The sequence below is a fragment of the Kitasatospora sp. NBC_00315 genome (assembly GCF_041435095.1).
In the GTDB taxonomy this organism is placed as follows: domain Bacteria; phylum Actinomycetota; class Actinomycetes; order Streptomycetales; family Streptomycetaceae; genus Kitasatospora.
In genome coordinates, this window is the sequence record NZ_CP108025.1 from 2524191 (window position 1) to 2581861 (window position 57671).

Annotated in this window: 48 protein-coding genes and 1 tRNA gene (1 of these 49 only partly in view); 28 read left to right on the forward strand and 21 right to left on the reverse strand. The window is 73.2% G+C overall.

Annotated features, from left to right (window positions below; all coding sequences use genetic code 11):
- Positions 1-689, reverse strand: partial view of an excinuclease ABC subunit UvrA gene (uvrA, locus tag OG823_RS10040; protein ID WP_371479118.1) — the 5' end (the start) only. 2215 nt of this gene lie to the left of the window's left edge; 689 of the gene's 2904 nt are visible here — the first part of the coding sequence; its start codon is at positions 687-689; its stop codon lies off the left edge, out of view.
- Positions 690-1056: 367 nt separating this feature from the next.
- Between uvrA and OG823_RS10045 the strand changes: the two genes are divergently transcribed.
- Positions 1057-1857, forward strand: coding sequence for a maleylpyruvate isomerase family mycothiol-dependent enzyme (locus OG823_RS10045; RefSeq protein WP_371479119.1), 801 nt, complete (start codon positions 1057-1059; stop codon positions 1855-1857).
- Positions 1858-2001: 144 nt separating this feature from the next.
- Complete coding sequence (locus tag OG823_RS10050) at positions 2002-2655, forward strand: MBL fold metallo-hydrolase (RefSeq protein WP_371479120.1); 654 nt, start codon at positions 2002-2004, stop codon at positions 2653-2655.
- A gap of 65 nt (positions 2656-2720) precedes the next feature.
- On the opposite strand, the gene OG823_RS10055 is transcribed toward OG823_RS10050, so the two are convergent.
- The 4 genes from OG823_RS10055 to zapE all read right to left on the reverse strand — a co-directional run bounded on the left by OG823_RS10055 (position 2721) and on the right by zapE (position 8290).
- Entirely contained in the window at positions 2721-3707 is a 987-nt protein-coding gene (locus OG823_RS10055; RefSeq protein WP_371479121.1) for a TerC family protein, read from the reverse strand.
- Positions 3708-4125: 418 nt separating this feature from the next.
- A complete protein-coding gene (locus tag OG823_RS10060) occupies positions 4126-4707 on the reverse strand; it encodes a TerD family protein (RefSeq protein WP_371479122.1) in 582 nt (193 codons plus the stop codon).
- A 262-nt stretch (positions 4708-4969) separates the two neighbouring features.
- Positions 4970-7060 (reverse strand): excinuclease ABC subunit UvrB, encoded by a 2091-nt coding sequence (uvrB, locus tag OG823_RS10065; RefSeq protein ID WP_371479123.1) that lies wholly within the window; start codon positions 7058-7060, stop codon positions 4970-4972.
- A gap of 123 nt (positions 7061-7183) precedes the next feature.
- On the reverse strand, positions 7184-8290 hold the full coding sequence (gene zapE, locus OG823_RS10070) for a cell division protein ZapE (RefSeq protein ID WP_371479124.1): 1107 nt from the start codon (positions 8288-8290) through the stop codon (positions 7184-7186).
- A gap of 37 nt (positions 8291-8327) precedes the next feature.
- Here zapE and OG823_RS10075 point away from each other — a divergent pair, with 37 nt between their 5' ends.
- From OG823_RS10075 to msrB, 4 genes are all read left to right on the forward strand, one after another.
- Positions 8328-9110 (forward strand): pyrimidine reductase family protein, encoded by a 783-nt coding sequence (locus OG823_RS10075; RefSeq protein WP_371479125.1) that lies wholly within the window; start codon positions 8328-8330, stop codon positions 9108-9110.
- A gap of 120 nt (positions 9111-9230) precedes the next feature.
- Positions 9231-9692, forward strand: a complete 462-nt coding sequence (locus OG823_RS10080) for an indole-3-glycerol phosphate synthase (protein ID WP_371479126.1) — start codon at positions 9231-9233, stop codon at positions 9690-9692.
- Positions 9693-9800: 108 nt separating this feature from the next.
- On the forward strand, positions 9801-11213 hold the full coding sequence (gene murC, locus OG823_RS10085; RefSeq protein WP_371479127.1) for a UDP-N-acetylmuramate--L-alanine ligase: 1413 nt from the start codon (positions 9801-9803) through the stop codon (positions 11211-11213).
- A gap of 24 nt (positions 11214-11237) precedes the next feature.
- Positions 11238-11645: a peptide-methionine (R)-S-oxide reductase MsrB gene (gene msrB, locus OG823_RS10090; RefSeq protein WP_371479128.1), complete on the forward strand. Its 408-nt coding sequence runs from the start codon at positions 11238-11240 to the stop codon at positions 11643-11645.
- A gap of 739 nt (positions 11646-12384) precedes the next feature.
- Here msrB and OG823_RS10095 read toward each other — a convergent pair.
- Together OG823_RS10095 and OG823_RS10100 are read right to left on the reverse strand one after the other, a co-directional pair.
- Positions 12385-12458 (reverse strand) — tRNA-Trp (locus OG823_RS10095).
- A 166-nt stretch (positions 12459-12624) separates the two neighbouring features.
- The gene (locus OG823_RS10100; protein ID WP_371479129.1) at positions 12625-13545 is read right to left on the reverse strand and encodes a GNAT family N-acetyltransferase; all 921 of its coding nucleotides are present in this window, start codon (positions 13543-13545) and stop codon (positions 12625-12627) included.
- A gap of 329 nt (positions 13546-13874) precedes the next feature.
- Between OG823_RS10100 and OG823_RS10105 the strand changes: the two genes are divergently transcribed.
- The 5 genes from OG823_RS10105 to OG823_RS10125 all read left to right on the forward strand — a co-directional run bounded on the left by OG823_RS10105 (position 13875) and on the right by OG823_RS10125 (position 17503).
- Positions 13875-14750, forward strand: coding sequence for a DUF692 domain-containing protein (locus OG823_RS10105; RefSeq protein WP_371479130.1), 876 nt, complete (start codon positions 13875-13877; stop codon positions 14748-14750).
- On the forward strand, positions 14734-15186 hold the full coding sequence (locus tag OG823_RS10110; protein ID WP_371479131.1) for a hypothetical protein: 453 nt from the start codon (positions 14734-14736) through the stop codon (positions 15184-15186). The genes OG823_RS10105 and OG823_RS10110 overlap by 17 nt, the downstream gene beginning before the upstream one ends.
- A gap of 31 nt (positions 15187-15217) precedes the next feature.
- Positions 15218-16258, forward strand: coding sequence for a TIGR04222 domain-containing membrane protein (locus OG823_RS10115; protein ID WP_371479132.1), 1041 nt, complete (start codon positions 15218-15220; stop codon positions 16256-16258).
- On the forward strand, positions 16165-16554 hold the full coding sequence (locus tag OG823_RS10120) for a hypothetical protein (RefSeq protein WP_371479133.1): 390 nt from the start codon (positions 16165-16167) through the stop codon (positions 16552-16554). Before OG823_RS10115 ends, OG823_RS10120 begins: the two co-directional genes overlap by 94 nt.
- A 184-nt stretch (positions 16555-16738) precedes the next feature.
- Complete coding sequence (locus OG823_RS10125) at positions 16739-17503, forward strand: TIGR04222 domain-containing membrane protein (RefSeq protein WP_371479134.1); 765 nt, start codon at positions 16739-16741, stop codon at positions 17501-17503.
- A gap of 181 nt (positions 17504-17684) precedes the next feature.
- On the opposite strand, the gene hemQ is transcribed toward OG823_RS10125, so the two are convergent.
- The 4 genes from hemQ to OG823_RS10145 are packed head-to-tail and all read right to left on the reverse strand — an operon-like array spanning position 17685 to position 21176.
- Positions 17685-18401: a hydrogen peroxide-dependent heme synthase gene (hemQ, locus tag OG823_RS10130; protein WP_371479135.1), complete on the reverse strand. Its 717-nt coding sequence runs from the start codon at positions 18399-18401 to the stop codon at positions 17685-17687.
- A complete protein-coding gene (gene hemG, locus OG823_RS10135) occupies positions 18398-19822 on the reverse strand; it encodes a protoporphyrinogen oxidase (RefSeq protein WP_371479136.1) in 1425 nt (474 codons plus the stop codon). Before hemG ends, hemQ begins: the two co-directional genes overlap by 4 nt.
- Positions 19823-19856: 34 nt before the next feature.
- Positions 19857-20444 (reverse strand): Uma2 family endonuclease, encoded by a 588-nt coding sequence (locus OG823_RS10140; protein WP_371479137.1) that lies wholly within the window; start codon positions 20442-20444, stop codon positions 19857-19859.
- A gap of 9 nt (positions 20445-20453) precedes the next feature.
- Positions 20454-21176, reverse strand: coding sequence for a YoaK family protein (locus OG823_RS10145; protein ID WP_371479138.1), 723 nt, complete (start codon positions 21174-21176; stop codon positions 20454-20456).
- A gap of 301 nt (positions 21177-21477) precedes the next feature.
- Between OG823_RS10145 and OG823_RS10150 the strand changes: the two genes are divergently transcribed.
- From OG823_RS10150 to OG823_RS10180, 7 genes are all read left to right on the forward strand, one after another.
- The gene (locus OG823_RS10150; protein WP_371479139.1) at positions 21478-22242 is read left to right on the forward strand and encodes a GntR family transcriptional regulator; all 765 of its coding nucleotides are present in this window, start codon (positions 21478-21480) and stop codon (positions 22240-22242) included.
- 50 nt (positions 22243-22292) lie between these two features.
- Positions 22293-22520, forward strand: coding sequence for a ferredoxin family protein (locus OG823_RS10155; protein WP_371479140.1), 228 nt, complete (start codon positions 22293-22295; stop codon positions 22518-22520).
- Positions 22521-22534: 14 nt separating this feature from the next.
- Positions 22535-23938 carry an ABC transporter substrate-binding protein gene (locus tag OG823_RS10160; RefSeq protein WP_371479141.1) on the forward strand — a complete coding sequence of 468 codons (1404 nt, stop codon included), beginning with the start codon at positions 22535-22537 and terminating at the stop codon, positions 23936-23938.
- 80 nt (positions 23939-24018) lie between these two features.
- Entirely contained in the window at positions 24019-24780 is a 762-nt protein-coding gene (locus OG823_RS10165) for an ABC transporter permease (RefSeq protein ID WP_371484394.1), read from the forward strand.
- Complete coding sequence (locus OG823_RS10170; RefSeq protein WP_371479142.1) at positions 24777-25514, forward strand: ABC transporter ATP-binding protein; 738 nt, start codon at positions 24777-24779, stop codon at positions 25512-25514. Before OG823_RS10165 ends, OG823_RS10170 begins: the two co-directional genes overlap by 4 nt.
- A gap of 13 nt (positions 25515-25527) precedes the next feature.
- Positions 25528-28242, forward strand: a complete 2715-nt coding sequence (locus OG823_RS10175) for a fumarate reductase/succinate dehydrogenase flavoprotein subunit (RefSeq protein WP_371479143.1) — start codon at positions 25528-25530, stop codon at positions 28240-28242.
- Positions 28243-28388: 146 nt separating this feature from the next.
- On the forward strand, positions 28389-29465 hold the full coding sequence (locus tag OG823_RS10180) for a DUF4349 domain-containing protein (protein WP_371479144.1): 1077 nt from the start codon (positions 28389-28391) through the stop codon (positions 29463-29465).
- 60 nt (positions 29466-29525) lie between these two features.
- Here the strand turns inward: OG823_RS10180 and hemE are convergent, their stop codons facing one another.
- The gene (gene hemE / locus OG823_RS10185) at positions 29526-30614 is read right to left on the reverse strand and encodes a uroporphyrinogen decarboxylase (RefSeq protein ID WP_371479145.1); all 1089 of its coding nucleotides are present in this window, start codon (positions 30612-30614) and stop codon (positions 29526-29528) included.
- A 146-nt stretch (positions 30615-30760) separates the two neighbouring features.
- Between hemE and OG823_RS10190 the strand changes: the two genes are divergently transcribed.
- The 5 genes from OG823_RS10190 to OG823_RS10210 all read left to right on the forward strand — a co-directional run bounded on the left by OG823_RS10190 (position 30761) and on the right by OG823_RS10210 (position 37879).
- Positions 30761-31411: a DUF3000 domain-containing protein gene (locus OG823_RS10190; protein ID WP_371479146.1), complete on the forward strand. Its 651-nt coding sequence runs from the start codon at positions 30761-30763 to the stop codon at positions 31409-31411.
- A gap of 321 nt (positions 31412-31732) precedes the next feature.
- Entirely contained in the window at positions 31733-32449 is a 717-nt protein-coding gene (locus OG823_RS10195) for a LuxR C-terminal-related transcriptional regulator (RefSeq protein ID WP_371479147.1), read from the forward strand.
- Positions 32450-33022: 573 nt separating this feature from the next.
- A complete protein-coding gene (locus tag OG823_RS10200) occupies positions 33023-34303 on the forward strand; it encodes a ribonuclease D (RefSeq protein WP_371479148.1) in 1281 nt (426 codons plus the stop codon).
- 229 nt (positions 34304-34532) lie between these two features.
- Positions 34533-35750, forward strand: coding sequence for an acetyl-CoA C-acyltransferase (locus tag OG823_RS10205; RefSeq protein WP_371479149.1), 1218 nt, complete (start codon positions 34533-34535; stop codon positions 35748-35750).
- Positions 35750-37879: a 3-hydroxyacyl-CoA dehydrogenase NAD-binding domain-containing protein gene (locus OG823_RS10210; protein WP_371484396.1), complete on the forward strand. Its 2130-nt coding sequence runs from the start codon at positions 35750-35752 to the stop codon at positions 37877-37879. Before OG823_RS10205 ends, OG823_RS10210 begins: the two co-directional genes overlap by 1 nt.
- Positions 37880-37959: 80 nt before the next feature.
- Here OG823_RS10210 and OG823_RS10215 read toward each other — a convergent pair whose 3' ends face one another.
- The 7 genes from OG823_RS10215 to OG823_RS10245 form a co-directional block, all read right to left on the reverse strand.
- Positions 37960-38394 (reverse strand): CBS domain-containing protein, encoded by a 435-nt coding sequence (locus tag OG823_RS10215; protein ID WP_371479150.1) that lies wholly within the window; start codon positions 38392-38394, stop codon positions 37960-37962.
- Positions 38395-38547: 153 nt separating this feature from the next.
- The gene (locus tag OG823_RS10220) at positions 38548-40062 is read right to left on the reverse strand and encodes an ArnT family glycosyltransferase (protein WP_371479151.1); all 1515 of its coding nucleotides are present in this window, start codon (positions 40060-40062) and stop codon (positions 38548-38550) included.
- A gap of 170 nt (positions 40063-40232) precedes the next feature.
- On the reverse strand, positions 40233-42140 hold the full coding sequence (gene dxs, locus OG823_RS10225) for a 1-deoxy-D-xylulose-5-phosphate synthase (RefSeq protein WP_371479152.1): 1908 nt from the start codon (positions 42138-42140) through the stop codon (positions 40233-40235).
- Positions 42141-42419: 279 nt separating this feature from the next.
- Positions 42420-43721, reverse strand: a complete 1302-nt coding sequence (locus OG823_RS10230) for a sugar ABC transporter permease (RefSeq protein WP_371479153.1) — start codon at positions 43719-43721, stop codon at positions 42420-42422.
- Positions 43718-44497 carry an ATP-binding cassette domain-containing protein gene (locus OG823_RS10235; protein WP_371484399.1) on the reverse strand — a complete coding sequence of 260 codons (780 nt, stop codon included), beginning with the start codon at positions 44495-44497 and terminating at the stop codon, positions 43718-43720. Before OG823_RS10235 ends, OG823_RS10230 begins: the two co-directional genes overlap by 4 nt.
- 170 nt (positions 44498-44667) lie before the next feature.
- Positions 44668-45762: a sugar ABC transporter substrate-binding protein gene (locus OG823_RS10240; RefSeq protein WP_371479154.1), complete on the reverse strand. Its 1095-nt coding sequence runs from the start codon at positions 45760-45762 to the stop codon at positions 44668-44670.
- A 165-nt stretch (positions 45763-45927) separates the two neighbouring features.
- The gene (locus OG823_RS10245) at positions 45928-47130 is read right to left on the reverse strand and encodes an ROK family protein (protein ID WP_371479155.1); all 1203 of its coding nucleotides are present in this window, start codon (positions 47128-47130) and stop codon (positions 45928-45930) included.
- Between the two features lie 686 nt (positions 47131-47816).
- Between OG823_RS10245 and OG823_RS10250 the strand changes: the two genes are divergently transcribed.
- From OG823_RS10250 to OG823_RS10270, 5 genes are all read left to right on the forward strand, one after another.
- The gene (locus OG823_RS10250; protein WP_371479156.1) at positions 47817-49397 is read left to right on the forward strand and encodes a PQQ-binding-like beta-propeller repeat protein; all 1581 of its coding nucleotides are present in this window, start codon (positions 47817-47819) and stop codon (positions 49395-49397) included.
- 145 nt (positions 49398-49542) lie between these two features.
- The gene (pepN, locus tag OG823_RS10255; RefSeq protein ID WP_371479157.1) at positions 49543-52134 is read left to right on the forward strand and encodes an aminopeptidase N; all 2592 of its coding nucleotides are present in this window, start codon (positions 49543-49545) and stop codon (positions 52132-52134) included.
- A gap of 128 nt (positions 52135-52262) precedes the next feature.
- Positions 52263-53633: a ferric reductase-like transmembrane domain-containing protein gene (locus OG823_RS10260; RefSeq protein ID WP_371479158.1), complete on the forward strand. Its 1371-nt coding sequence runs from the start codon at positions 52263-52265 to the stop codon at positions 53631-53633.
- A 57-nt stretch (positions 53634-53690) separates the two neighbouring features.
- Positions 53691-54173, forward strand: a complete 483-nt coding sequence (locus OG823_RS10265) for an FMN-binding protein (protein ID WP_371479159.1) — start codon at positions 53691-53693, stop codon at positions 54171-54173.
- A gap of 80 nt (positions 54174-54253) precedes the next feature.
- Entirely contained in the window at positions 54254-55075 is an 822-nt protein-coding gene (locus OG823_RS10270; protein WP_371484402.1) for an FAD:protein FMN transferase, read from the forward strand.
- 14 nt (positions 55076-55089) lie between these two features.
- Here OG823_RS10270 and OG823_RS10275 read toward each other — a convergent pair whose 3' ends face one another.
- Positions 55090-55269: a hypothetical protein gene (locus OG823_RS10275; RefSeq protein ID WP_371484404.1), complete on the reverse strand. Its 180-nt coding sequence runs from the start codon at positions 55267-55269 to the stop codon at positions 55090-55092.
- A gap of 111 nt (positions 55270-55380) precedes the next feature.
- Positions 55381-57480, reverse strand: coding sequence for a 4-alpha-glucanotransferase (gene malQ, locus OG823_RS10280; RefSeq protein WP_371484406.1), 2100 nt, complete (start codon positions 57478-57480; stop codon positions 55381-55383).
- Positions 57481-57671: the final 191 nt, after the last annotated feature.

Genomic DNA, 57671 nt, shown 5'->3' on the forward strand with positions numbered 1-57671 from the left:
CCGGCCAGCTTGAGGGCCGTCTCCACCGAATCCGTCAGACGGCGCTTGGCGCTCTCCTTGACGGTGAGGCGGTCGATGACCACCTCGATGGTGTGCTTCTCCTGCTTCTTGAGCTTGGGCGGCTCGGCCAGCTGGACCGTCTCGCCGTCCACCCGGGCCCGGGCGTACCCCTTCGACTGGAGGTCGGCGAAGAGATCGACGAACTCGCCCTTGCGCTCGCGGACCACCGGGCTGAGCACCTGGAAGCGGGTGCCCTCCTTGAGTTCCAGCACGCGGTCGACGATGGCCTGCGGGGACTGCTTGGCGATCGGACGCGAGCAGTGCGGGCAGTGCGGCTTGCCGATCCGGGCGAACAGCAGGCGGAGGTAGTCGTACACCTCCGTGATGGTGCCGACGGTGGAACGCGGGTTGCGGTTGGTGGACTTCTGGTCGATCGAGACGGCCGGGGAGAGCCCCTCGATGAAGTCGACGTCGGGCTTGTCCATCTGCCCGAGGAACTGCCGGGCGTACGAGGAGAGCGACTCGACGTAGCGTCGCTGGCCCTCCGCGAAGATCGTGTCGAACGCCAGCGAGGACTTGCCCGAGCCGGAGAGGCCGGTGAAGACGATCAGCGAGTCGCGCGGGAGGTCGAGGGAGACGTTCTTGAGGTTGTGCTCGCGAGCACCGCGGACGATGAGGCGGTCGGCCACTGCTTCTGGCGCCTTTCTCCGGTGGGCTTCTCACTCAGGACTGTCGCTGAGGACTCTCACCCAGATGCCAACGAGCGAGAGGGGCCCGTTCTTCCAGTGTTCCAGTCTTGCAGCTTGGGACGGCCAGCCTACTAGCTCAGGCGTTCGATTATCGAGCCTGTCCAGTGGAGATCACCCGAACGGGTGACGGGGCCGCCGCCGGCCCGCTCGCCGGTCGGCCGGAATCCCCCTGGTCCGCGCCGACATGGCCGGTCTGCCCGCCTCACCCACCGCATCGGCGATAGCGTCATCAACGTCAACGAGCGGCGGGCCTCACGGGCACGCCGCGAACCCGTCCCACGGGCACATTTCGTCGAGAGGGCGCACCATGACCGACATCGGGACCGGAACCAGCACGCCCGCCACGACCGCTCCGAGCGCCGCCGCCACCGCGGCGGCCCGCCTGCTGCTGGTCGCCGACAGCACCGCCCAACTGCTGCGCACGGTGGCGGAGCTCAAGCCGACGGCCGTCGGCGAGCCCTCGGCCCTGCCCGGCTGGACCAGGGGCCACGTCCTGGCGCACCTCGCCCGCAACGCCGACTCGCTGGTCAACCTGCTCGACAGCGCCCGCACCGGCCGGGACATCCCGCAGTACCCCACCGCCGAGAGCCGCGACCAGGACATCGAGTCCGGGGCGCCCCGCCCGCTCGACGTCCAGCTCGCCGACCTGCACGAGGCCTCCGAGCGCTTCGCCGCCGCGGCGACGCTCCTCCACGAGGCGGCCTGGGACGCCGAGGTCCGGCACCGCACCGGGAACGCGTTCAGCGCCTGCGACGTCCCCTGGAAGCGGCTGATGGAGGTCGAGTACCACCACGTCGACCTGGACGCCGGCCACACCCCCGCGCACTGGCCCGAGGAGTTCGCGGTGGCCGAGTTCCGGCGTCTGGCGGCGCGGCTCGACGGCGCGGCCGAGCTGCCCGCCGCACTGCTGATCGCCGACGACAGCGCCGACCGCGCCCGGATCGGCGCGCCCGCCGACACCCCGGCACTGACCGTCGAGGGCCCGATCCGCGCGCTCACCGCCTGGCTCTCCGGCCGCTCGGACGGCGACGGCCTGCAGGTGCACCGGGACGGCGTCCAGCTCGCCGACGCCCGCACCGCGCTGCCGCCGCTTCCCGCACTGGGCTGACCGCGCGAGGATGAACACGTGCCGGTCCGCGGCGGCCCCCGCCGGCCGTCCCGGACCGCGCCCGACCGTCGCACCACCCGTACCCGCACACACCGCGGGCCCGCCACGCAGCGGTGCCCCCAGAACACAACGAGGAGCGGCCCGATGACGTACCACGGAGCGGTGAAGGTCGGCGGCCCGCCGGACGTGCGCGAGCTGGCCCACCTGATCATCACCAAGGTGGCCGTCGGCCCGTACGACAACAACGCGTACCTGCTGCGCTGCCGGGCCACCGACGAGCAACTGCTGATCGACGCGGCGGCGGACGCGCCGGTGCTGCTGGAGAGCGTCGGCGAGCGGCTGGCCACCGTGGTCACCACCCACCGTCACCACGACCACTGGGGCGCACTGGCCGAGGTGGTGGCCGCCACCGGCGCCCGCACCGCGGCCGGCCGGATCGACGCCGAGGCGCTGGACGTACCGACCGACCTGCTGCTGGACGACGGCGACACCCTGCGGGTGGGCCGGGTCGAGCTGACCGTCCGCCACCTGGTCGGTCACACGCCCGGCGCCGTCGTGCTGGTCTACGACGACCCGCAGGGCCACCCGCACGTCTTCACCGGGGACTGCCTGTTCCCCGGCGGGGTCGGCAACACCCGGGGCGACAAGGCGGCCTTCGACAGCCTCTTCCGGGACGTCAACGAGAAGATCTTCGACGTGCTGCCGGACGAGGCGTGGGTCTACCCGGGGCACGGGGCGGACACCACCCTGGGCACCGAGCGCCCGCAGCTGGACGAGTGGCGCGAGCGCGGCTGGTAGCCGCCGCGACGCGCGAAGCGGCCCCGGGAACCGGTACCGCCGGTTCCCGGGGCCGCTGCCACGAACTAGGCGTCGATCTTGTCCTGCTCGTCCTGCGGCTGCTCCGCCGCCTGCTTCCCGGAGGCGATCAGGCTGGTCACCGTGGTGACGGCCAGCACCACCACGATGAAGCCCAGCGAGAACGGGATCCCGATCTCCGGCACGTGCACGCCGCTCTCGTGCAGTGCGTGCAGCACCAGCTTCACGCCGATGAAGCCGAGGATCACCGACAGGCCGTAGCTGAGGTGGACCAGCTTCTTCAGCAGCCCGCCGATCAGGAAGTACAGCTGGCGAAGGCCCATCAGGGCGAAGGCGTTCGCGGTGAAGACGATGTACGGGTCCTGGGTGAGGCCGAAGATCGCGGGGATGGAGTCCAGTGCGAACAGGACGTCCGTGGTGCCGATCGCCAGCATGACGATCAGCATCGGCGTCATCAGCCGGCGGCCGTTCTCCCGGATGAAGAGCTTGGTGCCGTGGTAGGTGTCGGTCGAGGGGAAGCGCCGCTCGATGGACTTGAGCAGGCGGTTCTCTTCGAACTCCTCCTCTTCCTCCTCGGCCCGGGCGTCCTTGATCAGCTTCCAGGCCGTCCAGACCAGGAACGCGCCGAAGATGTAGAACACCCACGAGAACTGCGTGACCAGGGCCGCGCCGCCGGCGATGAACACCGCCCGCAGGACGAGCGCGATGATCACACCGAACATCAGGACGCGCTGCTGGTAGATCCGGGGCACCGCGAACTTGCCCATGATCAGGATGAACACGAAGAGGTTGTCGACGCTGAGCGACTTCTCGGTGATGTAGCCGGCGAAGAACTCGCCGGCGGGCCGGGAGCCGGAGTGCCACCAGAGGAAGCCGCCGAAGACCAGGGCCAGCGCGACCCAGACGACCGTCCAGGCGCCGGCCTCCTTGATCGAGACCTCGTGCGGTTTGCGGCCCCCGATGAAGAAATCGGCCACGACCAGGGCGACCAACACCCCGACGGTGCCGATCCACAGGGAAAGGGATACGTCCACTTGCTGCTCCTCCGGCAGGTAGGCGAGACAGTCATCGTCACTGCCGGAGGTCTCTTCCGCCCGTGCGCCCCGCGGTGCCGGGCACTCGGACCAGTGCCCCGGGACGCCGCCGAAGGGCGTCCGTGATGACGGGAACACTGCGGGGGAATACTCCCCTCCGCTGCCGTCAACACTAACAGGAAGCCCAAGAAAAGGTAAAGAAGGTAAAGAACCGCCCCGGGTGAAGCAGCTCCGCCGCCTCGACGCGACCGGTCGACGGCCGGGGCCGCCGGGCCGAACGCGGACGGCCGGGCGCCGGCCTCCGGGCGCCCGGCCTCAGAGGTCGGGAGCGGGCTTCAGGAGTCGGTCCTCACCGGTCCGGGCCCGGGGATCGGGCCCAGGTCGGAGGCCCGGGCCAGGGGCCCAGGTCCGGACCGGGTCAGAGGAACGGGTCGATGGCCGGCAGCATGTCCTGGAACGTCCGGGCCCGGGCCGGTGCGCCGATCGCCTGCATCCCCCAGCCGCCGGACTCCTCCCGGAAGACCTTCGCCATGATCTGGCCGGTGTGCGGGCCGCCGCCCGCCAGCTCGTACCGCGCCAGCTCCTGGCCGGTGCTCTCGTCCACCAGGCGGCAGTGCGCGTGCCGCACCTCGGCGAAGGTCTGCCCGGTGTAGGAGCTGACCGTGAACACCACCTGGGTGATGTGCGGCGGCACGTGCGCGAGGTCGACCAGGATCGACTCGTCGTCGCCCCCGGCGCCGGCGCCGCCCACCAGGTTGTCCCCGGTGTGCCGCACCGAGCCGTCGTTGCTCTCCAGGTGCTGGAAGAAGACCACGTCCGAGGGGGTCTTCTCGGCGTACAGCAGCGCCGACGCGTCCAGGTCGATCTGACGGGTGCGGCTGCCGAACAGGCCGCGCTTCGGGGCGGCCTGCCAGCCCAGCCCCATCCGGACGACGGTCAGGGACTCGCCCGAACTCTTCTGCAGGCTGACCTGCTGTCCCTTGGCCAGGTTCACCGACACGGTGCTGTCCTCTCTCCCAGGCCGCGCGGGTCGGTTCCCCGCGCCGGCTCAACGGCGGAACACCCCGTTGCCGTCCCCCGGCTGAGGCCCCCTGATGCCGCCCGCCCCGACGCCGCCGACCCGTTGGCCGACGACGGCACGCGGCCGACATCCGCAGGCCAGCCTATGGCCTGCGGGCGGCGGCATCACGCAGGACGTACCCGATTGAGCCGGAGCCGGGACGCCGCCGCGCCCGACCCGGGCCGCTTCGTCCCGACCGGCCTCATGCCATGCCCGCCTCGCGCATCTGGCGGAGCTCCTTCTTGAGCTCCTTCACCTCGTCGCGGATCCGGGCGGCGACCTCGAACTGGAGATCCGTGGCGGCGGCGTGCATCCGCTCGGTCAGCTGCTGGATCAGGTCGGCGAGCTCGGTGGCCGGGAGGTTCTTGGCGGGCTTGCGGTCGGCCCCCAGGGCGGGCACCGGCGCCTTGCCCTTGCCGCTGCCGCGGTAGCCGGTGGAGAGCAGTTCCTCGGTGTCGATCTCCTCGCGGCTGAGGGTGTCGAGGATGTCACCGATCTTCTTCCGCAGCGGCTGCGGGTCGATGCCGTGCTTGGCGTTGTAGGCCTGCTGGACCTCGCGGCGGCGGTTGGTCTCGTCGATGGCCTTCTCCATCGCCGCGGTGATCCGGTCCGCGTACATGTGCACCTGGCCGGAGACGTTGCGGGCGGCGCGGCCGATGGTCTGGATCAGCGAGGTGCCGGAGCGCAGGAAGCCCTCCTTGTCCGCGTCCAGGATCGCGACCAGCGACACCTCGGGCAGGTCGAGGCCCTCCCGGAGCAGGTTGATGCCCACCAGCACGTCGTACTCGCCGGCCCGGAGCTCGCGCAGCAGCTCGACCCGGCGCAGCGTGTCGATGTCGCTGTGCAGGTACCTGACGCGGATGTCGAGGCCGAGCATGTAGTCGGTGAGGTCCTCGGACATCTTCTTGGTCAGCGTGGTGACCAGCACCCGCTCGTTGCGCTCGACCCGCTTGCGCACCTCGTGCACCAGGTCGTCGATCTGGCCCTCGGTGGGCTTGACCACGATCTCGGGGTCGATCAGGCCGGTCGGGCGGATGATCTGCTCCACCACGCCGTCGCCGCGCGACAGCTCGTACTTGCCGGGGGTGGCGGAGAGGTAGACCGTCTGTCCGGTGCGCTCCAGGAACTCCTCCCACTTCAGTGGGCGGTTGTCCATCGCCGAGGGCAGCCGGAACCCGTGCTCGACCAGGGTGCGCTTGCGGGAGGCGTCGCCCTCGTACATCGCGCCGATCTGCGGCACGGTGACGTGCGACTCGTCGATGACCAGGAGGAAGTCCTCCGGGAAGTAGTCGAGCAGGGTGTTGGGGGCCGTGCCCGGCGCGCGGCCGTCGAAGTGCATCGAGTAGTTCTCGACGCCGGAGCAGGTGCCGATCTGGCGGAGCATCTCGATGTCGTAGGTGGTGCGCATCCGCAGCCGCTGGGCCTCCAGCAGCTTGCCCTGCTTCTCCATCCGGGCGAGCGTCTCCTCCAGCTCCTTCTCGATGCCGTTGACCGCCCGCTCCATCCGCTCCGGGCCGGCGACGTAGTGCGAGGCGGGGAAGACGTGCACGGCGTCGTCCTGGCTGATGATCTCGCCGGTGAGCGGGTGCAGCGTGTAGAGCGCCTCGATCTCGTCCCCGAACATCTCGATCCGGAGAGCCAGCTCCTCGTACACCGGGAAGATCTCGATGGTGTCGCCGCGGACCCGGAAGGTGCCCCGGGTGAAGGCGAGGTCGTTGCGGGAGTACTGGATGTCGACGAAGCGCCGCAGCAGGACGTCCCGGTCGATCTCCTCGCCGACCTTGAGCTGGACCATCCGGTCCACGTACTCCTGCGGCGTGCCGAGGCCGTAGATGCAGGAGACGGAGGCGACCACGATCACGTCACGGCGGGTGAGCAGGGAGTTGGTCGCGGAGTGGCGCAGCCGCTCGACCTCCTCGTTGATCGAGGAGTCCTTCTCGATGTAGGTGTCCGTCTGCGGGACGTACGCCTCGGGCTGGTAGTAGTCGTAGTACGAGACGAAGTACTCGACGGCGTTGTTCGGCAGCAGCTCGCGGAACTCGTTCGCCAGCTGGGCGGCCAGCGTCTTGTTGGGGGCCATCACCAGGGTGGGCCGCTGGAGCTTCTCGATCATCCACGCGGTGGTCGCCGACTTGCCGGTACCGGTGGCGCCGAGGAGGACGACGTCCTGCTCACCCGCGCGGATGCGGCGCTCCAGATCGGCGATCGCCGCCGGCTGGTCGCCGTTGGGCTGGTAGGGGCTGACGACCTCGAAGGGCGCCGTGGTCCGCTCAATGCTCGTGATGGGTCGCACCAGACCACCGTACGACCCGGCACCGACAATTCGACCCGGAGCGCCGATCCCGCGCCCGGCCCCGCGCCCCCGCCCGCGCCCCTGCCCGCGCCCCTGTCAGCGGGGCGGCCCGGGGCGGTGCCGTCAGACCGTCCCCCGCGTGATCCTCTCGCTGTCGCGGGCCAGGGCCACCAGCCGGGAGACCGCCCGCAGGTACTTCTTGCGGTAGCCGCCGCGCAGCATCTCCGCGGAGAAGACCTGGTCGAAGGGGATGCCGGAGGCCGTGATCGGCAGTTCGCGGTCGTACATCCGGTCGGCGAGGACGACCAGGCGCAGCGCGGTGGACTGGTCCTCGACGGGCTGGACCCCGCGCAGGAAGACGGCGTGGACGTCGTCCAGCAGGGCGCCGTAGCGGCTGGGGTGGACGACCGCGAGGTGGTTCAGCAGGGCGTCGAAGCCGTCCAGCGAGGCGCCCGGGGTCCGCCCGGCGGCGGCCTCCACGGCCTCGTCGGTGTACGGCGGCGGGGCCTCGGGCAGGCCGCGGTGGCGGTAGTCCTGGCCGTCGATCCGCAGGGGCCGGAAGTGCCCGGCCAGGCCCTGGATCTCGCGCAGGAAGTCGGCGGCGGCGAACCGGCCCTCGCCCAGCTTGTCGGGCAGCGTGTTGGAGGTGGCGGCGAGCTTGACCCCGTTGTCGACCAGCCGCCCGAGCAGGGTGGAGACCAGGACGGTGTCGCCGGGGTCGTCCAGCTCGAACTCGTCGATGCAGAGCAGCCGGTGCCCGGAGAGGGTCTGGACCGCCTGCTGGAAGCCGAGGGCGCCGACCAGGTTGGTCAGCTCGACGAAGGTGCCGAAGGCCTTCGGGCCGGGGGTGGCGTGCCAGAGCGAGGCGAGCAGGTGGGTCTTGCCGACGCCGTAGCCGCCGTCGAGGTACACGCCGGCCGGCCCCGCGGGGGTGGCGGCGGTGCGGCGGAACCAGCTGCGCTTCGGTGCCGTGGCGGTGCTGTTGAGGGTGCCCGCGAACTGCTCCAGGACCTGGACGGCCTCGTACTGGCTGCGCTGCGTCGGATCCGGCAGGTAGCTGCCGAACGAGACGTCGGAGAACCTCGGTGGCGGGACCATCTCGGCGACCAGGCGCTCGGCCGGCACCACCGGGCGGCGGTCGGTGAGCGCGACCGGGGTCGTCGCGGTCTCGGAGCCGACCGCGGCCGGGGCCGGGGTCGCTATGGAATCGGGGCTGGAGGGTGCGGACACGTTAGTAGAGAGTACGCCTGGTGGAAGACTGGATCCCATGCAGCTGCTGATCAGTCCCCTGCCCGAACCCGCCCGGGGCGCCGAGCGGCCCGATCCGGCGTCCCTGGAGTCGCTGGCGGCCCTCTACGCCTACCCGGAGCAGGTGGACCGGGGCCGGCCGTGGCTGCGGGCCAACATGGTGGCGGGGCTGGACGGCGGCGCCGGGCTGGACGGCCTCTCCGAGGGGCTGTCCGGAGATGCCGACAAGCGGATCTTCGGGGTGCTGCGGGCCCTGTCGGACGTGGTGCTGGTGGGGGCCCAGACGGTCCGCGCGGAGGGCTACCGGCCGGCCCGGGCGCGGGCGGAGTTCGCGGCGGCGCGGCGGGCGGCCGGGCAGGGCCCGGCTCCCGTGATCGCGATCGTCAGCCGTTCGCTGGAGCTGGACCTGGCGGCGCCGCTCTTCACCGAGCCGCTGGTCAGGACGGTGGTGATCACCACCGAGGACGCCCCGGCGGTGGCGCTCGCGGCCGTGGGCGAGGTGGCGGACGTGGTGGTCGCCGGCGTGGGTTCGGTGGACCTCCCGGCCGCGGTGGCGGCCCTGGCCGACCGCGGCTGGACCCGCCTGCTGAGCGAGGGCGGACCGCGGCTGCTCGGGCAGCTGGCCGCCGCGGGCCTGCTGGACGAGCTGTGCCTGTCGACGGCGCCGCTGATCACCGGCGGCGACGCGCCGCGCATAGTCCAGGGTGCGCAAATGCCGGACGTGCAGCTGATGCGGCTGGTCTCATTGATCGAGCAGAAAGGTTTCCTCTTCGCCCGCTACCTGCGTCCGCGAGCCCTGTGATCCAGATCCCACCGTGACGCGTGTGCTGTCTGCGCCGTGTGTGCAGCGTGAGGAAAGCTTCCTCCGGGCAGTATGGGACTGGACGCCGGACTCCGGGGCCTGCAACCGGAAGGGACTCACGTGTTCAAAACCGTACTGATGATCGAGAAGGCGCTCTCCGATGCCGATGTGGAGCTCGTCACCACGCTGCACAGCGAGGAGAAGGTCTCCTTCATCGTCCTGATGCAGCCACGCGGCAAGCAGGACGAACTGCTCCGCGCGCTCGACGACGTGGCCCTCGGACATCTCGACAAGGTGGTGCACGAACACGACGTGACCGAGACCGGCCCCACGATCGCCGGCGAATCGCTCGAACACAGCCTGCGCCACCTGCGGGAGGCCGGGGCCGAGGCGGTCGGCGAGCTGGTCCAGGAGAAGCCTCTCGACCACCTGCGCTCGGTCGTCGAGACCAATGCCGCGGACGAGGTGGTGGTGCTCACCTCGCCGCACTTCGTCGAGGAGTTCTTCCACCGCGACTGGGCCTCCCAGGCCCGGCACAAGGTGGGTGTACCGGTCCTGCGACTGTTCGCCAGCGACTCCTGACCCACGCCCCCGGTGGTGCAGAATCGTCCTTGTGGGCCGGGGTGACCGGCCCGCGAGGACGGTTCGCCCGCCCTGCCCCCGCCGCCCCCGCCCGTACGGAGCCCCGCCTTGAACGACGCCGCGCACGACCTGCACGCCCCGCACTTCATCGGCATCGGCGGGGCCGGCATGTCCGGACTGGCGAAGATCCTCGCGGTGCGCGGTGCCCGGGTCTCCGGCAGTGACTCCAAGGAGTCCGAGACGGTCCTGGCGCTGCGCGCGCTCGGGGCCCGGGTCCACGTCGGCCACGCGGCCTCGAACGTGCCCGACGGGGCCAGCAGCATCGTCGTCTCCAGCGCCATCCGCGAGGACAACCCGGAGCTCGCCGCCGCCCGTGGGCGCGGCATCCCGGTCGTGCACCGCTCCGACGCGCTCGCCGCGCTGATGGGCGGCCGCCGCGCGCTCGCCGTCGCCGGCACCCACGGCAAGACCACCACCACCAGCATGCTCGCCGTGAGTCTCGCCGAGCTCGGCCTCGACCCGTCGTACGCCATCGGCGGCGACCTCGACGCCCCCGGCAGCAACGCCCACCACGGGACGGGCGAGATCTTCGTCGCCGAGGCCGACGAGAGCGACCGCAGCTTCCACAAGTACGCCCCCGAGGTCGCCATCGTCCTCAACGTGGAGCTCGACCACCATGCGAACTACGCCTCGATCGAGGAGATCCACGAGTCCTTCGAGACCTTCGTCGGACGGATCACCCCCGGCGGCACCCTGGTGATCTCCGCCGACCACGCCGGCGCCCGCGAGCTCACCGCCCGCCTCGCCGGCCGCGACGGCGGCCCGAACATCGTCACCGTCGGCGCCGCCGAGGACGCCACCGTGCGCGTCCTGTCGGTCGTCGCCCGGGGCATGACCAGCGAGGTCACCGTTCTCGTCGACGACGCGGAGCTCACCTTCACGGTCTCCGTCCCCGGCCGCCACTACGCCCACAACGCGGTCGCCGCACTGGCCGCCGGCGCCGCCCTCGGTGTGCCGCCCACCGACCTCGCCAAGGCCCTCGGCGCCTACACCGGGGTCCGCCGCCGCCTGCAGCTCAAGGGTGAGGCCGGGGGCGTCCAGGTGATCGACTCCTACGCCCACCACCCGACCGAGATGACCGCCGACCTGGAGGCCGTCCGCGAGGGCCTGGAAGGCCGGGGCCGCGTCCTCGTCGTCTTCCAGCCGCACCTGTTCAGCCGCACCCAGCAGCTCGCCGAGGAGATGGGCCAGGCCCTGGCGCTCGCCGACGCCTCCGTCGTGCTGGACATCTACCCGGCCCGCGAGGACCCGATCGCCGGTGTGACCAGCGAGCTGATCATCGACGCCGCCCACCGCGCCGGCGCCGACGTCACCGCCGAGCACGCCTTCGACGCCGCGCCCGCCCTGCTGGCCGGCCTCGCCCGGCCCGGCGACCTGCTGCTCACGATGGGTGCCGGCGACGTCACCAACCTCGGCCCGGAAATCCTCGAGCACCTCGCGAACGTTGCAACCAACGCCTGAACCGCGCCAGACAGGGAGCACGCCGTGAGCTACGAGATCGAGAAGACCGACGCCGAGTGGCGCGCCCAGCTCAGCCCCGAGGAGTACCACGTGCTCCGCGAGGCCGGTACGGAGCGCCCCTTCGTCGGCGAGTACACCGACACCAGAACGGTCGGCGTCTACAGCTGCCGCGCCTGCGGGACGGAGCTGTTCAGTTCGGAGACCAAGTTCGACAGCCACTGCGGCTGGCCCTCGTACTACGCGCCGCTGGCCGGCGACCGCGTCCAGTACATCGAGGACAGCACCCTCGGCATGCGGCGCGTCGAGGTCCGCTGCGCCACCTGCGGCGGGCACCTCGGCCACGTCTTCGAGGGCGAGGGCTACGGCACCCCGACGGACCAGCGGTACTGCATCAACAGCGTCTCGCTGACGCTGAAGCCGGCCGAGGACTGACCGTACCCGGCCGCGGGTGACGCCGGGTCACCACGCGCCCCGCGCTCATGGCCGTCCCGGACGGCGCCGGCCACGTCCGTGGTGCCGGCGCCGGTCCGGGACGGCCATACTGGTGTCCGCGCGTACCGGAGCGAACCGGCCCCTTCTCGGTGGCCAGGCCCTTCGGCGGCGCGGTCCCGCTCCGGCCGGCCACCCTCCGGGAGGGCCGCCGGGGTGGGAACACTTGATCGACCACCGCCCCCCGGGGCGCGTGCCGCCGGATCAAGCGGGCGGCGCCGCGTCCGTGTGCCGTCCCGGCTCAGGGATCAGCCCGGTGCTCCCGGCGATGCCCGGGCTCGCCGTCCGCCCGCCCGCCGTCGTTCACCTCGACCTGCGCCGGTTCCGGGTCAGCCGCTCCTCGTTCCCCGGCGCCCGGCCCGGGAGAGGCCGGCGCGTCCGGGGAGGGCCGCCGCGGCACGACGCGAGGCTCCGGGTCCGGATCGGGCGGGCCGTCGGGACGGGGCGGGAAGGCGGGTGGACGGCCGCCCTTGCGGGGGCCGCGGGTGCCGCGTCGTCCGCCGGGCCGGCCGGGGCCCTCGGCTCCGGGCGGGGGTTTCTGGCTCATGGGTGGAGCGGGGCCTCTCTGCCGGGACGGACCGTCCCGGCCATGGTGGCCCATCGCGGGCTCCGGGCGGGGAGCCCGCCGGGAGTGTCCGGGTCGGACGTACCGAGGTCGGACGTACCCGGGTGGGGAGAGGTGCAGGGGCGACAGGATTCGAACCTGCGACATGCGGTTTTGGAGACCGCCGCTCTGGCCGGCTGAGCTACGCCCCTCGGCGTGTGCCCCAGCTTGCCCGCCGGGGCCGGGAGCGCGCAACGGAATTGGGCCGCAGCGCCCGCCCGGAGCCGTCGGTGCGTCAAGGCACCCGTGCATCAGGGCAGCGCGCGCCCGTCGAAGTGCCCGTACGTCAGGGCGCACGTACGTGAAGGCGCCCGTGTGTCAGGACGTCAGCTGCTTGATGAACCTCCGCTCACCGGCGCAGCGCCGGTAACCGAGCCGTTCGTTGATCGCCAGCATCGGGGCGTTGGTGGCGTCGTTGCTGGTGAACGCGTCGGTCAGCCCGGCTGCCCGGGCCAGGTGCAGCGAGTGCGTCTTGGCCAGGGTGGACAGGCCCCGGCCGCGGTACGCGCGGCGGCACCCGGTGAAGGCCGACCAGTAGCGGGCGGCTCCGTCCGTCTGGACGGCGCTGAGGGCGGCCGGCCGGCCGTCGACGAGGGCGACGACGGTCAGTTCGCGGTCGAGATCGGGCCGGGCCCAGACACTGCCGAGCCAGTCGTCGTAGTCGGTCCGGTCGTGCTCGACGTCGTCGGGTTCGTCCCGCAGGGCGTCCGCCACGACGACGAACAGGGAGTACGGGTCGTCCCGGTGATCGGCCGCCGTCCGGAGTTCGACGCCCGCCTGGAGGGCGGGCACGGGCGGCAGCGGGGCAGTGAGGTCGCGGTGGGCGAAGTACGCCGACCTGCCCTGCCGGTAGCCTCGGCGGGCGGCGAAGGCGAGACCCTCGGGCACGTCGTCGACCCAGCTGTGGACCTCGGTGGCGCCGTGGGCGGCGAGGTGCCGTTCGGCGGCGGCCAGCAGGGCGGTGAAGGCGCCGCGGCGGCGGTGGCCGGGCAGCACGCTGCCGTTGGCCGAGGCGACGCCCGCACTGCTGGTACCGGTGACCAGGCCGCAGCGGATACTCCCGACGACCAGGCCGTCGAGTTCGGCCACGAAGGTGCGGTAGTGCCGGCCGGCCGGCTGGTGCGCGGCGAACCAGCCGAACATCTCGGGTGTCAGGACCAGGTGTTCGCGGCCGGCCCGGTGGGCGGCGGCGGTGGCATCGGCGTCGGCGGGGGTGAAGTCACGGATCATCAACGTCATAGGCATGTCAGGCTAACCGGGCACCTCACCCCCCGCACCGGGTTTTCCCTGGTCGGAGCAGTGGCACCGGCCGCCGGGAGAGACGGCACCGGCCCCAGGGAGCGATGGCCCCGGCCCCCGGGAGGAACGGCGGCGGCCGACTTGCTCAAGTAATGCTCTGAGAATCCCGGCCGGGGCTTGGCAACGGCTTTACCCGGGGACATCCTCAGCAACGTGCGGTCGACCCACCCCGCACCCGGTAGTCCCACACCGGCCGGCAGCCGCCCCGCAACGATGCCCGCGGCCCGTCCGGTCCCTCGCACCGCGAGCCCTCCGAAGGGGGCGAACCCATGACCTCCCCTGCGAAGAACCTGCCCCGGCTCGGCGTCGGTATCGGCTGGCGGGCCGAGATCGACACCGTCGTGGAGCGGCTGCCCGGCCTGGACTGGGTCGAGGTGGTCGCCGAGAACATCTGCGCCGGTCACCTCCCCGAGTCCTTGCGGGTGCTGCGGCGGCGCGGCGTCACCGTCGTGCCGCACGGCGTCTCGCTCGGCCTCGGCGGCGCCGGGCTGCCCGACCCGGCCCGGCTCGCCCGCCTCGCCCAGGCCGCCGTCGCCCTGGAGTCGCCGCTGGTCACCGAGCACCTGGCCGTCGTCCGGGCGGGCGGCCTGGAGGCCGGGCACCTGCTGCCGGTGCCGCGCTCGCGGGACTCGCTGCGGGTGGTCGCCGAGAACGTCCGGATCGCCCAGGAGCAGTTGCCGGTACCCCTCGCGCTGGAGAACATCGCGGCGCAGCTGGCGTGGCCGGAGGACGAGCTCACCGAAGGCCAGTTCCTGGCGGAGCTGGTCGAGCGGACCGGCGTGCGGCTGCTGATCGACGTCGCCAACCTGCACACCAACCGGGTCAACCTCGGGGTGGACCCGGCCGCCGAGCTGGACCGGCTGCCGGTGGAGGCGATCGCCTACGTGCACGTGGCGGGCGGCCGGCTGGTCGACGGGATCTGGCACGACACCCACGCCCACCCCGTCACCGGTCCCGTGCTGGAGGTGCTGGCCGAGCTCTGCGCCCGGGTGGCGCCGCCCGGCGTGCTGCTGGAGCGCGACGGCAACTTCCCGCCACCGGCCGAGCTGGCCGGCGAGCTGGACACGATCCGCGCGGTACTGGAGCGGCGGGCGCCCGCCGCGCGGCTGCCGCGGGAGGTGGGGCACCGTGTCGGAGCGTCTTGAGTACCTGGCCCGGACGGACGGCGAGGACGCCGAACTGACCGTGGCACGAGCCGCCCTGGCCGACCGTCAGGCCGCCCTGCTGGCGGCGCTCGTCGGAGGCGGACCGGTGCCGCCGGGCTTCGACCCCGCCCAGGTGCGGGCCCAGGCGGCCGGGCTGGCCGCCAAGCGGCGGGACACCGTCGCCCGGGTCGTCCCCGAGCCGGCGCTGCTGCTCGGTCCCGCCTTCGGGCCGCTGTTCCTGCGGTACGCCCGGCAGTGCCCGCAGCCCGGGAGCTATCGGGAGGACGCCCGGGCCTTCGTCACCTGGGTGCTGGCGGCCGGGGAGGGCGGGCCCGGCCCCGAACCGCGCCGGGAGCTGGAACGCCTGCTCGCCCCGGCCCGGGAGCGCGCCCTGCCGGGCCGGCCGCGCCGGACTCGGCGCCCGCAGCACGACTGACCGAACCACTCACCGTCCGGGGGACAGAACCATGTGGCACGAGATCCACCTCATCGTCACCGCCCTGCTGCTGCTCGCCGCGGCCGTGAACGCCGCCCGGTCGGCGACCCGGGTGCGGCAGGTACCGCATCCGCAGGGGCTGCCCGGTCGCGGGCTCCCGCTGCTGGACGCCGCGTTCCTGGCGGGCGGGCCCGGCCGGGTGGTCGACACCGTGCTGGTCCGGATGCACCAGGAGGGCCGGGCGATCGTCTCGCGCGGCGGCCTGGTCACCATCACCTCCACCAAGACCTACGACGACGTCGAGGCCGCGCTGATCGTGGCGGCCGGCGACCTGCGCCAGCGCGACCTGATCGGCCTGCGCCGGGCGGCCATGACCGCGGACGCCGTCCAGCGGATCGGCGACCGGCTCGCCGACCGCGGGCTGATGCGGGACCCGGCGCGGCTGCGCCGGGCACGGTCGGCCCGCAGGCTGCTTCAGCTGGCGATGCTGTTCGCCGTGGTCGGCACGGTGGCGGGGTTCGCCCTGACGATCGGGCGGCCCTTCGACGAACGGCCGATCCTCGGCGGGGTGCTGGCCCTGCTGCTGGTCGGCGCCGTCACCCTGGTGGCCACCCGGGTACGCCGGGCGCGGATCACGCCGGCGGGCAAGCGCCAGCTGAAGCTGATGACCGAGGGCGGGCCGTGGAAGCCCCGGCAGGGGGTGGGTGTGGCCGGCGCGCTGCTGCTCGGCGGCGTCGCGCTGAACGGGGTGGGCTCCGGGTTGCCGGACGAGGAGCTGCAGGAGGCGATGCTCGCCGCCGCCGTGACCGCCCGGCCGTTGGCGGGGGCCGGGGCCACGGGCTCGTCCGGGTCGAGCTGCGGATCCTCGTCGGCGAGCTGGTGCGGCTCCTCCGACTCGGGTCACTCGGGCCACTCCGGCGGGTCGGGCTGCGGATCCTCCGGCTGCGGGTCGTCGACGAGCTGCGGATCGTCCTCCTCGTGCGGGTCGTCGTCCTCGTCCTGCGGGTCGTCGAGCAGCTGCGGATCGTCGAGCAGTTGCGGTTCGAGTTGCGGTTCGAGCTGCGGCTCCTGATGCCCGGTGAGGTGGATGGGCGCACGCTCATCCGCGTCACAGACGCCGCTCGTCCACGGCTCCTACGCTCCCGGGGCACGGGACACGAGCACGAGGGCCGGCGGGTCGGCCGCCGTACGGCACTGGCGGGAATCAGCAGCATCGGACTGGGCGCGCTGCTCGCGGCCTGCGGCGGGAGCGGCGGCACCAGCCGGGTGACCACCACCACCGGGGCGAGCGCCGAGGTCTCGCCGCAGGCCGTCACCACCGCGGACCCGGCGACTCCATCTACGAGCCGGGCATGCTGCCGACCGTGACCCGGGACGGGGACGGCCATCTGGGCGTCATCTCCCTGGCGGCCGACCCGGATCACAACGGTAAGTGAACCCGCTCCGCCCGGCGGCGGGAGCCGGGGCGGGAGCCGGGGCGGGGTGGTCACAGTTCGGTATCGCGGGCCGGGAACCGTTCCGCGAATGGCCGGAAGCGGTCTACAACAGGCCCATGTGGCTGCTCCTCCTGCTCCCGGCCTGCGCCGCCGCCGTGCTGTCCTGTCTGCGGCTGGTCCGGATCGCCGCCACCGCCGACGCGCTCGCCGGGCTCGACGGCCCCCGACCCGCCGAGGCGCTCGGGATCGGCCTGTACGAGACGGCGTACCTCGCGGGCGGCCCGGCCAGGGTGGTCGACACCGCCCTGGTCCTGATGGCCTCCCGCGGGCGGTTGCACCTGGCGCACACCGGCTGGACGAGCGTCGCCGACCCGCAGGGGCGCAGCCGGCTGGAGCGGGCGCTGGTGGCCGCGGTCGGCCCCGACGGGCAGTGCCGCACCGGCGAGCTGCGGCGCGCGATGGCCGCGCACCCGACGGTGCTGGAGATCGGCGCCCGGCTCTGCACCGCCGGCCTGGCCACCCCAGCGCTGGTCCGGGAGAGCACGGCACTGGCCGTCCGCCGGGTCCGGCAGTCGCTGCTGCTCTCGTTGGTGCTGCTGACCGCCGCGCTCGCCCTCGGGCCGTCGGGCCGTGCGGACGCCGCGGCGGCCCTGGCCTGGTTCGCGCTGCCGGTGATCCTGACCTCGGGCACCCTGCTGATGGCCCGGGTCGACGTCTATCCGTACACCCGGTGGGCCTCGCCGGCGGGCCAGGAGGTGCTGCGGGCGGTCCGCCTGCCGCGGCCCTCCGCGGCGGCCGACGGTGAACTGCTCACAGCCGTGGCGATGACCGGACCGGCCGCGGTGCCGGACGCCCGCCTGCGGGCCGCACTGCGGCACTGAGAGCACGGCGCCGGGCGGGGCGCGGGCACCGATCGCCGGGCGCCGGACCGGGAAGCAGGCTTGGAGCGCCGGACCGGGCGCCGGACCGGGCGCGGCTCGGGAACGCCGACGGCGCGCCGCGGATCCGGGTACGGGTGAGGGCGGTCCCCGGCCGGGGACCGCCCTCACCCACCCGATCGGATCAGGCCAGGCCGTTCAGCAGCTCGGAGACCGGCTTGCGGCGCCCGGTGAAGAACGGCACCTCCTCGCGCACGTGCAGGCGGGCCCGCGACGGGCGCAGGTCGCGCATCAGGTCGACGATCCGGTGCAGCTCGTCCGCCTCGAAGGCGAGCAGCCACTCGTAGTCGCCGAGCGCGAACGAGGCCACGGTGTTGGCCCGCACGTCGGGGTAGCCGCGCGCCATCTTGCCGTGCTCGGCGAGCATCGCGCGACGCTCGTCGTCCGGCAGCAGGTACCACTCGTAGGAGCGGACGAACGGGTAGACGCAGATGTAGTCGCGCGGCGCCTCGTCGGCGAGGAACGCCGGGATGTGCGACTTGTTGAACTCCGCCGGGCGGTGCAGCGCCATGTTGGACCAGACCGGCTCCAGCTCGCGCCCGAGCGCGGTGCGGCGGAAGCGGTTGTACGCCTCCTGCAGGTCGTCGGAGTCCTCCGCGTGCCACCAGATCATCAGGTCCGCGTCGGCGCGCAGCCCGGAGACGTCGTAGGTGCCGCGCACCGTGACGTCCTTGGCGGCCAGCTGGGCGAACAGCTCGTCGACCTCGGCCGCCAGGGCGGCGCGGTCCTCGGGCAGGTTGCCCTTGAGCCTGAACACCGACCACAGGGTGTAGCGGATCACCTGGTTGAGGTCGCGGGCCTTCTTCTTCTCCGGCTGCTGCTGCTCAGCGGTATCGGTCATGCGGACATTGTCCCCTCTGTCGGGGCCGCTGCGGCCCCCGGGGTCGACAGCTCGTCGACGGCGCGGCGCGCGCTCGCGATGCAGGCCGGGATGCCCACCCCGTCGTACGCGGCGCCGCACAGCGCGAGCGCGCCGAGCCGGCCGGTGTGCTCGCGGATCCGTGCCACCCGGTCGAGGTGGCCGACCGGGTACTGCGGCAGCCCGGCGCGCCAGCGGGTGACGGTGGTGTCGTACGGCCGCGCGTCCAGCCCGACCGCCTCGGCGAGGTCGGCCAGCGAGCGGGCGACCAGCTCCTCGTCGGGAAGCTCCAGTGCCTGTTCCTCGCGGTGGCGGCCGAGCGAGGTGCGCAGCACGAAGGTGTCGGGGGCGGCGCGCTCCAGCCAGCCCCACTTGTTGGAGGAGAAGGTGGACGCCTTGATGCTGCGCCCGTCCACCGGCGGCACCAGGAAGCCGCTGCCGGCCGGCGGCTCGGGCAGGTCGGCCCGGCGGAAGGCCATGGTCACCAGCGCCATGCCGGCGTACTCGACGGCGGCGAGGTCGGCGGCGGCGCCGGGCGCGTCGGTGCGCAGCAGCCGGGCGGCCTCCGGCGCGGGGACGGCCAGCACGACGGCGTCCGCGTGCAGGCTCTCGCCGCCGACCACGACACGCCAGCCCTCGGGGGTGCGGCGCAACTCGTCCACCGGGCTGCCGGTGCGCAGGTCTGCACCGGCCTCGCGGCAGGCGGCCGCGACGGCTTCGGGGAGGGTGCCGATGCCGCCGTCCAGGCCCTGGAAGACGGGGCCGGCGGTGTTCTGCGGGCGGGTGGCCAGCTCGTGCACGCCCTCCACCAGCGGGGCGCCGCTGCGGGCGAGGGCGAGCAGTTGGGGGACGGCGGCGCGCAGCGAGATCTCGTCGGCGTGGCCCGCGTAGACGCCGCCGAGCAGCGGCTCGACCAGCCGGTCGACGACCTCCCGGCCGAGCCGGGCTGCGACGTACGCGCCGATCGCGACATCCTCGCCGACGGCCGGCGCCTCGCCCTCGCGGTGCGCGCGGGCCAGACCCTCGGGCGACAGGACGCCGGCGGCGGCGAGCGCGTCGAGGTCGCCGGGGACGCCCATCACCTGGCCGCCGGGCAGCGGGCGCAGCGCGGCCCTGGTCCAGATCGCGGCCTTGACCGGGTTGGGCGGCTGCAGGGCGTCGGCCAGGCCGACGGCCCGCGCCAGGGCGACGGCCTCCGGGCGTCGGGCGAGCACCGACTCGGCGCCGAGGTCGACCCGGACGCCGCCGACCTCGCCGGTCCGCAGCTTCCCGCCCAGGCGTCCGGAGGACTCCAGCAGGGTGACCGAGGCTCTCGCCCCGCCGCCGTCCGCTCCGCTGAGGAAGGCGGCGGCGGCGAGGCCCGCGATACCGCCGCCGATCACGACGACATGAGGTTGCGACATGCTCCGCAGTCTCGCAGAGAGCCCCGGGCGGGCCTCAATCCGTCCGCTTGCGGGCGGGCAGCAGCCCGTCCAGGTCGATCGTGATCGGGAACGGGACGGGACGCTCCAGCTTCGCGCGGAAGATCCCGGCGGGTGCGTAGGAGGAGGTGACGGTGTCGAGTTCGTAGACGTGGACGACCGGCGCGCCGGCCTCCTCCTCGATCAGCCAGTAGTGCGGGATCCCGGCTTCGGCGTACTTGCGGACCTTGACGGTGCGGTCGCGGTGGGCGGACTCGGGGGAGACGACCTCGACGACGAGGGAGACCTCCTCGGGGGCGAACCAGGTGCGGTCCGCCTCGTACCCGGCGGTGGTCACCAGCAGATCGGGCTCCGGGCGGTTGCGTGGATCGAGCCTGATCGTCATCTCCCTGCCGATCCTGGCACCGTCGGGTACCTGGGTCCGCAGGGCGATGACGAGGTCCGTGATCAGTTCGCCGTGCCACCAGCGCTGGGGAGACATCATGAAGACCAGCGCTCCGTCGATCAGTTCGGTGTGTCGGGGTGCCTCGGGCAGGCGGTCGAGGTCGTCGGCGAACCAGCCCTCGTCGCGGGGCGGTCGCATCCAGTCGGGGAGCGCGCTCATGCCCCCAGGTTAGCCAGTCCCAGGCTCTCCCGGGGGCCGGCGCGGGGTGAGGCCGTAGCCGATCGCGCAGAGCAGGACGACGACGGCGGACACCAGCAGCGGGAGCTGGGGGCGGTGGCCGGCGGTGAGCATCCAGGCGCCGAGCAGGCCGCCGAGGAACATCGCCAGTACGCCTGCGGCCCGCAGTGCGGCGGAGCCGGCGTCGCCGCCCCGGACGGGGTCGCGTCCGACGATCGGGGCCAGGCCGCTGATCACCGAGGTCAGCGCGCGGGTGGTGAGCGTGGTGGGCAGTTCGGCGACCCTCGCCCGCAGGGTGGTGACGCTGCGCAGGCCCATCGCGAGGGCCGTCAGGGCGATCACCAGGTAGAGGTGGCCGGTGAGCGGCTCGTCGAGCCCACCGATCCCGCCGGCGGCCAGGCCGGCCGCGCCGAGCAGGACCGCCTCCACGACCAGGCCGGTGACGAACCAGCGGCGCCTGCGGGCCTCGACCTCGGTCTCCAGCAGGGCGCCGGCCAGGTTGCCGACGGCGAAGGCCGCCAGCGAGACCGAGGACGCCGGCACCGACAGGCCGGGGCCGCCGGCCAGGCCGAAGGCGAGGAAGAGCATGTTGCCCGTCATCAGCGCGGTGAAGACGTGGCCGAGGGCGAGCAGGCTGACGGCCTCGATCACCCCGGTGGTCAGGGTGAGCACCAGCAGGACGGCGGCGAGGGCGGGGCTGCGCCTCAGCTCCACGGCGGGGTTCCTTCCCGGGTCGGCGACCCGCCCACTGTGCTGCGCCCCGGGTCGCCGTCCCGGTCATTGGGCCATGAGTGGGGGTGGCCGGGCGGCCGGGAGCACCCGGGCGCCGATCGGGCGCTGGGTGGCGGTTCCGGCCCGGGAGCGGCTCGCGACCCTGCTGGCGCCGGGTGCCGACGTACCATCAGGTGGCGTAATGCCGCGGCAACGAACAACCCGCCGGTACGACCCTATGGTTCTGCCAGAACCAGCCGCCCGGGGAGCACCGCCCCCGACCACCCGTACCGGAGCACCCGCGATGACCACCGAGAACCCGCCCCGGCCGACCGGGGCCTGCCCGCCCGGCAGGCCCCGCGCGGACCGGGCCCGGCAGGTCGCCGACGTGCTGCGCCGGCAGGTGCTGAGCGAGGCGTACGGGCCCCGGCCGCTGCCGCACGAGGACGTGCTGGCCGAGGAGTTCGGGACGTCCCGGAACACCGTCCGGGAGGCGCTGGACCTGCTGCGGACCGAGGGTCTGGTGCGCCGGGTCCCCGGCTCGGGGACGCTGGTGGTGGCGGAGAAGGTGCCGCACGGGCTGAACCGCCTGATGGGGCTGGCCGAGACGCTGCACGAGCACGGCGAGGTGACCAACGAGGTCCGCTCGTTCGGACCGGTCCGGGCCCCCGGCCCGGTCGCGCGCCGGCTCGGGCTGCCGGAGGGCGCCGACGTGGTGTACGTGGAGCGGGTGCGGCGGCTGAACGGGCTGCCGCTGTCGCTGGACCTCACCTACCTGGCACCCGACATCGGCGCCGCGCTGGACGCCGCGGACCTCGTCCACCAGGACGTCTTCCGGCTGATCGAGGAGGCCGCCGGGCAGCCGCTCGGGCAGGCCGACATCACCCTGGAGGCGGTGAACGCCGACCCGCACTCGGCGAGCGTGCTGGAAGTCCCTCGCGGCGGAGCCCTGTTGATGCTGGAGCGGCTGACCACGCTGGCGGACGGCCGGCCGGTGGACCTGGAGTACGTCCGCTTCCGGGGCGACCGGATCACCATGCAGGGCCGGCTGCTGCGCTCGGCGCTCTGACGCCACACCACCGAATCCCCCCTGCTTGAAGCCCACTTACGGAGACACCCATGGCACTCGCCGACCACCGCTCCGACGTGCCCGTGACCATCGACGCCTCGCTCTGCATCGACGGCTGCACGCTGTGCGTGGAGATGTGCCCGCTCGACTCGCTGGCCATCGACCCGGACACCGACAAGGCCTACATGCACGTCGACGAGTGCTGGTACTGCGGCCCGTGCGCCGCCCGCTGCCCCACCGGGGCGGTCACCGTCAACATGCCCTACCTGCTGCGCTGAGGAGCCCGACCGCCATGACACGCCCGCCGACGGCACGCCCGTCCGGACCCCTGCTGCCGGCCCTGCTGGCCGCCGCCGTGCTCGCCGGCCTCACCGGCTGCTCCTCCGCCGACGCCGCCTCCGGTTCCACCGTCGAGGTCGTGGTGGGGTACCAGTCCAAGACCATCAACACCGTCACCGCGGGCACCCTGCTGCGGGCCCGGGGCTACTTCGAGCAACGGCTCGCCGAGCAGGGCGCGAAGGACGGGAAGACCTACAAGGTCAGCTGGCAGGACTACGACTCGGGTGCCCCGATCACCGCGCAGATGCTGGCCGACAAGATCGACATCGGCTCGATGGGCGACTACCCGCTGCTGATCAACGGCTCGCGGGCGCAGGAGGCCGGCGGCCCGGGCACCCGGCTGGTGTCGATCACCGGCTACAACGAGCTGGGCGCGCTCAACAGCGTGGTGGTACCGAACGGATCCCCGGCGCACACGCTCGCCGACCTGTTGGGTAAGAAGGTCTCCACCTCGGTGGGCTCGGCCGCCGACGGCACCCTCGTCCAGGCCCTGCGCAAGGCGGGCGTCCAGGACGCCGACATCTCCAAGCAGAACCAGCAACCCGCCATCGGCGCATCGGCGTTGAAGGCCGGCAGTGTGGACGCGCTGGCCCAGTTCGTGGCCTGGCCCGGCCAGGTGGTGTTCGCCGGCGACGCCCGGCTGCTGTACGACGGCGCGGCGCTCGGCCGCCCGACCCTGCACGGCGTGGTGATCCGGCAGAAGTACGGCTCCGCCCACCCCGAGGTGGTCGAGGCGTTCCTGCGGGCCCAGGCCGACGCCACCCGCTACCTCAACGAGCAGCCGCTGGCCGCCTCCGAGCAGGTCGCCGAGGCGACCGGCCTGGCGCCGGAGGTCGTCCACCTCTACAACGGCCCGAACGGCATCGCCACCTTCGCCCTGCCGCTTCGGCCCGAGCTGCTGGCGGCGCTGCGCGACGACGTCCCGTTCCTGAAGTCGGTCGGGGTGCTGAAGGCCCTGGACCTGGACCGTTTCGTCGACCCCTCGTACCTGGCGAAGGCCGCGCTGCCTGACGTCGCGCCGGCCCGGATCACCGGCACCGACCCGGTCTGCGGGCAGCCCGTCGACGACCCGGCGAAGGCCGGCGAGATCTGGTTCGACGGCGAGAGCGCCACCCGGCCCGCCGCCACCCCGGCCTGCCTGTTGAAGGCCGTCAAGGCCGCCGTCGGCCGGAAGGTCCGCGCCGCGTACGTGCCGGACGCGGCCACCGGGACCCGCTGGTTCGCCGACAAGGACCTCTGGGCGCAGGACGGCGCCCAGCTGCTGCCCTTCACCACCGAGGACGGCGTCAAGGCGTACCTGGCCGCCCACCCCGGCGCCCGGCAGCTGAGCTACCAGGAAGCACTGGCGGCGTCGTGACCACCACTCTCCAGCAGGCGGAGGCCCCGCCGCCGGCACCGTCCCGCCCGGGGCGCCGCCCCGCCCGCCGAGGCCGGCGGCTGCTGCGCGCGGCCTCGCTGCTCGGCTTCGCCGGGCTCTGGCAGCTGCTCACCGCCGGCAAGGTACGGGCGTGGGTGCGGTTCGACCACCTGCCGACCGCCGTGCAGGTCTGGCAGGCCTTCGGCCGCCAACTCGGCACCGACCAGTACTGGCAGGATCTCGCCGACAGCCTGCGCCGGATCGGCTGCGGCTTCCTGCTGGCCGCCGTCCTCGGGGTGGCCGCCGGGGTCGCCACCGCCCGCTCGCGCTGGGCCGCGGACCTGCTGGGGCCGGTGCTGGAGGTGATCCGGCCGATCCCGGCGATCGCGCTCGTCCCGGTGGCGATCATGCTCTTCCCCGACAACGAGCAGGGCATCGTCTTCATCACCTTCACGGCCGCCTTCTTCCCGGTCGCGGTCTCCACCCGGCACGCGGTGCGCGCGGTGCCGCCGCTCTGGGAGGAGGCCGTGCGCACCATGGGCGGCGGGCGGTGGCGGGTGCTGTGGAGCGTGGTGCTGCCGGGCTCGCTGCCCGGGGTGGTCGGCGGGCTGTCGGTCGGCATCGGCGTCTCCTGGATCTGCGTGATCTCCGCCGAGATGGTCTCCGGGCAGTTCGGGGTCGGCTACCGCACCTGGCAGTCGTACACCGTGCTCGACTACCCCGGCGTCTTCGTCGGGATGGCCACCATCGGCGTGCTCGGCTGGCTGACCTCGGCCGCCGTCGAACTCCTCGGCCGCCGGGTCACCCGGTGGCTGCCGACCCGCCCCGGGAGCGCCCTGTGAGCACCGCCGGCCTGCGGCTGACCGCCCGCGACCTCACCCTCGGCCACGCCGGACACCCCGTGCTGCGCGGCCTCGACCTGGACGTCGCGCCGGGCGAACTGCTGACCGTGGTCGGCGCGTCCGGCTGCGGCAAGTCCACCCTGCTGCGCGCCTTCGCCGGCCTGCTGACGCCCGACGGCGGCGAACTGCTGGCCGACGGCGAACGGCTGGCCGGCCCGCACGCCGACCGGGCGCTGGTCTTCCAGGAGGACGGCCTGCTGCCCTGGCGCAGCGTGCGCCGCAACGTCGAACTCCCGCTGGCGATCCGCCGCGCGCCGCGCGAGGAGCGCCGGGCGGCGGCCGCCGAGTGGATCGGGCTGGTCGGCCTGGAGGGCCACGACGACCGGCTGCCGAGGCAGTTGTCCGGCGGCCAGCGCCAGCGCGTGCAGCTCGCCCGCGCCCTGGCCGGATCGCCGCGCGCCGTCCTGATGGACGAGCCGTTCGGCGCCCTGGACGCCCAGAACCGCTCCGCCATGCAGCAGTTGCTGCTGACCGTCCGGGAACGGCTGCGCTGCACCGTGCTGTTCGTGACCCACGACGTGGACGAGGCCCTGCTGCTCGGCGACCGGGTCGCGGTGCTCGGCGGCGGCGGGATCACCGCCCTGCACGAGGTGCCCCGCCCGCGTGAGAGCGCGGCCCGTACCGATCCCGCCGTACTGCGCCTGCGCGAGGCCGTCCTCGCCGGGCTCTCCTGAAAGGCCGTACGCCATGCCGACCACCGAGACCCTGCGGATCCCCGAACTCGCCGAGGCCCGCCACCTGACCTGCGACGTCCTGGTGATCGGCGGCGGCACGGCCGGCTCGATGGCCGCGCTCAGCGCCGCCGAGCAGGGCGCGGACGTCCTGTTGCTGGAGAAGGCGCACGTGCGCCACTCCGGGGCGCTCGCGATGGGCATGGACGGCGTCAACAACGCCGTCGTCCCCGGCCGCGCCGAGCCGGACGACTACGTCGCCGAGATCACCCGCGCCAACGACGGCATCGTCGACCAGCGCACCGTGCGGCAGACCGCCACCCGCGGCTTCGCGATGGTGCAGCGGCTGGAGCGGTACGGCGTGAAGTTCGAGAAGGACGAGTACGGCGAGTACCAGGTCCGCCAGGTGCACCGCTCCGGCAGCTACGTGCTGCCGATGCCGGAGGGCAAGGACGTCAAGAAGGTGCTGTACCGGGTGCTGCGCCGGCGCGAGATGCGCGAGCGGATCACCATCGAGAACCGGGTGATGCCGGTACGGGTGCTGACCTCGGGCGGGCGGGCCGTCGGCGCGGCCGGGTTCGACACCCGCAGCGGGGAGTTCGTCACCGTCTCGGCCGGCGCGGTGATCCTCGCCACCGGCCCCTGCGGACGGCTCGGCCTGCCCGCCAGCGGCTACCTCTACGGCACGTACGAGAACCCGACCAACGCGGGTGACGGCTACGCGATGGCCTATCACGCGGGCGCCGAACTCAGCGGTATCGAGTGCTTCCAGATCAACCCGCTGATGAAGGACTACAACGGCCCGGCCTGCGCGTACGTGGCCAACCCCTTCGGCAGCTACCAGGTCAACCGGCACGGCGACCGGTTCGTCGACTCGGACTACTGGTCGGGGCAGATGATGGCCGAGTTCGCCGCCGAGCTGGAGTCCGACCGGGGGCCGGTGTACCTGCGCACCACCCACCTGCCGGAGGAGTCGGTGCAGGCGCTGGAGGCGATCCTGCACACCACCGAGCGCCCCAGCCGGGGCACCTTCCACGCCGGGCGCGGTCACGACTACCGCACCCACGACGTGGAGATGCACATCTCCGAGATCGGCCTCTGCGGCGGCCACTCCGCCTCCGGTGTCTGGGTGGACGAGAACGCCGCCACCACCGTGCCCGGCCTGTACGCGGCAGGGGATCTGGCCTGCGTCCCGCACAACTACATGATCGGCGCGTTCGTCTTCGGCGACCTGGCCGGCAGCCACGCCGTCACCCACCTGCCCGCCGAACGGGCGGAACTGCCCGAGGACCAGGTCGAGGAGGCGCACGAGCTGGTCTACCGCCCGCTGCGCAATCCCGACGGCCCGCCGCAGCCGCAGGTCGAGTACAAACTGCGCCGGTTCGTCAACGACTACGTCGCCCCGCCGAAGACCGGCTCGCGGCTCTCGGTCGCGCTGGAGCACTTCGAGCGGATGCGCGGCGAGATCGCCGGTATGGGCGCCCGCACCGCGCACGAGCTGATGCGCTGCGTCGAGGTCGACTTCATCCGCGACTGCGCGGAGCTGGCAGCCCGCTCCTCGCTGGCCCGCACCGAGAGCCGCTGGGGTCTCTACCACGAGCGGATCGACCACCCCGGCAAGGACGACGAGCGCTGGTTCAGCCATCTCAACGTCCGCAAGAACCCGGCCGGGGCGATGGAGTTCCTCACCCGGCCGGTGGCGCCCTACCTCGTCCCGGTGGAGGGCCTGGAGCCCCCGGCCGGCGGGGAGGTCACCGTCCTCGGCGAGGTGCACGCGATGCCGGTCGGCCGGACCGGCGCCACCGCGGCCCCCGCCGCCACCGGCCAGGGCCCCGGCGCCGGCGCCCCCGCCTCGCCCCGCCTGCTCGGCCTGCTCCGGCTCGCCGAGGAACAGCCCGGCCTGGCGCAGCTGCTCCCCTACCTCGACGACCCGGCGGCGGACGTGCGCCGTACCACCGTGAGCGTCCTGACCGAGGCCGCGCCCGACGGCACCGGGCCCGAACTCGCCCGCGCGCTGGCCGACTCCGACGCCTCCGTCCGCGCGGCGGCCGTCGCCGGGCTGCGCGAACTGGTGGAGGTGCTGGACGCCCCCGCGCTCGCCGCCCCGCTGCGCCTGGCCGCCGACTCCCCCGACCCGGTCGTCCGGGCCGGCGCGCTCGACGTGGCCCGCGCGCTTCACACCGGCTCCACCGGACTGTTCGCCGCCGCGCTGGCCGACCCCGAGGTGGCCGTCCGGCTGCAGGCCGTACGCGGCCTGGTCTCGCTGGACGCCGCCGGCGCGCTGGCCGACGCCGCCGGGGATCCGTCCCGCGAGGTGCGGGTGCTGGTCGGCGAGGGCCTGGGCACCATCGGGGACGACACGGCCGCGCCGGTCCTGGTGCGGCTGGCCGCCGACGCGGACCCGCTGGTGCGGGCCGCCGCGTTCCAGGGGGCCGCGGGGATCGGCTGCCCCGCGCCGCTGGACGCGCTCGCCGCGTCGCCGGACGGGGCCTGGCAGGTCCGCCGTGCGGCCGCCACGGCGCTGGGCACCACCGGCCGGCCCGGCGTCGCCCCGCTGCTGACCGCGCTGGACGACGCCCACGGGGACGTCCGCAAGGCCGCCGTCCGGGCGCTGGCGGCGCGGGCGGCGGACCGCGACGTGGCCGAGGGACTGCGGGCCCGCCTGGCCGACTCCGACGCGGACGTACGCGCGTACGCCCGGCTGGCCCTGAAGTCCGCCGGCACACCCTGACACCGGCGGGGCGGCCCGGGTCCGGGCCGCCGCCGAGCCGTGACCGAGTTGCGATCTCCCGGAGGGATCCCACCGCCCGGCCACCCCGTCGAATGGTTCGGAGCACCCGTCGGGTGCTCGCAGGCGGCTACGGGGAGGGGACGGCGATGGGGATTCGACGGCACGGACCGGGGGTGGTGGCCGCGGCCGGGGTGCTGGCGGCCGCGCTTCTGGTGGGCGGGTGCAGTGCGGGGTCGGGCGGCGGCGCCCGCTCCGACGCGGCGCCGGCGCAGGCCCAGGCGCCGAAGGCGGACGGCAGGGCGGTGGCCGGCGCGGGCGGGGCCGCACCGGCCACCGGCGCGGCCCCGGGCGCGGCGCCGTCGGCGGTGTCGACCGCCGACCCCCGGCTGATCGCGTACACCGCGGAGCTGAGCCTGCTGGCCGGGGACGTCGACCAGGTGGCCGCCCGGGCCCGGGCGATGGCCACCACCGCCGGCGGCTACGTGGGCAACGAGGCGCTGAGCGGCTCCGGCGGCTCGGGCGGTTCGGCCGGCTCGGGCGGTTCGGCCGGCTCGGGCGGTTCGGCCGGCTCGGAGGGTGACAGCACGGGCGGCACGCTGACCGGCCGGATCGTCCTGAAGGTGCCGTCGGCGGCCTACCAGAAGACGCTGGACCAGCTCGCCGGGCTGGGCACGGTGCTGTCGCGCAGCAGTCAGGCGGACGATCTCACCCAGCAGGTCGTGGACGTGGCCAGCCGGGTGCAGAGCCAGCAGGCGAGCGTGGACCGGGTGCGGGCCCTGATGGCGGACGCCAAGTCGCTCTCCGACATCGTCTCGCTGGAGAGCGAGCTGAGCCGCCGGCAGGCGGACCTGGAGTCGCTGCAGCACCGGCAGCAGGAGCTGACGTCGGAGACCTCGCTCTCCACCATCACCCTCGACCTGCGCCGGGAGGCGGCGCCGCCGGTCCGGGCGGCGAAGAGGGCGGACGGGTTCTGGGATTCGATCGGCTCGGCGCTCGGCGGCGGCTGGCACGTGCTGCTGGCGATCCTGCGGGGCCTGCTGATCGCCCTGGCGGCGCTGGCGCCGTTCCTGCTGGTGCTGGTGCCGACGGGCGCGCTCGTCCTGCTCCTGAACCGCCGACGGGCGGCCCGCCGGGCGGCCCGGCCGCAGCGGCAACCGGTGCCGCATCCCACGGCGCCGCAGGACCGGTGGACGGCGCCGACGGGCGGGCCGGACGGGGCGTGAGGTGACAGCGGGGTGGCGGCCGTGCGGCCGCCACCCCGGTCGGGTCCTGGGATCAGGGCCTCAGCGGGCGCTGGCCTCGTGCACGAACGCGACCAGCCGGCTCAGCGCGTCCGGGTCCATGCTGGGCAGCACGCCGTGGCCGAGGTTGAAGATGTGGCCGCTGCTGCCGAGCGCCTGGGCGGCGTGCAGCACCTCGCGGGCCTTGGTCTCGATCGCGCGGGTGGGCGCGAAGAGCACGGCCGGGTCGAGGTTGCCCTGCAGGGCCTTGCCGTGGCCGACCCGCTCGGCGGCGACGTTCAGCGGCACCCGCCAGTCGACGCCGACCACGTCCGCGCCGGCCTGGCCCATCAGGCCGAGCAGCTCGCCGGTGCCGACCCCGAAGTGGATCCGCGGCACGCCGTAACCGGCCACCGCGTCGAACACCTTGGTGCTGGAGGGCATCACGGAGCGGCGGTAGTCGTCCGGGGCGAGCGCGCCGACCCAGGAGTCGAAGAGCTGCACGGCCGAGGCGCCGGCCTCGATCTGCACCTTGAGGAAGGCGGCGGTGATGTCGGCGAGCCGGTCGACCAGCTCCGCCCACAGCTCCGGCTGCCCGTACATCATGGCCTTGGTGTTCTCGTGGTTCTTCGACGGACCGCCCTCGACCAGGTAGCTGGCCAGCGTGTACGGCGCGCCGGCGAAGCCGATCAGCGGCGTGGATCCGAGCTCGTCCACCAGCAGGCCGACGGCCTCGGTGATGTACGGGACGTCGTCGGGCTCCAGCGGGCGCAGCCGCTGGAGGTCCTCGCGGGTGCGGATCGGGTCGGCGATGACCGGGCCGACACCGGGCTTGATGTCGACGTCGATACCGATCGCCTTCAGCGGCACCACGATGTCGCTGAAGAAGATCGCCGCGTCCACCTTGTGGCGGCGCACCGGCTGGAGGGTGATCTCCTTGACCAGCTCGGGCCGCATGCAGGACTCCAGCATGGGGATGCCCTCGCGGACCTTGAGGTACTCCGGCAGGGAGCGCCCGGCCTGGCGCATGAACCACACGGGCGTGTGCGGCACCGGCTCGTGCCGGCAGGCGCGCAGGAACGCGGAGTCGTACGCGGCGCCGCGGCGCGCGGGGGGCTGCTGACCGGTGCTGTCTGCCGTTGTCTCGCTCACGGTCCAAATCTTCGCACGCGCCCCGGGCCCGGCTTCGCGCCCCCGGTTGGTACGAAGCTCCAACATTGGGCCCGGAGCGGGCCTCGGCACGCCGCACAAACGGAAGTTGCGCGAATTGCGGCGCCGTCCGACCTAGTCTTCGGGGCATGGCAGCGGTCGGCGGGCACCCCGCACAAGGTGGAGGAACGGGCAAGGAGTCGGCGCCGATCGAGTTCCGCGATGCGGTCGAGGCGCTGACCGGGGCGAAGCTGCGCCCCGAGGTGGAGCTCTCCCCCGCCCCGGCGCCCCGTCGACTGGCCCCCTACACGTTCGCGCTGACCGCCGCGGTCGAGGTCGACGGCGAGGAGCTGGCGGACGGACGGCTGGTGCTGCTGCACGACCCGGCCGGGCAGGAGGCCTGGAACGGCGACTTCCGGATCGTCACGATGACCCGGGCCGAGCTGGAGCCGGAGATGGCGGGCGACCCGATGCTCTCGGAGGTCGGCTGGGCCTGGCTGCTGGACGCGTTGCAGGCGCACGGCGCCGGCCACGCGGAGGCCGGCGGCACGGTCACCAGGTGCGCCTCCCAGTACTTCGGCGCGCTCGCCGACCGCCCGTCCTCGACGGAGATCGAGATCAGGGCCTCCTGGACGCCCGCCGACGGCCGCTTCGAACGGCACCTGGCCGCCTGGGCCGACCTGCTCTGCGCCGGCGCCGGGCTGCCTCCCGTACCGGCCCCGCAGCAGACCGCCCCCGACGCGCCGTCACTCGGTGGAGTGGTTCCCATGCCGGCCCGGCGCCGCCCGCGCTCGCACTGACGGGTGACGGCGGAGCGAAAACCGGCCAAGCGGCCGTAAAGCCACTCCCAGGGCTGACGGAGTGTGACTTCCACCCCGTTCTCCGTCAATTCATCGACCGGAGACGATCACTCGACGCCGGAATCTGATCGATTTTGTGCGATTTCAGGGCATGTCGCGTCACTCATATGCACGATTTGTCCGTATTGTTACTCACTAAATCGTGATCATTCGCTAAAGCCGGACACGGTTGATGCCGAAGCAGACTGTGACCCTTTCCAAACGCGGAACACTCCGACCGCCCCATCGGGGTTCCGTCCGCCACTCCCCGCAGGAGGCCTGGTGTCGGTCCTTCTTGAGCACCCCGCAAACGTGGTCGCCTACCGTCCGACGAAGCCCACCGCCATGGTGGTCATCGCTGATCCCCGTGTCCGAAACACCGTCACCCGTCACCTGTGGGCGCTCGGCGTCCGGGACGTCATCGAGGTCTCCTCGATCGCCGAAGCCCGCCCGCGGGTCTCCACCCCTCGTGACATCTGTGTCGCCGACGTCCACCTCCCGGACGGCTCCGGCCTGACCATCCTGGCCGAGACCCGCGCCGCGGGCTGGCCCAACGGCCTCGCGCTCTCCGCCGCCGACGACATCGGCGCGGTCCGCAGCGCGCTGGCCGGCGGCGTCAAGGGCTACGTGGTCACCGGTACCCGTACCAACATCGCCATGCCGGGCCGTCCCGGCATGCCGATCGGCGCCGGCGGCCTCGCCGGCCGGATGCGGCGCCCCGGCATGCCGGGGGTCCCCGGAGCCGCCGGAGCACCCGGCGCCCCGGGAACCCCCGGTGCGCCCGGGGCCCCGCAGTCCGCCTACCGGGAGCTCTCCGGCCGCGAGGTCGAGGTGCTGCGTCTGGTGGCGGAAGGCCAGTCCAACAAGGCGATCGGCGTCGCGATGGGGCTCTCCGCCCTCACCGTGAAGAGCCACCTCGCCCGTATCGCCCGCAAGCTGGGCACCGGTGACCGGGCCGGCATGGTGGCGGTCGCCCTGCGCACCGGCATCATCCACTGACCCACCGCAACCAGCACGGCAGCAGCCCGGAGGAACGTTTCCTCCGGGCTGCTGTCGCTTTCCTTTTTGGGGCGGCCTCGCCGCCGGGGCCCTTGGACCCGATGCCGACGCTCGGCGCTCCGGCGCTCCTTCGTCGCTTGTCGCTTCTCCCTCTCGGCATCGGCGGGCCCCTTTGGCTCGGACGCGGTCGGATGGGGCCGGGGTCAGGGCGCCGGGGCCGGGCGCCGGGTGCCGGGGCCGGGGTCAGGGCGCCGGGGCCGGGGTCAGGGCGCCGGGGCCGGGGCCGGGGTCAGGGCCGGCGCTCCTTCGTCGCCTGTCGCTTCTCCCTCTCGGCATCGGCGGGCCCCTTCGGCTCGGACGCGGTCGGGTGGGGCCGGGGCGTCATGGGCGGGCCGGGTGCGGTCGGGACACGAGGGGTGGGCTCGGATCGGGAGGGTTTCCGTTCCTTCGTGGGCCTCCCACCGGGGCTCGGTGGCGGACTGTGATCAACCCCTTACCGGTGGCATATCCGTGAACGTGGTCTGACCAGTCCGACAACACTCCCGCCGCCAGGTGCCGTCGTACCCTTGGTGAGTGACCGACGCCGTAGCAGCCATCCCAGAAGAGACAGCCCCGGTCCCGCTCCTCGAACCGCGGGAGGGAATCCCCCCGGTCGTGGCGGACCCCCAGGCTCTCGCCGCGACCGTCGCCGCGTTCGCGGCGGGTACCGGACCGGTCGCCGTCGACGCCGAACGGGCCTCCGGCTACCGGTACGGGCAGCGCGCGTACCTGATCCAGCTGCGGCGAGCCGGCTCCGGCACCGCACTGATCGACCCGATCGCGTGTCCGGATCTGAGCGGGCTGGGCGAGGCCCTGGCGGACACCGAGTGGGTCGTCCACGCGGCGACCCAGGACCTGCCGTGCCTGGCCGAGGTCGGCATGAAGCCGCGCCGCCTGTTCGACACCGAGCTGGCCGGCCGGATCGCGGGCTTCCCCCGGGTCGGCCTCGGGCCGATGACGGAGAGCGTGCTCGGCCTGACCCTGGCCAAGGAGCACTCGGCGGTCGACTGGTCGACCCGCCCGCTGCCCGAGCCGTGGCTGCGGTACGCCGCACTGGACGTCGAGGTGCTGGTCGAGCTGCGCGACGCCCTCGAACAGGAGTTGGACGCCCAGGGCAAGCTCGGCTGGGCGCTGGAGGAGTTCGCCGCGATCGCGAACGCCCCCCGGCCCGCGCCCCGGGTCGACCCGTGGCGCCGCACCTCGCAGCTGCACAAGGTCCGCAGACGGCGCCAGCTGGCCGTGGTGCGGGAGCTGTGGCTGGCCCGGGACAAGATGGCGCAGGAGCGCGACGTCTCCCCGGGCCGGGTGCTGTCGGACGCCGCGATCGTCAACGCGGCGCTCGCCGTACCGCTGAACATCGCCGCGCTGCAGGCCGTGCAGGGCTTCGGCCCTCGGGTGCACCGGCGCCAGCTGGAGTTGTGGCTGGCCGCCGTCGAGCGGGCCCGGGCGATCCCGGAGGCGCAGCTGCCGCCGCCGTCCGCGCCGCACGAGGGCCCGCCGCCGCCGCGCGCCTGGGCGGAGAAGGACCCGGTCGCGGCGGCGAGGCTGTCCGGGGCGCGGGCCGCGGTGAGCGAGCTCGCCGAGAAACACAGCATGCCGCCGGAGAACCTGATCACCCCGGACCTGGTGCGCCGGGTGTCCTGGGAGCCGCCGGCGGCCCCGACGGCCCAGAACGTGGCGGCCGTCCTGCGCGGGCTGGGCGCGCGGCAGTGGCAGGTCGACCTGGTGGCGCCGGTGGTGGCCGCCGCCTTCGTGAAGGCGGCGACGGAGCCCGCGCCGGAGCCCGCCACCGACCCGGGTGCACCGTCGGCGTAGTGCGTTCGGGCCGCGGCAAGACGTGACGGAGGGGACGCCGGAGGGCGTCCCCTCCGTCGTTGCGGCCGTGGCGGCGGCGACGTGGCGGGGGACACACCGGGTGATCGGGCCGCCGGGCCTGGGCAGGTTGGTTACCGGCGGGTAGCATGGCGGAGAAGCAGCGCCGCTCGTGCCTTTGCGGGCGTCGGCCTGCCCACTTCATCCGTTGGTCCCTGGGAGGAGAGCCCCCGTGCCTCGTACCGCGAGGGACGTCGTCTTTGTCGATGGCGTCCGCACCCCGTTCGGCAAGGCAGGCCCGAAGGGCATCTACCACGAGACCCGCGCCGACGACCTGGTCGTCAAGTGCATCCGGGAGCTCGTGCGTCGTAACCCGAACCTGCCCGTCGAGCGCATCGACGAGGTCGCGATCGCGGCCACCACGCAGATCGGCGACCAGGGCCTGACGATCGGCCGCACCGCCGCGCTGCTCTCCGGTCTGCCGAAGTCCGTTCCGGGCTACTCGATCGACCGCATGTGCGCCGGCGCGCTGACCGCCGTCACCGCCACCGCGGGCGGCATCGCCTTCGGCGCCTACGACGTGGTCGTGGCCGGCGGCGTCGAGCACATGGGCCGCCACCCGATGGGCGAGGGCGTCGACCCCAACCCGCGCTTCGTCTCCGAGAAGCTCGTGGACGAGTCGGCCCTGTTCATGGGCATGACGGCGGAGAACCTGCACGACCGGTTCCCGCACATCACCAAGGAGCGCTGCGACGCCTACGCGGTGCGCTCGCAGGAGAAGGCCGCCAAGGCCTACGCCAACGGCGACATCCAGCCGGACCTGGTGCCGGTCTCGGTCCGCAACACCAACCCCGACGCCGGCGAAACCGGCTGGGGCCTGGCGACCACGGACGAGCCGATGCGCCCGGGCACCACGATGGCGAACCTCGCGGGCCTCAAGACCCCGTTCCGCCCGCACGGCAACATCACCGCGGGCAACTCGGCCGGCCTGAACGACGGCGCCACCGCCTCGCTGCTCGCCGCCGAGGACGTGGCCGAGGAGCTCGGCCTGCCGGTCAGGATGCGCATGGTCTCCTTCGCCTTCGCGGGCGTCGAGCCCGAGGTGATGGGCATCGGCCCGGTGCCGGCGACCGAGAAGGCGCTGGCCAAGGCCGGCCTGACGATCGACGACATCCAGGCCTTCGAGGTCAACGAGGCCTTCGCCGTACAGGTGCTGGCCTTCCTGGACCACTACGGCATCGCGGACGACGACGAGCGGGTCAACCCGTTCGGCGGCGCCATCGCGTTCGGCCACCCGCTGGCCTCCTCGGGCGTGCGCCTGATGAACCAGCTGGCCCGCAGCTTCGAGCAGCGCCCGGACGTGCGGTACGGCCTGACCACCATGTGCATCGGCTTCGGCATGGGCGGCACCATCATCTGGGAGAACCCCCACTTCGAGGGTGGTAAGTAATCGTGAGCACCACTGAGCTGCTGAAGCGCGCCGCCGAACTGTTCCCCGGCGAGGTCGTGACGTCCGCGCACGTACGGCACCTGGACCTGCCCCTGCAGGCCGGCAGGCTGGCGCTGATCACCCTGGACAACGGCTTCGACCACACCAAGCCGACCACCTTCGGCCCGGGCTCGCTGGCCGAGCTGTCCGTGGCGCTGGACCAGGTCGAGGCGGAGGCGAAGGACGGGAAGATCGTCGCCGTCGCCGTCACCGGCAAGCCGTTCATCTTCGCGGTCGGCGCCGACCTGAAGGGCGTCGAGGTGCTCAAGGAGCACAGCGACGCGCTGGCGATCGGCAAGGGCGGCCACGACGTCTTCAAGCGGATCGCCGCGCTGCCCGTCCCCAGCTTCGCCTTCTACAACGGCGCGGCGATGGGCGGCGGCGTCGAGGTCGGCCTGCACTGCACCTACCGCACGGTCAGCACCGGCGTGCCGGCGTTCTCGCTGCCCGAGGTCTTCCTCGGCCTGGTCCCCGGCTGGGGCGGCTGCACCATCCTGCCGAACCTGATCGGCCCCTCCAAGGCGATCAAGGTAATCATCGAGAACTCGATGAGCCAGAACAAGCAGCTGCGCGGCAAGGACGTCTTCGAGCTCGGCATCGCGGACGCGATCTTCGAGCCGGCCGACTTCCTGGAGCAGTCGCTGCTGTGGGCCTCCAAGGTGCTCACCGGCGCGACCGCCGTCGAGCGCGAGGAGATCGACCGGGGCAAGGCCTGGGACGACGCCGTCGCCTGGGGCCGCCTGATCGCCGACTCCAAGGTGCACGGCGCCGCCCCGGCCGCCTACAAGGCGCTGGACATCATCCAGCAGGTCAAGGACCAGGACCTGCAGGCGGGCTTCGACGCCGAGGACACCGCCCTGGCCGACCTCATCATGAGCGGCGAGCTGCGGGCCGGCCTGTACGCCTTCAACCTGGTGCAGCGCCGGGCCAAGCGCCCGTTCGGCGCGCCGGACAAGTCGCTGGCCCGCCCGGTCACCAAGGTCGGCGTCGTCGGTGCAGGCCTGATGGCCTCCCAGCTGGCGCTGCTCTTCGCCCGCCGCCTCCAGGTGCCGGTGGTCCTCACCGACATCGACCAGGCGCGCGTGGACAAGGGCGTCGGCTACGTGCACGCCGAGATCGACAAGCTGCTGGCCAAGGGCCGGGTCAACCCCGACAACGCCAACCGGCTCAAGGGCCTGGTCACCGGCTCGCTCGACAAGGCCGCCGCTTTCGGGGACGCGGACTTCGTCATCGAGGCGGTGTTCGAGGAGATGGGCGTCAAGCAGACCGTCTTCGCCGACCTGGAGGCCGTGGTCTCGCCGACCTGCGTGCTGGCCACCAACACCTCCTCGCTCTCGGTCACCGAGATGGCCTCGAAGCTGAAGCACCCCGAGCGGGTCGTCGGCTTCCACTTCTTCAACCCGGTCGCGATCCTCCCGCTGCTGGAGATCGTCCGGGGCGAGCGGACCGACGACGCGTCGCTGGCGACCGCCTTCGGCGTCTCGCGCAAGCTGAAGAAGACCGCCGTCCTGGTCAAGGACGCCCCGGCGTTCGTCGTGAACCGCGTCCTGACCCGCTTCATGGGCGAGATCCAGGCCATCATCGACGAGGGCACCCCGATCGCGACCGTGGAGAAGGGCGTCGAGCCGCTCGGCCTGCCGATGTCCCCGATCGTGCTGCTGGAGCTGGTCGGCCCGGCCATCGCCCAGCACGTCTCGCAGACCCTGCACGGGGCCTTCCCGGAGCGCTTCGGCGTCTCGGAGAACCTCGGCAGGGTGGTCGGGGCCGGCAAGCGCGGCTTCTACCTCTGGGAGGACGGCAAGCAGGTCCTCGACCCCGAGGTGCTGGCGCTGCTGACCCTCGGCGACACCGTGCTGACCGAGGAGCAGGTCCTCGCCCGCTCCCTGGAGGCGGTGGCGCAGGAGATCGGCCTGATGCTCGACGAGGGCGTCGTCGGCGAGGCGCAGGACATCGACCTGTGCATGATCACCGGCGCCGGCTGGCCCTTCCACCTGGGCGGGATCACCCCGTACCTGGACCGTGAGGGCATCTCCGAGCGGGTGAACGGCAAGCGCTTCCTCGCCCAGGGCCTGGCCTCCGTCCCGGCCTGAGCGCGAGCGCGTGCGGCGGAGCGCCGGTGACCCCCTCGCGGGTGGTCACCGGCGCTCCGCCGTCGTGCGCCCCGGCGGGCTCAGCGGCTCATGTAGACGCTGTCCATGAACTCGATGATCTGCCGGTCGGTGAGCCGGCTGCCCTCGCGGTGGCCCATCGCGATGTCGGCCTCGCTGATCATGCCGACCAGCATGTCGTTGTCGATGACCGGGATCCGGCGGATCTGGTGCATCTCCATCTTCTTGAGCACCGTGTCCATGTCGTCGTCGGCCCGGACGCAGTGCAGGTGGCCGCCGAGGTCCTTGGCGGTCATCATCGCCGGGTCCCTGCCCTCGGCGATACATCGGACCACGATGTCCCGGTCCGTGATGATCCCGCTGAGCTTCTGGTCGTCGCCGCAGATCGGCAGCGCGCCGACGCCCATCTCACGCATCATCCGGGCGGCCTCGGCCAGCGTCTGGTCGGCGCGGATGCACTGGGCGCCGCCGTGCATGATGTCACGGGCTGTAGTCACTGGAGTCTCTCCTCGCTCTGCCCCGCGGCCCGGCGACGCGGCGTCGCGGGCCCGATCCGGGAGCTGTACGTGATGATGCGATCACCATAAGCAGCATTCCGGAGGGCGGCGAGTGGATCAGTGCGCGGAGTCCGGCGGGCCCGGCGGACCGGCTCAGCGCTTGAGGCGGTAGACCACCGTGTCGGTGAAGACCCCGACCATCTCGTAGTGGGTCTCCAGCAGGTTCTCGATCCGCGGGACGAGGTCGGGCTGGTAGGGGGCGAGGCCGGAGTCGTCGACGACGACCTCGGGCAGGCCGCCGAGATCGAGGTCCTTGTCGAAGCTCTGCCAGGCGTCGGCGACGCTGTACTGCTCGCCGACGTTCTGGCTGCCGTCCTTGCCGCCGCTGTAGTTGGTCAGGAAGCCCGCGGTCAGGTACCGGGTCGCCGGCCGGCGGTCGGCCAGCCAGTACAGCTCGGGGTGCATGCCCCAGACCAGCACGGTGTCCTTGGGGGTGGTCTGCGCGGCGACGGCCGAGGCGACCTCGGTGGAGCGGTCCAGCCGCTCACCGGGCCAGGCCATCGCGAGCACCCAGAAGGCGGTCGCGGCGGCCGTGCTGTAGATCATCACCGGCTTCCAGCGGATCGCCGAGGTGCAGACCGCGCCGACGCCCAGCAGGACGAGCGGCGGCATCAGCTGGAGGTAGTAGTGGCCGAAGAAGTGGAAGCCCACGCTGACCGCCACCACCGAGGAGACCAGCCAGACCCACAGGTCGGCGGTGGAGCCGCGTTCCTCGGTGGCCGCGGGCAGCGGCCGGTTGCGGTGGCGCAGCCAGAGCCGCCGGCCGAGCGGCAGCATCAGACCGAGGCCGGCCGCCAGCATGATCGCCGAGTTACCGAGGGCCCGGCCCGCCATCTGCACCCAGTTGCCGCCGAACGTGGCGTAGTCGCCGCTTCCGGTGACCACCCAGAACAGGAAGCCCTTGGGCTTGGTGAGGATGACGGCCACCAGCGCTATCGGCAGCGCGAAGCCGAACCAGATCTTTCCGAGGGCAGGCAGCCACCGCACACCGCGGACCCGGGTGTCCTGGAAGAGCATCCACAGGACGGGCAGCATCACCGCGCCACCGGTCTGCTTGGTGAGCGAGCAGAGCGCGACCGCGATGCCCGCGGCCAGCCAGCGGCGCCGTTCGGCGTACCGGAAGGCGGCCACCATGGCGGGCAGCATGAAGACCTCGAAGGTCGCCGCCTGGGTGTCCTCCGGGGAGAGCCCGATGGAGATCATCAGGTACAGCGCCCCGGCGGCCGCACCGGCCCGGTTGCCCCACCGGCCACGCGCGATCGAGGCCAGCAGGATCGCGGTGGCCAGGTGGGCGACGATCGCCAGGGTGCGCAGCGGCCAGAGCGAGAGCGAGCCGAAGACGGTGAAGCAGGCCTCGTACAGCCAGGGCAGCAGCGGGGGCTTGCGGTCGACCACGGTGTCGTAGAGGACGCCGCCGTCGGCCAGCATCCTGGCCTGGGTGGCCAGGAAGCCCTCGTCGGGGCTCCAGACGGGCCGTACGAAGGACGGGACGTGGGTGACGACGGCGATCAGTGCCAGCACCGGGACCAGTCTCGTCCAGTAGCCCGCGCGCACGGCTGCGGGCAGGCGCTCGGTGAGCGCGGCGAGTCGGCGAATGGTGGTCGGCACGAATGACAACCTACCCGGCGGAACCGGTGAGGGTGTCGGCGGTCTCAGCATCCGTACGATTATCGCTACGACCCCTGACGCTCTGTTACGGAGTCGGCGCCACGGGTGGTGCGCCCCCGTCCGAACCGCCGGCCGGCGGTTCGGACGGGCGCAGATCACACCGGGAGCGGTCAGGCCCCGACGCGGGCGCCGTCCACCCGGGAGACCAGGGCGGTCACCTGGCGGGCGATGTCGGGGGCGGTCAGACCGATCTCGGCGAGGATCTCGGCGCGCGAGGCGTGGTCCAGGAACTTCTGCGGGATGCCGAAGTCGCGCAGCGGCACGTCCACGTCGGCGTCGCGCAGGGCCTGGGCGATCGCGGAGCCGACACCGCCGGCCCGGCCGTTGTCCTCGACCGTCACGACGACCCGGTGCTCGGCCGCGAGACCCGGCAGGGCCGCGTCCACCGGCTTGACCCAGCGCGGGTCGACCACGGTGCTGGTGATGCCCTGGGCGGCCAGCAGCTCGGCGGTCTCCAGGCAGAGCGGGGCCATCGCGCCGACCGACACGATCAGCACGTCCGCGCGCCGCTCGCCGGCCCTCTCGCCGCTCTCGCGCAGCACGTCCATGCCGCCGATCCGGGCGAGGGCCGGGACGGCGGGGCCGACGCTGCCCTTGGAGTAGCGCACCACGGTCGGGGCGTCGGTGACCTCGACGGCCTCGCGCAGCTGGGCCCGGACCTGGTCGGCGTCGCGCGGGGCGGCCAGTCGCAGGCCCGGGACGACCTGCAGGATCGACATGTCCCACATGCCGTTGTGCGAGGCGCCGTCGGTGCCGGTGACGCCGGCCCGGTCGAGCACGAAGGTGACCCCGAGGCGGTGCAGCGCGACGTCCATCAGGACCTGGTCGAAGGCCCGGTTGAGGAAGGTCGCGTAGACCGCGACGACCGGGTGCAGACCGTTGCTGGCCAGCCCCGCCGCCGAGACGGCCGCGTGCTGCTCGGCGATGCCGACGTCGAAGGTCCGCTCCGGGAAGGCCTTGGCGAACGGTGCGAGGCCCACCGGGTGGAGCATCGCGGCGGTGATCGCCACGATGTCGGGCCGCTCGTGGCCGAGCGCCACCATCTCCTCGCCGAAGACGGAGGTCCAGTCCTTGCCGGAGCTCTTCACCGGCAGGCCGGTGTCGGGGTGGATGACGGAGACCGCGTGGAAGCGGTCCTCCTCGTTCTGCTCGGCGGGCTTGTAGCCGCGGCCCTTCTCGGTGAGGCAGTGCACGATCACCGGGCCGCCGAAGCCGCGCGCCTTGGTCAGCGCGGACTCCAGGGCGGTGAGGTCGTGGCCGTCGATCGGGCCGATGTACTTGAGGCCGAGGTCCTCGAACATGCCCTGCGGGGCGATGAAGTCCTTGAGGCCCTTCTTGGCGCCGTGCAGGGTCCCGAAGAGCTGCTGGCCGACCACGGGGGTGCGCTGCAGCGCGTCCTTGCCCCAGGAGAGGAACCGCTCGTAGCCCTGGGTGGTGCGCAGGGTGGCGAGGTGGTTGGCCATTCCGCCGATCGTCGGGGAGTAGGAGCGCTCGTTGTCGTTGACGACGATGACGACCGGCAGGTCCCTGGCGTCCGCGATGTTGTTGAGCGCCTCCCAGGCCATGCCGCCGGTGAGGGCGCCGTCACCGATCACCGCGACCACCGGGCGGTCCTTGTGGCCCTGGATCCGGTTCGCCTTGGCCAGCCCGTCGGCGTAGCCGAGGACGGTGGAGGCGTGCGAGTTCTCGATCACGTCGTGCTCGGACTCGGCGCGCGAGGGGTAGCCGGACAGGCCGCCCTTCATCTTCAGCCGGGAGAAGTCCTGGCGGCCGGTGAGCAGCTTGTGGACGTAGCTCTGGTGGCCGGTGTCGAAGAGGATCCGGTCGCGCGGCGAGTCGAACACCCGGTGCAGCGCGATGGTGAGCTCCACCACGCCGAGGTTGGGGCCGAGGTGGCCGCCCGTCTTGGAGACCTCTTCGACCAGGAAGGTGCGGATCTCCTCGGCCAGGGCGGACAGCTGTCCGGGGGTGAGCCGGTCGAGATCGCGCGGTCCCCGAATGCGGGTCAGCAGGGCCACCCGTTCCTCCTCGTTCAAAGTTCTCGAACCCGTTCGAATCCGAGGGGCTTCGCCGCCCAGTGGTGCCGTCGCGGACCGACCGCATCGGTCCGTCCCGGCTGGTCGAGTCTAATGTCCGCCTGGCGGACACCGGGCGGCGCGCCCGTCGTTGCGGCGCGGGCTTGCTCACAACACAGGACGAGGCCCGGCACCCGATCGGTTCGGGTGCCGGGCCTCACAACTGTTTCGCGCGGGGCCGCGGCCTCGTCGCGCGGGGTGTCGGCCCCGTGTTCCGGAGGGTCAGCCCCGGCCTGCGGACTTCTGGGTCCGGCGGGAGACGGAGTCCAGGACGACGGCGGCGAGCAGCACCGCGCCGGTGATCATGTACTGGATCGCCTGGTCGACGTGGACCAGGTCGAGGCCGGTGATGATCGACTGGATCACCAGGATGCCGAGCAGCGCCGACCAGGTCTTGCCCCGGCCGCCGAAGAGGCTGGTGCCGCCGATGACGGCCGCCGCGATGGAGTTCATCAGGACGTTGCCGCTGCCGAGCGCCTTGTCGGCCGAACCCTGCTGGGACATGATGAACAGCCCGCCGAGGGCGGCCATGCCGGCCGAGATCATGAAGACCGAGATCCGGACCCAGGCGACGTTGATACCGGCGCGCCGGGCGGCCTCGATGCCACCGCCGACCGCGAAGATCTGCCGGCCGTAGGAGGTGCGGCGGAGCACGAAGTCGGTGATGATCACGATGCCGAGGAAGATCACCAGCGGCAGCGGCAGGCCGCGGCTCTGGTTCAGCATGTAGGCCGCGGCGAGCGCGATGACCGCCATGACGGCGGTGCGCAGGCCGATCTCGCTCATCGGGCGGGCCGGCAGGCCGGCCGCGTTGCGGCGGCGGCTGTCGAGCACCTGGCCGATCAGGAAGAGGGCCACACCGAGGATCGCGAAGATCCAGGTGACCGCGACCGAGCCGTCGCCGATGAAGTAGTGGTCCAGGTCCGCGATGACGCCGTTGTTGACGACGTTGGCGGTGCCCTTGTCGCCGAGCACGTACTGCTGCAGGCCGCTCCAGGCGAGCAGGCCCGCCAGGGTGACGACGAACGCCGGGACGCCGATCTTGGCGAAGAAGAAGCCGTGCAGCGCGCCGATGGCCACACCGGCCGCGAGCGCGATCACGATCGAGAGCCACTCGTTGATGCCCTGACGGGCCGAGAGGACACCGGCGATGGCCGCCGAGACACCGGCCACCGAGCCGAGCGACAGGTCGATCTCACCGAGCAGCAGCACGAACACGATGCCGACCGCGATCAGGCCGGGGCCCGCGATCCACAGGGTGATGTTCGTGAGGTTGTCGGCGTTGAGGAAGTTGCCGGTCAGGCTCTGGAAGATGATCGCGATCAGGATCAGGCCGAGGACGACCGGCACCGAGCCGAGCTCGCCGCTCTTGATCTTGCGCTTGAAGTCCGCGATGTAGCCCGCGAACCCCTCCTCGCGGACGAGCAGACGGGGGTCGACGACGGCGGTCGCGCCGGCCGCCGGAACCTCGGTGGGCTCGGCCTCGGCGACGGCCGCGGTGGCCTCGGTCTTGTTGGTGCTCACTTCGCTACCTCCGCGATGCGTGCCTGACGCCGGGTCACGGCGTTCTCCGTGGCTCCGGTGATGGCGGAGATGATCTCTTCGTGGGTGGTGGTGGCGACGTCGAACGCGCCGTTGTTGCGCCCGAGGCGCAGCACCGCGACGGTGTTCGCGACGGCCTTGACGTCGGCCATGTTGTGGCTGATCAGGATCACGCCGAGGCCGCGCTCGCGCAGCCGCTCGACCAGGTCGAGCACCTGGGCGGTCTGCTCGACGCCGAGTGCGGCGGTCGGCTCGTCCAGGATGACGATCTTCGGGTCGCCGACCAGGGCGCGGGCGATCGCCACGACCTGACGCTGGCCACCGGAGAGCGCGGCGATCGGGATGCGGACGCTGGGGATGCGGATCGACAGCGTGTCGAGCAGCTCCTTGGCGCGCTTCTCCATCGCGACCTCGTCGAGCGTGCCGAAGCGGCGCAGCTCGCGACCGAGGAAGAGGTTGCCGACCACGTCGAGGTTGTCGCAGAGCGCGAGGTCCTGGTAGACCGTCGCGACGCCCAGCGCCTGGGCGTCCTGCGGGCGGTTGATCCGGACCTCACGGCCGTCCCACTCGATCGACCCCTCGTCGATCGGGTGAACGCCGGCGATCGTCTTCACCAGCGTGGACTTGCCGGCGCCGTTGTCGCCGACCAGTGCGACGACCTCTCCGGCGTGGACCTCCAGGTGGACGTCGGTGAGCGCCTGAACGGCACCGAAGCGCTTGGAGACCCCGCGCAACGCCAGTACGGGTGCGCCTGTCAACTGAACCATCTCCTTCTTCCCGTCCGGCCTGTGAGTCGCAGGGCTGGGGCGGGAGACGCGCGCGGACCTGGGCGCGTCGGGGTAGTGCGAGAAAAGGGGTTGCGCGGTGGGGTGCGCGCAGGTGCCGCCGGCGGCCCCCGTGGGTGCGGGGGCCGCCGGCGGCGTGAGGGCTACTGCAGGCCCGCGGCGGTGCAGGCGGTGGCGTAGTCGCCGGTGCAGATGTCGGCGACCTTGTACAGGCCGTCGGCGATCACCGTGTCCTTGACGTTCGCCTTGGTGACGACCTTCGGGTCCAGCAGCTTGGCCGGGATGGCCTTGTCGGTCGCGCTGTCGACGGTCGAGGACGCGACGCCCTTGACGTCCTTGCCCTGGAGCAGGTTGACGGCGAGCTCGGCGGCGCTGTCGGCCAGCGGCTTGTAGGCCTTGTAGATCGTGTAGGCCTGGTCACCGGTGACGATCCGCTGGATCGCGTCGATGCCCGCGTCCTGACCGCCGACCGGGACGTTGATCCCGGAGGCCTTCAGCTGGGTGATGATGGCGGCGGCCATGCCGTCGTTGGCCGAGTAGACGGCCTGGAAGCCGTCCTTGCCCAGGCTGGTGATCGCGGTGCCGATCTTCTGGCCCGCGACGGTGGGCTTCCACTCGCCCGAGGCCTCGTAGACGACCTTCTTGACCTTGCCGTCGAGCACCTTGTGGGCACCGGACTTGAAGAAGGCGGCGTTCGGGTCGGCCTCGTCACCGTTGATCATGACGACGTTCGAGTCGGCGGCCTTGGCGCCGAGGGCGTCGACCAGGGCCTGGCCCTGGAGCTCGCCGACCTTCTCGTTGTCGAAGGAGACGTAGGCGGCGACCGGGCCGGTGGCCAGACGGTCGTACGCCACGACCTTGACGCCCTTGTCGGCCGCCTCCTTGACCCAGGACTGGGTCGAGGTCGCGTCGAACGCGTCCAGGATGATCACCTTGACGCCCTCGGCGATCAGGGTGTCGAACTGCTGCTTCTGCTTGGAAGCGGAGCCCTCGGCGTTGCTGTACTTGACCTTGCAGTCGGGGCAGAGCGCCGCGACCTTGGCCTCGATGAACGGCTTGTCGAAGGACTCGTAGCGCGTGGAGGAAGCGTTCTCCGGGAGCAGCAGGCCTATGGACTTGGTGTCGCCCGAGCCGGCGCTGGTCTTCTTGTCGTCGCCGGCCTTGCCGCAGGCGGCCATCGAAAGGGCCATCGAAACCGCGGCGGTGGCGATGACAGCGCGACGCATCATGACGTTCATGGTGGGGGTTGCCTCCCTGACATTGCCGCAACGCTGCGGCGAGGTGTTGGGAGTCAACCCGCCCCCGGCATGTGTCGTCAATAAGTAAATCCAACCTCCGGCGGATCCAAACCCTTTCGTTATCTTCCTGAACGCTTACTCGATACCAAACGGGGCAGTTCCCGGTCAGGCCCGAGCAGCCGAAGTGTGACCGGTATGCCCCAGTGCGCCCGATTCGCCCATCTCGCTCATCACCAGCGCGAGCGCCCCGAGCACCTCTGCACGACCACCCAGCGTGCCCGGAACCACCGACAGCTGGCGGGCCGCACTGGGGATCGCATAGCGCGCCACGGAGTCTCTGATGGGGGAAAGCACCAGCTCACCGGCCTCAGCGAGGTCACCGCCGAGGATGATCCGACGGGGATTGAGCAGGTTGCAGAGAGTAGCCACCCCTGTTCCGATCTGCCGGCCCGCGTCCGCGATCACTCGACGGCATCCCAGATCACCCTGCTGAGCGAGCTGCACGACCTTGGAAAGCGTCAGGTCGCCGCCAAGGTTGGCGTTCAAGAGATTGAGCAGGTAGCGGGACCCGACGAAGGTCTCCAGGCAGCCCCGGTTGCCGCAGCGGCAGACCGGTCCGGCCTCGTCCAGGGTGATGTGCCCGATCTCGCCGGCCGTGCCGCCCGGGCCCCGGTAGATCTGGCCGTTGATGACCAGGCCGGCGCCCACGCCGCTGGCCACCTTGATGTACGCCAGGTCGCTCAGCCCGCGCCCGGCGCCCCAGACCAGCTCGCCCAGGGCGCCCAGGTTGGCGTCGTTGTCCACGTGCACCGGCATCCCCAGGCGGGCCGCCAGCTCACGGCCGGGCGCGATGCCCGTCCAGCCCGGCAGGATCGCCGTGGAGCCGAGCGCGCCGGTCTCCACGTCGATCGGGCCGGGCACGCCCAGACCCACGCCGATCACCTTGTCCGAGGGGAACCCGGCCTGCTGGAGCAGCCGGTCGACCAGCGACTCCGCGCGGTCGAAGCCCTGCGCGGCCGAGACGTCGACGTCGATCGGCTCGCTCTCCTCGGCCAGCACCCGGTGCGCCAGGTTGCCGACCGCCACCCGCAGATGGGTGTGGCCGAAATCGATGCCGACCACGATTCCCGCGTCGCCGCTGAGCGACACGCTTCGGGCCCGGCGGCCGCCGGAGGAGGTGTCGGCCACCACGACGGTGCCGCTCTCCTTCAGCTCGCGGACGATGTTCGACACCGTGGCCGCCGAGAGTCCGGTACTGCGTGCGATCTCGGCCTGTGTCAGCGAGCCGGCCATCCTGACCGCCCGCAGCACTCGTTCGAGATTCGCCCGGTGCAGTGAGGACTGCGATCCCGGTGTGTCCGTCGACATGAATTCACCCTCCCAGGGGCGCGGAGACAGTCCGTCCCCGCCCTTGCCGCGCCGTTGCGGCGGAGTCCGTTGTGACAGTGGCCGGGTCACCGAAAGATGTGGAGGCCTCAACCAGCTGTTCACTTTCAACTTCTGAACTCTAAGCTCAGCCAAGCCCGGAACGCCCCGTCAAGGCCGAACGGGGATCGTTGTCAAACCTCTGCCGGACACCAGTCCGGCCGCGGCCGCCATCCGTTCGGCGGCGACCGATGCCCGGCACGCCCGGCCGAGGGCCGCTCCGGCCCCCGGCGCGCCCCGCCGGGGCCCCGGCAGACGACCGGTGCGGACCGGTCGGCACTCGGGCCGACGACCGGTTCGGACTGCTCGGAGCCCCGGGCCGACGCCCGGGTGCGGACCGGTCCGCACCCCGCGCGCCGGTCCGGCAACCGTCGAAAAATCGGGCCCCCTTACGATGGTGCCCATCTCACCCGCCCCAGCAGCCTCGGGCGTACCAGGCTCCCGGCGGGACATAACCACACATGACGGGGCATCAGATGGCAGGGGATCACCCGAACCCGGGTACAGGCGACACCGCCGGCGGCGGCGGACCGCAGGAGCATCGGGGGGTGTCGCTCGGGAGGCGGCCGTCCCCCGACCCGGCGGCCGTCGCCGACCGACCGACGCAGCTCGGGGGTGCTCCCGTTCCCGTGCCCGCCGCCGGGCCCGCCGCCCCGCCCGCTCCCGGCAGCGGGGGCGGCCACCCGCCGACCGCCGCCGCCTTCCCCGCGCAGTACGGCGACCGGGCGCCGCAGGCTCCCCCGCCCCCGGGCGCGCCGGTCGGGCCGTTCGCCCCGTACGCCTCGGCCGGGCCGCAGCCGTTCGCGGGCCAGGCCCCGCCGCCCGCCTACGGGTACCCGCAGGCGCCCGCTCCCGGGCTCCCCCCGTACGGCGGGTACGGCTACCCCGGCTCGCCGGCGCCCGTGGTCAGGCGGCGCAACCCCGTGCTGCTCTACGGCGGCATCGTCGTCGGTGTGCTCGGCGTCGCCATCGTGATCGGCCTGGTCATCCTGTTCGGCGGCAACGGCGGCAACGGCGACCGCACCGCCGACGGCGGCACCGGCGGGGGCGACGGCGCCGCGAGCGGCTACAACACGGCCTGGACCGCCGCCAAGCCCCCGTCGGGCAGCTCGGGCTCGATGCTCGGCGCCTGGACCACGGACAAGCTCGCGGTGCGCGGCGACGGCAAGGCCATCACCGCCTACAACCTCGCCGACGGCACCTCCGCCTGGACCATCGCGCCGCCGGCCGGGGTGAAGGAGTTCTGCTCGATGTCCGCCGCGGCGAACAGCCGGCGGATCGCCGCGGTCTCGCTCAACACGGGGGACGGCGACTGCTCCACGCTCGGCGCCGTCGACCTCGGCACCGGCAAACTGCTGTGGTTCAAGAAGGTCGGCACGGAGAAGATCTACTCGCCGACGCTGAGCGTCACCGACAAGGTCGTGGCGCTGGGCTCCTCCTCGTCCCTGGGCGCGTTCGCCGTCGCCGACGGCGCCCCGGCCTGGACGTACCAGCCGCGCGACGAGAACTGCAGTGTGTACGCGAGCGCCGCGGGCAACACGATCGTGGTCAGCGACCGCTGCTACAGCAGCAAGATCACCACCAAGTCGGTCCTGCAGGTGCTGGACGCGGAGAGCGGAAAGGCCGCCACCCAGGTGACCCTCTCCGGCACCAGCGAGCGGCTCAGCTCGGTGATCTCCGCCAAGCCGCTGGTGGTCGAGATGTCCAACGGCTCCGACGGCGACTACCTGATGGGCTTCGACAGCGCGGGCAAGCCGACCGCCAAGCTCCCGACCAAGGAGGCCGGCAGCGACAGCCTGCAGTTCTCCGACGCCTCCGACCCGTTCACCCTCGACGTCGTCAGCGGCAGCACGCTGTACGTGCAGAACCGCAGCGGCGAGAAGTACGCGATCGAGGCCTTCGACCTGACCGGCGGCAAGAAGCTCTGGGAGCAGGCCGGCACCGGCCGGCAGGGCCTGCGGCTGGTCTCGGGCACCGACAAGGACGGCGCGGTGCGGGCCGTCTCCGCCGACGGTTACAACGACCCCGCCCGGCTGGTGAAGCTCGGACCGGCCGACGGCGCGGTCACCGACATCGCCCCGATCACCGTGCCGAAGAACCAGCTGATGATCTACAGCCTGACCCAGTTCGTCATCGGCGACGACGGGGCGATGACCGCCTTCACCCGCAGCAGCGGTACCGGGCCCGTCATGCGGTTCACCAGGAGGTAGCACCGGGCACTCCCGGCTGACGCGCCGTCGCGGGCCCGGACGCCACCTGCGTCCGGGCCCGCGGCGGGCACGGGTATTCCCGCGCCCGCGGTGCCCGGGCGTGGGAGGATGCGGAGCATCCCTGCCTGACGAAGGAGTCCTGCGAGTGCCTGGCACCAACCTGACCCGTGAGGAGGCCCGCACCCGGGCCGAACTTCTCCACGTGGACGCTTACGACATCGAGCTCGACCTGAGCTCGGCCCGTGACGGGGGCACCTTCCGGTCCACCACCGTGGTCCGTTTCGGCGCCAGCACCCCCGGCGCCTCCACCTTCATCGACCTGGTCGCGCCGAGCGTCAGCGAGATCGTGCTCAACGGCGAGAGCCTGCCGGTCGGCAACTTCTCCGACAGCCGGATCGCTCTGCCCGCGCTGCGGGCCGAGAACGAGCTGCGGGTGGTCGCCGACTGCGCCTACACCAACACCGGTGAGGGCCTGCACCGCTTCGTCGACCCGGTGGACGGCGAGACGTACCTGTACACCCAGTTCGAGGTGCCCGACGCCCGCCGGGTGTTCGCCTCCTTCGAGCAGCCGGATCTCAAGGCCGCGTTCCGGTTCACCGTGACCGCGCCGACCGGCTGGGTCGTGGTCTCCAACTCCCCCACCCCGGCGCCGGTCGGCGAAGGGGCCACGCAGGTCTGGACGTTCGAGCCGACCGGCCGGATCTCCTCGTACATCACCGCGCTGATCGCCGGCCCCTACGTGGGCGTCTTCGACACCTACGAGAACGGCGCGCAGTCCGTCCCGCTGGGCGTCTACTGCCGGCCGTCGCTGCGCGAGTTCCTGGACGCCGACGCGATCTTCGCGGTCACCAGGCAGGGGTTCGACTACTTCCAGGAGAAGTTCGACTACCCCTACCCCTTCGCCAAGTACGACCAGCTGTTCGTGCCGGAGTTCAACGCCGGCGCGATGGAGAACGCCGGCGCCGTGACGCTGCGCGACCAGTACGTGTTCCGCTCCAAGGTGACCGACGCCGCGTACGAGTCGCGGGCCGCGACCATCCTGCACGAGCTGGCCCACATGTGGTTCGGCGACCTGGTCACCATGGAGTGGTGGAACGACCTCTGGCTGAACGAGTCGTTCGCGACCTTCGCCGAGGCCGTCTGCCAGGCCGAGGCCCCCGGCTCCAAGTGGCCGGGCTCCTGGACCACCTTCGCCAACCAGATGAAGACCTGGGCGTACCGGCAGGACCAGCTGCCCTCCACCCACCCGATCATGGCCGAGATCAACGATCTCGAGGACGTCATGGTCAACTTCGACGGCATCACCTACGCCAAGGGCGCCTCGGTGCTCAAGCAGCTGGTGGCGTACGTCGGCCAGGACGCCTTCTTCAAGGGCGTCCAGGCGTACTTCAAGCGCCACGCCTGGGGCAACACCCGGCTCGCCGACCTGCTCGGCGCGCTGGAGGAGACCAGCGGCCGCGACCTCGGCGCCTGGTCCAAGGCCTGGCTGGAGACGGCCGGCATCAACATCCTGCGTCCCGAGCTGACCGTGGCCGCCGACGGCACCGTCACCTCGCTCGCCGTGCTCCAGGAGGCCCCCGCGCTGCCCGCCGGCGCCAAGGGCGAGGCCGTGCTGCGCCCGCACCGGATCGCCGTCGGCGCCTACGACCTCCAGGACGGACGGCTGGTGCGCACCGAGCGGATCGAGCTGGACGTCCAGGGTGCCAGGACCGAGGTTCCGCAGTTCGCCGGCCGCAAGCGCCCCGCCGTGCTGCTGCTCAACGACGACGACCTGAGCTACGCCAAGGTCCGCCTCGACGAGGCCTCGCTGGCCGTCGTCACCGAGCACCTCGGCGCGTTCACCGACTCGCTGCCGCGCGCCCTGTGCTGGGCCTCCGCCTGGGACATGACCCGGGACGGCGAGCTGGCGGCGCGCGACTACCTGACGCTGGCCCTCTCCGGCCTGCCCCGGGAGTCCGACATCGGCGTCGTCCAGTCGGTGCACCGCCAGGTCCGTGCCGCGCTGGACCTGTACACCGACCCGGTCTGGCGCGAGAGCGGCCTCGGCCGCTGGGCCGCCGCCGCGGAGGAGCAGCTGCGCGCCGCCGAGCCCGGCAGCGACCACCAGCTGGCCTGGGCCCGCGCACTGGCGTCCGTCGCCCGCACCGACGGGCAGCTCGCCCTGCTCGCCGGCCTGCTGGACGGCTCGGTCGAGCTGAAGGGCCTGGCCGTGGACACCGAGCTGCGCTGGACGCTGCTCGGCCGCCTGGCCGCCACCGGCCGCGCGGACGACGCGGCCATCGACGCCGAGCTCGCCCGGGACCGTACGGCCGCCGGTGAGCAGCACGCCGCCACCTGCCGGGCCGCCCGACCGACCGCCGCCGCCAAGGCCGGGGCCTGGGAGTCGGTCGTCGAGTCGGACAAGCTCACCAACTACGTGCAGGACGCGGTCATCGCCGGCTTCGTCCAGTCCGACCAGCGTGAGCTGCTCGCCCCGTACACCGCGAAGTACTTCGCGGCGGTCAAGGACGTCTGGGAGAGCCGCAGCCACGAGATCGCCCAGCAGATCGTGGTCGGCCTCTACCCGGCGCTCCAGGTCGAGCAGGCCACGCTGGACGCCACCGACGCCTGGCTGGCCTCGGCCGAGCCGACGCCGGCCCTGCGCCGCCAGGTGGTCGAGGCGCGCGACGGCGTGCAGCGCGCCCTGCGGGCCCAGGCCGCCGACCGGGCGGCCGGCGCGCGCGCAGCGGGGCACTGACCCAGCGGAGCGGGCCGGTGCAGGGGGCGCTTCGCCCCCGCACCGGCCCGCTCTGTCGTTTCCGCAGGGATTTTCAAAGGAAACGCCCATCTTCCGGTGGCACGCTGGCTCGTCTAGGAGGCCAGCCGATGACCACAAGCGTTACCACCGCCGCCCGCCGGGCCCGGCGCACCAGCACCCGGCGGATGTCGCCCGACGCCCTCACCACCGCCGTGCTCGCGCTGATCGGCGCGGGCGCCGCCGCCGTCCTGGCGCTCTGGTGGCAGGACACCGCGAGCGTCGCCGGCGCCGGCCAGTGGCTGAGCGGCGCCGGGCGGATCACCGGCCTGCTGGCCGGCTACACCGCGCCCGTCCTGGTCCTGCTGATGGCCCGCACGCCCCTGCTGGAGCGCGGTCTGGGCGCCGACCGGCTGGCCCGCTGGCACTCCGTCGGCGGGCGCTACCTGGTCGGGCTGCTCACCGCCCACGTGCTCACGATCATCTGGGGCTACGCCCTGACCGTGCACCGGGGCGTGGTCGGCGAGGGCGTCGACATCGTGCTGCACTACCCGGACATGCTGAAGGCGACCTTCTCCACCCTCTTGATGTTCGGCGTCGGCGCGGTCTCCGCGCGGGTCGCCCGCCGCCGGATCGGCTACGACCTCTGGTACCACCTGCACCTCGCCACCTACCTGGCGGTCGCGCTCGGCTTCGCGCACCAGCTCGCCAACGGCGCCGACCTGGGCGAGGGCCCGGCCCGGGCCGCCTGGTACGCGCTGTACCTGGGCACCGCGGCCGTGCTCGGCTGGTACCGCCTCGTCCTCCCGTGGCTGCGCGACCGGCGGCACCGGCTGCGGGTGGCCGAGGTCCGCCGGGAGGCGCCCGGGGTGGTCTCGGTCTTCGTGACCGGGCAGCGGCTGGAGGAGCTGCGGGCCGAGGCGGGCCAGTTCTTCCGGCTGCAGTTCCAGGCGCCCGGGCTGCGCTGGTCCGCCAACCCGTACTCGCTCTCCGCCCCGCCGCACCCGCACTTCCTGCGCTTCACCGTCAAGGATCTCGGGCGTCACAGCGCCGCGGTGGCCGCGCTCGCGCCGGGCACCGCCGTCCGCGCCGAGGGGCCGTACGGCGCCCTCACCGCGCGCCGCCTGCGCGGCGGCGGGCGGCCGGTGCTGCTGCTGGCGGCGGGTGTCGGGATCACGCCGCTGCGCGCCCTGTTCGAGACCCTGCCCGCCCCGCGCGGCGCCCTGACCCTGGTCTACCGGGCGAGCAGCGAGGCCGACGTGGTGTTCCGCGAGGAGCTGGCGGCGGTCGCGGCCCGGCGCGGCGCGCGGGTGCACTACCTGCTCGGCCCGCGCGCGGAGGTGGGCGACACCGGGGCCGCGCTGGCCCGCCTGGTGCCCGGGCTGATCCGGCACGAGGTCTACCTCTGCGGGCCGGACGCCCTCGCCGAGGCGGCCGTACGGGCCCTGCGGGCCGCCGGGGTGCCGCGCGGGCGCATCCACCACGAGTCGTTCAGCTTCTGATCCGCCGGCCTCCGGGCCCACCGTTCGATCCGCCGCCAGATCCACCCGGGAGTCCCCTTGCGCAGAGCCGTCGTCGCCAGCAGCGCCACCGTGGCAGGCATAGTCCTGCTGCTCTCGCTCAAGCCGCACGAAGCGGCCACCACCCCGGCCGCCGTCAGCAGCGGCGGCGGCTCGGGAACGGGCACCGACACCGGTGCGCAGAACCCGTCCGACGCCACGAACCCGTCCGCCGGCGCGAGCGGTGCCGCGGCCGCCGGCACCACCCGGACGGTCACCGGGAGCGCCGCGGACACCCGGTTCGGCCCGATCCAGGTCAAGGTCACCCTGGACGGCACGAAGATCACCAAGATCGACGTGGTCGAGTACCCCTCGCACGACCACCGGGACCAGGAGATCAACAGCTACGCGCTGCCGCTGCTCAACCAGGAGGCCATCGCCGCCCAGAGCGCGCACATCGACGTCGTCTCCGGCGCGACCTTCACCAGCCAGGGCTACACCACCTCGCTGCAGAGCGCCCTCGACCAGGCGGCCGCCGGATGACGGCCGGCTCGCCCGCCGCCCTGCCGCCGGAGTTCCGCCGGGGCCCGGTGCACGCCCCGCTGCGGCACGCCGAGCACGTCATGGGCACCGTCTTCTCGTTCACCGTCCGCGACGCCGGCAGCGGCCCGCGGCGGGCCGGGATCGAGGCGGCGCTGCGCCGGGCCGTCGAGCGGCTGCACCGGATCGACGAGACCTACTCCCCGTACTGGCGCCACAGCAGCGTGAGCAGGCTGGCGCGCGCGGAGATCACCCTGACCGACTGCGACCCCGAGGTGGCCGAGGTGCTGGAGCGCTGCGCGGAGGTCGCCCGGGAGACGGACGGCTGGTTCACCGCGCACCCCGGCGGCCGGCTCGACCCGAGCGGGTGGGTCAAGGGCTGGGCGGTGGAGCAGGCCGTACGGGAGCTGCGCGCGGCGGGCGCGGCCGACCTGAGCGTCGGCGGCGGCGGGGACGTCCAGACGGTGGGCGGCCCCTGGCGGATCGGCATCGCCCACCCCTCACGCCCCGGCGAGCTGAGCGCGGTGGTGGCCGGCCACGACCTGGCGGTCGCCACCTCCGGCACCGGCGAGCGCGGCCCGCACATCCTCGACCCGTACACCGGCCGGCCCGCCGAGGGCCTGCGGTCGCTGACCCTGGTCGGCCGACCGCCGCTCGGTCTGGCCCGCGTGGACGCCTGGGCCACGGCGGCCTTCGCGATGGGGCCGGAGCGGGGCCCGGCCTGGGCCGAGGCCAGGGCCGGCGTCGAGGCACTCGCCGTCCTGGCGGACGGCGGCAAGCGCTGGACCGGCGGGTTCCCCGCCCTGGTGGCCGCCACCGCGATCACCGTCCGCCCGGGCGCCGGAGCCGGACACGCGGCTGCCCCGCCGACCACGGAGGGCGGGCGGGGCAGCCGGACGCGCTGACGGGTGCGGGGGCGCTACTTCTTCTTGTCCTTGCCGACGACCGACGGCAGCATGACCAGGCCGGCGATCACCAGGAACAGGACGATCGGGATGGCCACGTACAGGCCGAGGGTCTGGGCGACGCTCAGACCCGTGCCCGGGTCGTCGCCGTCGTCCCTGGTCAGGGCCATGGCGGGCGACGACATCAGCATCATCAGCGTGGCCGCTGCGGAAACCGCACCGGCGCGCAAAGCGTTCCTCTTGTCCACGTTTCCACCGTACCGGCCCCTCACCCGGCGGCGCGCGCCGGGGTCGCCCTTCCGTGGTCAGTCCTGCGGGCGTCCCTCGCGCGGGGGCGCCAGGGCGCGCAGCAGCCCGGCGAGCCCCGCGGTGCCCGGCGCGGCGGCGACCTGGTCGAGGGTCAGCGGCCGCCCGGCCGCGTCGGCCACCGGCAGCCGCCAGTTGGGGTACTGGTCCCAGGTGCCCGGCAGGTTCTGCGGGCGGGGATCGCCGACGGCGTCGGGCAGCCAGACGCCCACCAGCTCGGCCGGGGTCGCCAGCAGGAACCGGTGCAGCGCGAGCGGGTCCAGCGGCGCGCCGGGGGCGAGCAGGCCGAGCCGGGTCAGCTCCGCCCGCCAGTCGGCCAGTTCGGCCGCGGCCTCGGCCTGCTCCTCGCCCAGCGCGCGGGCCAGCAGCCCCAGCCGGTGGCGCAGTTCCACGTGCTCACCGGTCAGGCGGGCCGCGGTGCTGGGCAGGTCGTGGGTGGTGAGGGTGGCCAGGCAGCCGGAGCGCCAGGCACCGGGGGCGAGGATCTCGCCCTTCGCCCGCCAGTCCCGCTCGAACCAGAGCACCGAGGTGCCGAGGATGCCGCGCGCCGCCAACTCCTCGCGCACGCCCGGCTCGACGGTGCCCAGGTCCTCGCCGATCACCGCGGTGCCGGCCCGGTGCGCCTCCAGTGCGAGCACGCCGAGCATCGCCTCGGCGTCGTAGCGCACGTACGCGCCCTCGGTCGGGCGGTGACCCTCCGGCACCCACCAGAGCCGGAACAACCCCATCACGTGGTCGATCCGCAGCGCTCCCGCGTGCCGGGCGGCGGAGCGCAGCAGCTCGGCGTACGGCGCGTAGCCGGCGGCGGCCAGCGCGTCGGGGCGCCAGGGCGGCAGGCCCCAGTCCTGGCCGTGGGCGTTGAAGGCGTCCGGCGGGGCGCCGGTGGAGATGCCGGCGGCCAGCACGTCCTGCAGCACCCAGGCGTCGGCGCCGTCCGGGTGCACCCCGACGGCGAGATCGTGGATCAGGCCGACGGCCATCCCGGCCTCCTTCGCCGCCCGCTGGGCGTGGCCGAGCTGCTCGTCGACCAGCCAGGCCAGCCAGCGGTGGAACTCGACCCGGTCGGCCAGCTCCTGCGCGGCGAGGGCGACGTGCGGGCTCCCCGGACGGCGCAGGCCCCTGGGCCAGGCGTGCCAGTCGCTGCCGTGCGCCTCGGCGAGCGCCGACCAGAGGGCGTACTGCTCCAGCCACCCGCCCTCACGGCGGACGAACCCGGCGTACGCCGCCGCCCGCCCCACCCCGCGCGGGACGCCGTGCAGCACCTCCAGCGCCTCCCGCTTGGCCTCCCACACCGCATCCCGGTCGATCAGTCCGTCGTGCTCCAGCACCTCCGCCCGCAGTCGCCCGCCCCGGGCCGCGTACTCCTCGACCCGCGCGCGCTGCGCCGGCGTCAGGTACGCGTACTCGGGAACGGCCTCCACCCGCAGGTGCACCGGGTCCGCGAAGCGGCGCGAGGACGGACGGTAGGGCGACGGGTCGGACGGCGCGCCCGGCAGCGCCGCGTGCAGCGGGTTGATCTGCACGAAGCCCGCGCCCAGCCCGGCGCCCGCCCACTGGGCGAGCTCCGCCAGGTCGCCGAGGTCGCCCATCCCCCAGGAGCGCTCCGAGAGCACCGAGTACAGCTGCGCGAGGAACCCCCAGCCGCGCCCCCGCAGGCCCGTCGTGCGCTCGGGCGCGACGATCAGCGTGGCCTGCGCCCGCCGCCCGCCCGCCGTCACCCGCAGCAGGTGCCGGCCCAGCGGAAGGTCGGCGGGCAGCCAGTGCGAGCGCCCGGCCGGCAGCGCCCACACGCCGCCGTCCTCCAGCTCCACGCTCACCCGCGCGTCGGCGGGCACGTCCAGCGCGGTGCGCCGGCCGGCCCGCACCACCACGCAGGGCGGCAGCAGCCGCTCCCTGAGCTCGGCGAGGTGACGCTCCGTCGACTCCCGGACCGCCTCCGGCGTCCCGGCCTCCACCCCCAGCGCGGCGAGCACCGCCACCAGCGTCCGGGCCCCGACCGGCACCGGTCCGCTGCCCGGGTCGTACGTACTGTCCACGCCGTGCGCGTGCGCCAGCGCCACCAGCTCCGGCGGGGGCGGCGGCGCGTCCTGTGCCGGCACCTGCCGGCTGCCTGCTGCTTCGTCACGGTCGAGGTATGCGGCCACTCGCGGCTCCTGCGGGTCTCGGCGACGCCCGTACGGGACAGCACAGTCCTACCCGCGCGGGGGTCGGCCGACCCGGCACGACACGGCGGCGCCGGTGTGTCGCCGGGTCGGCGGGTCGGCGGTGGCGACGTGGGGGTGGCCGCCGC

Coding starts and splice junctions, on each gene's coding strand:
- OG823_RS10045 (WP_371479119.1), top strand. CDS start 1,057: ATGACCGACATCGGGACCGGAACCAGCACGCCCGCCACGACCGCTCCG.
- OG823_RS10050 (WP_371479120.1), top strand. CDS start 2,002: ATGACGTACCACGGAGCGGTGAAGGTCGGCGGCCCGCCGGACGTGCGC.
- OG823_RS10075 (WP_371479125.1), top strand. CDS start 8,328: ATGCAGCTGCTGATCAGTCCCCTGCCCGAACCCGCCCGGGGCGCCGAG.
- OG823_RS10100 (WP_371479129.1), bottom strand. CDS start 13,545: ATGACGTTGATGATCCGTGACTTCACCCCCGCCGACGCCGATGCCACC.
- OG823_RS10105 (WP_371479130.1), top strand. CDS start 13,875: ATGACCTCCCCTGCGAAGAACCTGCCCCGGCTCGGCGTCGGTATCGGC.
- OG823_RS10115 (WP_371479132.1), top strand. CDS start 15,218: ATGTGGCACGAGATCCACCTCATCGTCACCGCCCTGCTGCTGCTCGCC.
- OG823_RS10125 (WP_371479134.1), top strand. CDS start 16,739: ATGTGGCTGCTCCTCCTGCTCCCGGCCTGCGCCGCCGCCGTGCTGTCC.
- hemQ (WP_371479135.1), bottom strand. CDS start 18,401: ATGACCGATACCGCTGAGCAGCAGCAGCCGGAGAAGAAGAAGGCCCGC.
- hemG (WP_371479136.1), bottom strand. CDS start 19,822: ATGTCGCAACCTCATGTCGTCGTGATCGGCGGCGGTATCGCGGGCCTC.
- OG823_RS10140 (WP_371479137.1), bottom strand. CDS start 20,444: ATGAGCGCGCTCCCCGACTGGATGCGACCGCCCCGCGACGAGGGCTGG.
- OG823_RS10150 (WP_371479139.1), top strand. CDS start 21,478: ATGACCACCGAGAACCCGCCCCGGCCGACCGGGGCCTGCCCGCCCGGC.
- OG823_RS10155 (WP_371479140.1), top strand. CDS start 22,293: ATGGCACTCGCCGACCACCGCTCCGACGTGCCCGTGACCATCGACGCC.
- OG823_RS10160 (WP_371479141.1), top strand. CDS start 22,535: ATGACACGCCCGCCGACGGCACGCCCGTCCGGACCCCTGCTGCCGGCC.
- OG823_RS10175 (WP_371479143.1), top strand. CDS start 25,528: ATGCCGACCACCGAGACCCTGCGGATCCCCGAACTCGCCGAGGCCCGC.
- OG823_RS10180 (WP_371479144.1), top strand. CDS start 28,389: ATGGGGATTCGACGGCACGGACCGGGGGTGGTGGCCGCGGCCGGGGTG.
- OG823_RS10190 (WP_371479146.1), top strand. CDS start 30,761: ATGGCAGCGGTCGGCGGGCACCCCGCACAAGGTGGAGGAACGGGCAAG.
- OG823_RS10240 (WP_371479154.1), bottom strand. CDS start 45,762: ATGAACGTCATGATGCGTCGCGCTGTCATCGCCACCGCCGCGGTTTCG.
- OG823_RS10245 (WP_371479155.1), bottom strand. CDS start 47,130: ATGTCGACGGACACACCGGGATCGCAGTCCTCACTGCACCGGGCGAAT.
- OG823_RS10260 (WP_371479158.1), top strand. CDS start 52,263: ATGACCACAAGCGTTACCACCGCCGCCCGCCGGGCCCGGCGCACCAGC.
- OG823_RS10270 (WP_371484402.1), top strand. CDS start 54,254: ATGGGCACCGTCTTCTCGTTCACCGTCCGCGACGCCGGCAGCGGCCCG.
- OG823_RS10275 (WP_371484404.1), bottom strand. CDS start 55,269: ATGATGCTGATGTCGTCGCCCGCCATGGCCCTGACCAGGGACGACGGC.